Source organism: Paracoccus bogoriensis, from assembly GCF_019431455.1.
GTDB lineage: Bacteria > Pseudomonadota > Alphaproteobacteria > Rhodobacterales > Rhodobacteraceae > Paracoccus > Paracoccus bogoriensis.
Map to the genome: position 1 here is coordinate 55396 of NZ_JAHYSR010000009.1, position 53021 is coordinate 108416.

Genomic DNA, 53021 nt, shown 5'->3' on the forward strand with positions numbered 1-53021 from the left:
ATCGCGCTGTTTCATCTGGCCCTTGAGGCCGAGATACGGCCGCGGACGGCGCCGATGCGGATCGTTCTCGCGGTCGATCGGCGGATCATCGCCGATCAGGCCTATGAGCGCGCCTGCCGCATCCGCGCGGTGCTTGAGGCTGCGCGCGAGGGCGCGCCTGCCCGGATGGCGGCCCGGCTCAGCGCGTTTTCCGGCGAGAGGCCCCTGCATGTGGCCGAGCTGCGCGGCGGCATGCCGCTTGAGCGCGACTGGGCGCGCCGGCTTGACCAGCCGACCATCCTCTGCACCACGGTCGATCAGCTGGGTTCGCGGATTCTGTTCCGCGGCTATGGCGTGAGCGGGTCGATGGCGCCGGTCCACGCGGGGCTTCTCGGCTGCGATGCGCTCCTGATCCTGGACGAGGCGCATCTGTCCCGCGCGTTTGAGGAGACGCTGGCCGCCATCGCCGCCCGCCGGCAGGCGGAAGGCGCCCTCGGTCTGCCCTGGGGCTTTGCCGCGCTTACCGCCACACCGCGAATGACCGGCGCCGATGTGTTTCGCCTGACCGGGGAGGAGCGCGGCGAAGCACCGATCCGCCGCCGCCTTGCGGCGCAGAAGGTGGTGGACCTGCGCCAGGAGCCGGCCGCGGATGCCGAAGCCTTCGCCACCGCCGCCCGAGACCTGCGCGCACGCCTCGCCGAGCGGGGCAAAGCGGCGCCCGTCATCGCGGCCGTGGTCAACCGCGTCATGCTGGCGCGACAGATCTTCGAGATCCTGCGTCAGGATCCCGAGGCCGAGGCGATCCTGCTCACCGGCCGCGTGCGCCCGATCGAGCGCGATCAGCTGATTGCGCAGTGGCGCGCACGGCTTGAAGGCCGCGCAACGGGCGAGCGCCCGCTGTTTGTGGTCGCAACCCAGTGCATCGAGGCCGGTGCGGATTTCGACTTCGATGCGATGGTCAGCCAGATCGCCCCTCTCGACGCGCTGCGCCAGCGCTTCGGTCGGCTTGCGCGCAGCGGCAATCGGGGCGATGCACCGGCCCCGGGTATCATTCTTGCCAGTAAGTCAGAGACGGGGGCCAAGGCGCAGGATCCGATCTATGGCCGCGCTGCCGCCGAGACCTGGGCCTGGCTTGAGCGGGTTTCAACCAAGCAGGGCAATATCCAGACGGTGGACTTCGGGCCGGACGCGCTCGACGCGCTGATCACGGACAGCCCGCCTGGCAAGGCCTGCACGACGCCTGCGCCCGAGGCGCCGCCTTTGCGCGAGGCTGATCTTGCCGCCCTGGCCATGACCGCACCCCGGCCTTTCCCCGACCCGGACCCGGCCCCCTTCCTGCACGGCGCTTTCCGGGATGAGGCCGAGGTCAGCCTCGTCTGGCGCGCCGATCTTCATGCGCTGCTTGATCGCTTCCGCGCGCCCGAGACCCGTGACGAGGCGCGCGCGGGGCTCGCCGAACTCCTCGCGCTTCTCCCGCCCCGCCCGGCCGAGGCCTTGCGCCTGCCGCTCTGGACAGCGCGGCGGTGGCTCACGCGGGCAGGCACAGAGGATGCGCTGGCCGATATCCCGATGGGCGCCGGCGACGAGACTGGCGAGGCACGGCAACCGTCGGCGGAGCCCGTTCTGCGCTGGCAGGGGCGCGAGCAGTTGGACCTTGTTTCGCCCACAGAACTGCAATCCGGTGACGTGGTGATCCTGCCCGCCGCGCGCGGCGGCTGCGACGCGTTCGGCTGGGCGCCCGGCAGCGAGGCGCCAGCTGATGATATCGCCGAGGATGCCGCCGCGCCTTATGCGGGACAACGCGCGGCGCTCAGGCTGCATCCCGCCGTCTGGCTTGAAGACGCCGCCCCTTGGCGCGACATTGCGGAGCGCCTCGAAGCGGGAGCCTCGGCAGGCGAGATCGCCCGCGCAACGGGGCTTGCCGATTGGGCGGGAGCCTCAGCGCTGACGCTGGCCTGGCCCTATGGCGGGGATCCGGCGCTGGGCGCTGTTCTCGTGGCGTCGAAGGGGCTTTCCGGCCGGGCGGCAACTGAGGCCGCCATACCTTCAACCGAAGAGGATGAGGGGTTGGTGGGCCCCGAACCCGTGCTGCTTGCAGATCATGCCCGCGCCGTTGCAAGGCTGGCGCGCGCCCAGGCTCAGACACTCGGTCTTGACGCTGCACTGGCCGAGACCCTTGATAGGGCCGGGCTCTGGCATGACGACGGCAAGGCCGACCCACGCTTCCAGCTCTGGCTCAAGTCGAACGACGGCCTGCCCGAGGACGGCCCGCCCATCGCCAAGACAAGTGCCCGGGCGAGCCCTGCCCGGCAGCGCACCCTGCGCGGGGCCGCGACGCTGCCCGAGCGCTGGCGGCACGAGGTGGCCTCGGTCCGAATTGCTGCCGCGCGTCTGGCTGAGGAGAAGGCCGAACTGGACCCCGATCTCCTGCTCTGGCTGATTGGCACCCACCACGGCCACGGGCGGCCGTTCTTTGCCCATGACGACGATTGGGACGCCTATGCGATGAGGCTGCTTGACATTGCGCTCCCCCCAGCCCCGGGCCCCGACAAGCTCGATTTCGACTGGCAGGGGCGCGACTGGGCGGGGCTTATGGCCGTGCTTCAAGAGCGCTACGGGCCCTGGGGCCTTGCCTTTCTCGAGGCCTGCCTCAGGCTTGCCGATCACCGCGCCTCTGCCGGGGAGGGAGCATGATGGCCCGCAAGGCAAGACAGGCCCCGTCACCCGGCTGGCAGCCCGACGTGACCGCCCCGGGCGAACGCCACCGGCTTGGCGGGCTCGAGCCCGACAACCTGCTCGCCGTCATGGCGCTCCTGGGACTGTTGCGGGCGCTTGAGACCGCCCGCCCCGATTGGCAGCCGCGCGCCTTCTGGGATGTCGAGACCCATCCCTGGCGCCCCGTCCTGACACTCGCCGTGCCGCAGACCGAGGCCGCCGTGGCCGAGGCGGCAGCTGAAGGGGTGCGGGCGGTCCTGGGTCCGGTTTCCGAGCTTTGCGCGATTGCCGCACAACAGGAGCAAGTCAACACCAGAACAAGGATCGAGGAAGTCGAAATAGAAATCGAGGCAGCCCAAAGGGAGGGGAAACAAATCAGCAAGCTCAACGAAGAATTGAAAAAACTCAAAGAACGCGAACAGGGTCCAAGGTTGCCCGAAAAGATCGTCCGGATAGCCTCATCCCCCGAAGAGCTTCGCAACTTTCTCGGCTCACAAGACCGCGAGCGGGAGGCCTGGATTTCCTGCCTGTCGGGCTGGGCATGGGGCCGAAACGGCGAGCCCGAAGCTCGGAATTCCCCCCTGAAATTGACAAGCGGCCAGCAGTCCTTTGCCGGCCTCTTCGTGACTCTGGCAAAGGCCTGCACGCACGACGAAATCGCCAAGTCACTCTATCGTCCTTGGGGTTACATGCATCGCGGCGACAGTTTCCGCCTCGACGTTGCTGAGGCACGCCGGTATGCCTACTTGAAAGGCGATCCGACGAACGCGGCGCTTTGGAAAATCAAAGGGCAAACCGGCACCGGTGTCGCCCCGAGCGAGCAGGGCGCGAACATCCTTGCCGCCGCGGCATTCAGATCGTTCCCCGTCATCTTCCTGCGAAAGGGCGTGGCAATCCCGGGAATGAAACAGAAGACGCATAACCTACTCCGTGTTCCAATTTGGACTGCAACGGGTGGTCGCGGCGCAACTCTCTCCGGGATCGAAGCCTTACTGCGCCTTGCTGGCCGCAGCGACCGGCCGCCCCCACACCCGGGTGTGGGGGGCTGGCAGCAGTTTCGCATCATCGAGGTCGGCGATTATAAATCCATTGCACGGGCTGGCTATATCGCCGCCACCCCGCCCACGCCATGACAGACCGGCAGCCCGAGCTGCCGCTCTTCGCCCCCCCGGCGGCGGCCGACGATGTGCTGGTGCCTGCCCGGATGGTCAATGAATGGATCTATTGCCCGCGCCTCGCGGTGCTCGAATGGGGCCACGGGCGCGCGCGTCGCGAAGAAAGACCTTACGCTGGTCATCTCGGTCGAAGGCGAAGATGACCGCGCCGTGCCACTAGAAGAAATCTCCGAATTCGTGCTCGCCGGCCCGGTTGCGCTGACCACCCCCGCCGTGCACGAGCTCCTGCGCCGCGAGGTGCCGATCGCCTGGATGTCCTCGGGTTTCCGGTTCCTGGGCTCGACCGGTCCGCATGGGCCGCGCTCGGCCGTCAGCCGCACCGCCCAATACGTCGCAGCTGTCGATCCTCTTCGCCGGCTCGCCTTTGCGCGCGAGCTTGTCGCCGCCAAGATCCGCAACCAGCGCACCATGCTGCGCCGCAACTGGCGCAGGCTGATCCATGTGCAGGCGCGGCTTCTTGCGCGCTTCCTGCTGGGTGAAATCCCCGCCTATCCGCACTATATCCCAAGGTGAGCCATGCCGCCCCGGCCATCCAATGCCGAACATGCCTATGTGGTGGTCTATGACATTTCCGACCCCAAACGCTGGCGGCGGGTCTTCAAGCTGATGCAGGGCTATGGGCGCTGGCTTCAGCTGTCGGTGTTCCACTGCCGCCTTGGCGGCAAGCGCAGGATCGAGATGGCCGCAGCGATTGAAGGCATCATTGATGCCACGGCTGACCATGTCGTGATCCTCGATCTCGGCCCGGCCGAAGAGGTGGCGCTTCATGTCGAGAGCCTCGGCAAGACCTTTACACCGATCGAGCGGCGTGCGATTGTCATCTAGTGCCGGTGGCTGGCGAGCGCTGTTATTCAAACAAAAGCGCCAGCACTGCTCGCAGGCGGACAAACATATGGAATCCCGTGTTCTTTTTGAATATTCGGTGCTTTGCATACCGATCCTGGCCCGCCCTGACCGGACTGTGCCGCAGACCCCTCGCAACTTGGTGAGCAAGCCTTTGACGGAAGTCGCCAAAAGCGAGGGGGCGTCTTCCCGGGCCTCCCCGCCCGGGCCTCATTGAAGCTACGCCACCCACCGCGCGGACCGTCCCATCTCCTGCGGTCTTCCCGGGCCTCCCCGCCCGGGCCTCATTGAAGCTTGTCAGCGCCAGTCGCCGCAGCAACCGCCGCCGGTGTCTTCCCGGGCCTCCCCGCCCGGGCCTCATTGAAGCCGCGCCGCCCGATGGGCGTGGATACCGGTCGCGCCATGGTCTTCCCGGGCCTCCCCGCCCGGGCCTCATTGAAGCACGAGATGAAGGCGCATTTGCGCGTTTCGCACGACGACGTCTTCCCGGGCCTCCCCGCCCGGGCCTCATTGAAGCTACCTGCGCGGCCTGCCGCCTCTGCGCCCGACACATGTCTTCCCGGGCCTCCCCGCCCGGGCCTCATTGAAGCTCGGCGTTGCCCGCGCCATCCTCGATCTGATCGCCGCACGCGGCGGGCGCGGACACATCCCCACGCAGCGCGGCAGAAAGGTGCGGCGCCCGGTCGATCCCGACCTCTTCCGCGAGCGCAACCGGATCGAGCGTTTCTTCACCAAGCTCAAGCACTTCCGAGGCATCGCCACACGCTGCGAGACATCCGCCTGCAACAACCTGGCCACCGTCCTCATCGCCTGAGTCCGGCTATGGCTCAGGCAAATGTGTCCACGCCCCAGGGGCTGATCGTCAGCCGCGCCGGGATCAATCCGCGCAAGGCATTGCCCATGAAAAGCCCCCCGCCCCGCAGGTCGTCCAGCGTCAGCGCGTGTTCTTGTGCGCGCCCGGCCGCCATCAGGCTGGCGCGCAGGACGCCGGGCAAGAGACCGGCCGACAAGGGCGGGGTCAGCAGCACCCCGCCCCGGTCCAGAAACAGGCTGGTGATCGTGCCTTCGCAGGGCTGGCCTGCCTGGTTCAGCAGGATCGCCTCGTCGCTGTCCGGCGGCAGGGCGGCCCGGGCCGCATCGTAAATCGGGCGATGCGTGGACTTGATGCCCAGCCAGGGATCGCCCGCATCCAGCCGTTGCCTTGCGATCACGACACGCCATAGGGCAGGGTTCGGCGGCAGCGGCGCATGGGTCAGCGACAGCGCGCCCACCTGATCGACGGCCAGCCGCGCCCGCAGCACCTGCCCGCGCGGCAGTCGCGCCAGCAGCGCCAGGGCCCTTGCCTCGTCCAGCGGAAAGCCCAGGGCGGCGCAACCGCGTCTGAGCCGGGCCAGGTGCAAGGGCCACAGAGCGATGCGCCCATCGGCTTCGGCGCGCATCGTCTCGAAGACGGTCAGTCCATCGGGAAATGGCCCAGGAATGCGGACTTGCACAGAGCCTCCTTCCATTCCGAACCGGCCTCGCTGTCATGGACGATGCCGCCGCCGACGTTCAGGCGCAAGCGGTCCGGGGCGCTGAGCCAGGGCGAGCGGATCGCCACATTGAAGCGCATCGGTCCCGCCGGATCGACCCAGCCCACCGCCCCGCAATAGACCTCGCGCGCGGCGCCCTCGAGTTCGGCGATGATCTCCATCGCGCGGATCTTGGGCGCCCCGGTGATCGAGCCGCAAGGAAACAGCGCGCCCAGGATCTGCACCAGACCCACGCGCGGCAACAGCCGCCCCTCGACGGTCGAGACCATCTGATGAACCGTCGCATAGGTCTCGATGGTGAACAGGTCCGGCACGCGCACGCTGCCCGGATGGCAGATGCGGCTGATGTCGTTGCGCAGAAGATCGACGATCATCAGGTTCTCGGCGCGGTTCTTGTCGGACAGGCGCAGGCCCTCGGCGCTGGCATGGTCGCTGGCCCGATCCTCGCCGCGCCGAGCGGTGCCCTTCATTGGCCGCGTCCGGATCATGCCCGCGTGATCGACGGAAAAGAACAATTCGGGCGAGCGCGACAGCACGACCGGCCCGCCCAGATCGACAAAGGCCCCCTCGGCCACCGGCTGACGCGCGACCAGCGCCGCATAGACGGCCAGCGGATCGCCGCTGACCTCGGCCTCGACCGGGAAGGTCAGGTTGATCTGGTAGCTATCGCCCGCCTCGATATAGCCATGAACCGCCGCCAGTGCCCGGTCATAGCGCGCCCTGTCCCAGAGCGGTCTGGGCACACCGATCCGGACGCCATCCGGCGCAGGCAAGGGCGGCGCGGGCCGGGGCGCGTCGAAGACCCCCATCAGGATCAGCGGCATCCGCCTTTCGGCAGGCATCAGATGGAAGAGACGCGGCGTCAGCGCATGGCCCAATTCATAGGACAGATAGCCCGCCAGCCAGCGTCCGCGCGCCTGCGCTTTCTGCATCGCGGCCAGGGCGGGGCCCACCCCTTCGGGCGTATCGGCGCGGATCACCGTTTCGGGGGAGGCAAACAGCGTGCCATCCCCCAGCGGGCCGGTGTCGAAGCGGATCTGGCCGGCGCTCATCCCCCGGCCTTTCCGGCAGCGCGGCCTTCGCGGACCTTGGCGGCCAGGTCGCGGGCCACGGCAAAAGCGCCCTTGATCCGGTCGGCATCGGTGACAAAGTCGCGTTTCAGCACAACCTTGTTGTCGATGACCCTGGCATTGCCGCGTTCGTCGGACAGGTATTCGACCAGCCCTGCCGGGTTCGGGAACTTGTCCATGTGGAACTGCACCGTGACCCCCTTGGGGCCGACATCCAGTTTCGAGATATTCGCGCGTTTGGCCATCGCCTTGATGCGGATGACCAGAAGCAGCGTGTTCACCTCGCGCGGCAGCGGGCCGAAGCGGTCGATCAGCTCGGCCGCGAAGCCCTCCAGCTCGACCTTGGTCGTCAGCTCGGCCAGGCGGCGGTAAAGGCCAAGCCGCACGTCCAGATCCGGGATGTAGCTTTCCGGAATCGTGACGGGCACGCCCAGGTTCAGCTGCGGCGCCCATTCATCCTCGGGCGTGCCCTCGATCTCGCCCGACTTGAGCTTGGCGATCGTCTCCTCCAGCATCTGCTGATAAAGTTCGAAGCCGACCTCCTTGATATGGCCGGACTGCTCTTCGCCCAGAAGGTTGCCCGCGCCCCGCAGGTCCAGATCCTGGGATGCCAGGTTGAAGCCCGCCCCCAGCCCGTCGATCGAGCCCAGGAACTTCAGCCTCCGCATCGCCTGCGGGGTCACTGGCACGCGCGGCTTGGTGGTCAGATAGCAATAGGCCCGGGCCTTCGAGCGCCCCACCCTGCCCCGGATCTGGTAAAGCTGCGCCAGGCCGAACATGTCCGCGCGCCAGACGATCATCGTGTTGGCGGTCGGAATATCGAGACCCGATTCGACGATCGTCGTCGCCAGCAGCACGTCATGGCTGCCGTCGTAGAAGGCATTCATCCGCGCGTCCAGATCCCCCGCCGCAAGCTGGCCATGCGCCACGATATAATTCAGCTCGGGCATGTTTTCCTGAAGCCAATGCTCGACATCCGGCAGATCCGTCAGGCGCGGGACGACGAAGAAGGACTGCCCGCCGCGATATTTCTCGCGCAGAAGCGCCTCGCGGATGGTGACGCTGTCGAATTCGCTGACATAAGTGCGGATCGCCAGACGGTCCACGGGCGGCGTGCCGATGATCGAGAGGTCGCGCACGCCCGTCAGGGACAACTGCAACGTGCGCGGAATGGGCGTCGCGGTCAGTGTCAGCACGTGAATGTCCGAGCGCAGTTCCTTCAGACGCTCCTTGTGGGCGACGCCGAAATGCTGTTCCTCGTCGATGATCAGCAGCCCGAGATTTCTGAACCGCACGCCCTTGGCCAGAACCGCATGGGTGCCGACCACGATATCCACGCTGCCATCCGCAAGGCCCGCGCGGGTCGCTGCCGCATCCTTGGCCGAAACGAAGCGCGAGAGGGGGCGGACATTGATCGCGGTGCCCCGGAAACGCTCGGAAAAGGTCTTGAAGTGCTGGCGCGCCAGCAGGGTCGTGGGTGCGACCACGGCGACCTGCATCCCCTGACTGGCGGCGATGAAGGCCGCGCGCATCGCCACCTCGGTCTTGCCGAAACCGACATCGCCCACGATCAGCCGGTCCATGGGGCGACCCGCGGCGAGATCCTCGATAACGTCCTCGATGGCCGACATCTGGTCGTCTGTCTCGTTATAGGGAAAGCGGGCGGCGAATTGCTGCCATTCGTGGTGGTCTGGTTCCAGGACCGGGGCAGGCCGCAGCATCCGTTCGGCCGCCACCCGCATCAGCTTGTCCGCGATCAGCTTGATGCGTTCCTTCAACCGCGCCTTGCGGGCCTGCCATGCCCCGCCGCCCAGCCGGTCCAGCAGCCCTTCCTCGTGGCCGTAGCGGGACAGAAGCTCGATATTCTCGACCGGCACGAACAGCCGGTCGCCTCCGGCATATTCCAGCGCCACGCAGTCGTGCGGCACCTTTATCGCCATGATCGTCTCGATCCCCATGTAGCGACCGATGCCATGTTCGACATGGACGACCAGATCGCCAGGGCTGAGCGTGGTCGTATCCTTGAGGAAATTTTCGGCCTTGCGCCGCTTTTTCGCGCCCCGGATCAGGCGGTCGCCCAGCACGTCCTGTTCCGAGATGACGGCGATCCGGCCAAGGGCCGCACCATCGGCCACAAACCCCTCGTCCAGGGGCCAGACCGCCAGGCCGATGGCGCCGGGCCGATCGGGCAGGTCGCGCAGATCGGCGATGGCAGTCGCGCCCGTAAGCCCCTCGTCGGCCAGAAGCCCCGAGAGGCGTTCGCGTGCCCCGTCCGAAAAACTGGCGATGACCACCCGATGGTCACGAGCCAGGCTGCGGACGTGATCGGCCAGGGCCGAGAACAGGTTGATCTGTTCGGCCTGCCGCTCGGGCGCGAAGTTGCGGCCCACGCGCCCCCCCGCATCCAGAACGCCCGGCCCCGGAGGATGTCTGAGCACCGAAAGCCGCAGCACCCGATGCGCGTCCAGCCAGCCTTGCCATTCCATGGGCGTCGGGAACATCGCGTCGGGGGGAACGGGTTTGTAGACGCTGTCGGCGCGGCCCTTGGCGGCCATCGCAGCGCGGCGCGCCTTGAATTGCTCGTCGATCATGCGGCGGCGCGCCTCGACCACTTGCGCCAGATGATCATCCAGCATCAGGGATGCGCCGGGTAGATAGTCGAACAGGCTCTCCATCCGCTCGTGGAACCAGGGCAGCCAATGCTCGGCCCCGGCCGTCTTTCGGCCCGCGCTGACGCTTTCGTAAAGCGGGTCGTTCTGGCCACCGCCATATTCGGCCCGGTAGTTCTGGCGGAACCGCGTGATTGCGGGCTCGTCAAGGATCACCTCGGACATGGGCGCCAGTTCGACGCGGGAAAGCGTCTCGGTGCTGCGCTGCGTCTCGGGGTCGAAGCGGCGCGCACCGTCCAGAACGTCGCCCCACAGATCCAGCCGCACCGGACCCGCGCCGCCCGGGGGAAAGATGTCGATGATCCCGCCCCTGATCGCGTAATCGCCCGGCTCGGTCACGGTGGGGCTTTGCTGATAGCCCATCCGCACAAGGAAGTCGCGCAAGGCGGCTTCGTCCACGCGGCTGCCCACGCTGGCCGAAAAGGCGGCGGCGCGGACCAGATCGCGGGGCGGCACACGCTGCATCACCGCGCTGAGCGTCGTCAGCAGCACGAAGGGGCCCTTGATCCGCCCCTGTGCCAGAGCCGCCAGAAGACCCATCCGCGCCGCCTGGATCTCTGGCTGGGGCGAAACGCGGTCATAGGGCGTCGTATCCCAGGCGGGGAAGTCCAGCACCGGCAGGTCGGGCGCCAGAAAGGCCAGGGCCGCGCGCATCGCGGCCATGCGGCGGTCGTCGCGGGCGATGTGGATGACGGGCGCGCCGCCGTTTTCGGGGCGGGTGGCCTCGCGGGCCAGAAGCGCCGCGTCATAGCCCTCGGGGGCGCCGGACAGGATGATCTGCTGGGTCATGGGCGCTGACCTAAGGGGCGGGTTGGCGGTGTCAAGGCATCCTCAGAAACCGAAGGGCCGGATCAGCATCCACATCATGCCCCAAAACAGCGTGACAAGCACCGAGGCGACCGACAGCGCCAGGTGCAGGATCCGGTGGCGGACCATATGCCGCACCGTTGCCGCCAGCGCATCCGGCAGCGGCATGACGCCCTGCTGCGCCTCTGCGAGGATCGGCGCCAGGTGTTGCGCCAGACGCACGCGCAGCCAGAACAGAAGCCAGAACGGCACGCCCATCAAGGTCAGCGCCTGCGCCAGTTCCAGCCCGAAGCCGAAGCCCAGCACCGCCAGCGAGGTCAGCCCGAAACTGGTCACGCCCAGAAACACCGCGCCTTCGCGCGGGCCAAGCCGCCAGCGCGGCAGGGTCAGAGACAGCCAGTCCATCAGCGCAATCGCCTCGGGGGCCTCGGCCGTGTCGCGGCGCAGCGCGGCGCGTGCGCGCGCCAGAACCTCGACCGGGACGCCCAGCACATTGCGCCCGGCTGCCGACCACAGGCCGATCAGCGCCAGCCAGAACCAGATCGTGCTGAAGGACCGGCTGGCGAGCACTCCGATCAGATTGTCGAATGGCGGCAAGAGGCTGTTCCTTGTCCTTGGACGACCGCGACCTTAGAACGGGTTTCGGCCGAGGAAAAGCGCCCTGCCGCACCTGCGCGCCGTGTCCGAAAGCCGCCCCAGCAGCAAGGAAGTCCCATGGCCAACCCGATCATCGCCCCCTTCCCCGCCACGCGCCTGCGCCGGCTGCGCCGCACCCCCAATATCCGCGCCATGGTGGCGGAAACGAACCTGACCCCCTCCAACCTCATCTGGCCGATCTTCGTGACCGAGGTGGCGGGCGCCGAGGGCGAGATCGCCTCGATGCCGGGGGTCGAGCGGCTGACGCTGGACGGTGCGCGCCGCGCGGCGGAACGGGCGGCGCGGCTGAACATTCCCGCCATCTGCATCTTTCCCCATTCCGACCAGGCGCGCAGGACCGAGGGCTGCGAACGTGCCTGGGATCCCGACAATATCGGCAACCGCGCCATCCGCGCCGTCAAGGAGGTCGCGCCCGATCTGGTCGTGATGACCGACATTGCGCTGGATCCCTACAACGCCAACGGCCATGACGGGCTGGTCGTCGATGGCGAGATCCTGAACGACGAAACGGTCGAGGCGCTGGTCCGCATGGCGCTGGTCCAGGCCGAATGCGGCGCCGACGTGCTGGGGCCTTCCGACATGATGGACGGCCGCATCGGCGCCCTGCGCCGCGCGCTTGAACAAGCGGGCCACAAGCATGTCTCGATCCTGTCCTATGCGGCGAAATTCGCCAGCGCCTTCTACGGTCCGTTCCGTGATGCGGTCGGCGCATCGGGGCGGCTGGTGGGCGACAAGAAGACCTATCAGATCAACCCGGCGAACCGGGGCGAGGCGATCCGCTGCGTCGCCCGCGATCTGGCCGAGGGCGCCGACATGGTCATGGTCAAGCCGGGGATGCCCTATCTGGACATCTGCCGCGCGGTCAAGGACGAGTTCGGCGCCCCCACCTTCGCCTATCAGGTCAGCGGCGAATACGCGATGCTGGAAACCGCGATCCGCAACGGCTGGCTCTCGCGCGAGGCGATGCTGGAAAGCCTTCTGGGCTTCCGCCGGGCGGGCTGCGACGGGGTGCTGAGCTATTTCGCGCCCATAATCGCCGAGATGCTGGCGTGATCCCTCGGCAATCGTTATTCTTGCGCGCCAAGGGGGCCGGTCAGAGCCTCCGCAACCAGAGAGGCGACAGATGAGCCATTCCCCCACCCTGACCCGCCGGGGCCTTCTGGCCGGTGGCGGCGCGGCGCTGATGCTGGTGGGCTGCACCAATGCGGTCGGCAGCAACGCGGCGGCGCAGTTGGATGCGCGGGTCGATCAGACGCACCAGTTCCTGATCTCGAACTATCCGGCCGCCGCGCCCCTGGTTCAGCAGGCGCGCGGCGTGCTCTACATGCCGCTGATGACCGAGGCCGCGCTTGGCCTTGGCGGCGCCTACGGTCAGGGCGCGCTGCGCATCAACGGTCAGACGGTCGATTACTATTCCGCCACGCGGGCGACGGTGGGCCTTCAGGCGGGGGCGCAGCAATATGCGCATGTGCTGATCTTTCAGACCGACGAAGCGCTGGCCGCCTTTCGCGGCGCGCCGGGCTGGGTGGCGGGCGCAGGCGCCTTCTACGCAATCCCCGCAGGCGGCATGGCGGTCGGCGCGGACACGTTCAGCGCGCAGTTCCCGGTTGTGGCGATGATCTTCGGCCAGGCCGGGCTGATGGCCGGTGCCGCGATCGAGGGCACGAAATACAACCGAGTCATCCCCTCGACCCTGGCCAATATCCGCTTTGGCGGAACGGGGCTGCCGCCGGGCTGAGCGGCCTTGCGTGCTAGCCGCGACCGTCCGGCCCGGTCAGATGGCGCAGGCCATGCGTCACGTCGGCCCGCACCGCCAGGCGCAACGCAGGTTCGTCACCCGCGCGCAAGGCCGCCAGGATCATACGGTGATGGCGCGGCGGCTCGTTGCGCTTGACGCGCCCGTAAAGCGCCCGCATCGTGGGACCAAGTTGCAGCCAGATCGTCTCCAGCACGGCCAGCATCGCGGGTGCCTGGGCACGCAGATACAGCATCCGGTGGAATTCCAGATTGCAGCGGATATAGCCCACCGCGTCATTGCGCTCGACCGCGTCGGCAATGCGGCCATTCATCGTGGCCAGGCGGTCGATCAATGCGAAATGCGCACGCGGCAGGGCACGGGCAGCCAGTTCAGGCTCGATGAGCGCACGCAGGGCGGCCAGTTCCTCGATCCGCTCATCCGACAGCTCGGGCGTGGCCACCCGGCCCGAGCCCGACAGCGTCAGCGCGCCCTCGGCCACCAGCCGGCGGACGGCCTCACGCGCAGGGGTCATCGACAGGTGGTATTCCTGAGCGATCCCGCGCAGGGTCAGCGGCTTGCCCGGCGGCAGCTCGCCCAACATGATACGCGAGCGAAGCCCACGATAGAGGCGCTCATGCGCGGCGGGATCGGCAGGGCGAAGAACGGTCATGCGGCCAAGCTGTGATCACGAATTCGCGCCCCGTCAATCATGAAAGCGCCACAGCATCAAGCTGGCGCCCTCGGCCCTGAGCCAGGCGCGGGGCGAAGCGTGGTCCGGCAGCAGCGTCTCGACCGTGGCCCAGAAACGTGACGAATGGTCCATATGCGCCAGATGCGCAACCTCGTGGGCGGCCACGTAGTCCAGCACATCGGGTGGCGCCATGGCCAGACGCCACGAGAACATCAGCCGGCCGTCATGCGTGCAGCTGCCCCAACGCGACCGCGTATCGCGCAGCACCAGCGCCCGCCACGGCCGCCCCAGCCGCGCAGCATGTCTATCGCAGGCGTCGCGCAGCCGCGCGGCGGCCAGCCCCCGCAGCCAGGCGGCAATGACAGGCCCCACCGGCCGCGCCTCGGGCACCAGCAGCGAATCGCCGCTGACCGCGACCGCGCGCAGGGGGGCAGGTGCGATCCGCAGTCCCCTCCCCTCGACCGGCAGGACCGCGCCTGCGGCCACCATCCGCGGCAACGGGCGGCGGCCCATCGCGGCGCGCAGCCAGTCGGCGCGCTCGTGGACAAAGGCGATGCCGTCGGCGGCGGCGGCGCGCTGCGGCAGGGTCAGGACAGGGGTGCCACCATCGCGCGGAACCCGCAACGTCATGCGCCGCGCCCGCGCCGAACGTTTGATCCGGACAGTCAGTCCGCCATTGATCGTAAAGGTTGTCTCCACGCTCTTGCCTTGGGTGACGGAGCCTGCCAGATAAAGCCTTTGACACCCTCAGGCCTCTGTGGCAGGGGGGCGCCGGATTTCCCCTAATCGCGGCTGAAGGAGATTACCATGCCCAAAGAGGAATGGGGCACGAAACGCCTGTGCCCGGCCTGCTCCACGCGCTTTTACGACCTGCGCAACGACCCCATGACCTGCCCCGCCTGCGGCCACAGCTTCACGCTGGAAAGCATGAACGAGGGCCGGGGCAAGGCGCTGGTCAACGAAAAGACCGCTGCCCGCGACGACGATGATCTGGTCGATGACGAAGACGACATCGCCGATGACGCCGGCGAACTGGACGATGACCTGCTGGAAGAGGACGATGACGATGGCGACGTTTCGCTGGATGACATCGCCGATGTCGCAGGCGACGACGAGGAGTGAGATGCCAGGGGCCACGGGCAACCGTGGTCCTTTTTTGTAGAGCCCAAGGTGCGGAGGCGAGGCGGCTGACGATGAGGGCAGGCGCCCGGTAATCGGGCCGCATCCGCGGAAGCGTTCACCGGCCTGCCGAAGTGGGCGCACAGCGCCATCCGACAAGCCGGTTGCTTGTGCTCAGATCCGGTGCATCTGCGCGTCCAGTGCGGCGGCAACTTCGCGGCGGATCACGATACGGAGATTGCGCGAGAAGCGTTCGCCCAATTCACCCAGCAACTCGCCCCGGATCATGTCGGACAATTCCGCACGGATGCCACTCTCGATCGCCTCGCGCAGGCAGCCCTGCACCTGCTGGCGCAGGAGGCCGGCCAAATCACCTTCAAGCTCTTGGCGCACGCCTTCGCGCACCTGGGCGCGCAAATCGCCCTCGATCAGCGCAGCCAGACGCTCGGTCAGGGCTGAGTCGCAGGTGGTCCTCACCGCCTCGTCCATCTCGGACTGGATCCGGGGAAGTGTGCGTCCAAGTTCCTGATGAATGCGTTCAGGCAGATCGCTCTCGATCTCGGTCTGCAGGGTCTCGCGCAAATCGCCCAGAACCACGTCGCGCAGACCCCGCGCAAGTTCGGACGCGATGCGGTCCGGCAGCAAGGCGTCGATCTCGGCCTGAGCGATCGCGGGTAGCGAAGCCAGCAACTCGGCGCGCAGATCCTGCGTCGCCAGAACCAGATCGTTGCGCAGCGTTGCGCTCCTTTCAGCCAGTTCGGCCCCAAGGGCACTTGTCGCGCGGGTCAGATCATCCGCGGTCGCGAAAACTTCGCGCAGCTCCTCACGCAGAGTCCCCGACATCTGGGCCAGATCCGACTGGATCCGTGCCGGCAGATCGTCGGATAGCGTTGCCTGCAAACGCGCGTCGAGACTTGTCCGAATCTCGGCCAGCGCGCGTTCCATCCGCTCCAGCGCCTCTTTGGTCTCGCGGCGCAAATCGCCCAGCATCGCCGATCCGATGTCGGCGAGGCGCGCCCGATCCAGATGCGCGTCAAGCGCCGGGGCCATATCGGCCGCAATCTGGTCGCGCACCATCCCGGATAGAATCTCGCGGATCTGCGCCTCTTCGTCGTCGGCCGGGTCGTCGGCCTGACCGACAGATGCGACCGCGGGACGGTCGGAAGGCTCGGGCGTCGCGGCCAGAACCATCTCGAAATCGGCCACGGTCGGATCGGTGTCGGGTCCGGGCTGGATGAAATCTTCGCTCAGTTCGTCGAAGAGGCTGCCAAGGCGGCGAGGCAGATCGTTTCGCGCGGACTCGGCGCGCGCCAGCTTCGGGCGGGGTGCGTCGGGTGCATTGGCAAGCCTGCCCAGAGGCCATTCATCCTTGACCAGAGGCTCTGTCGCCGTTGCGGCACCTTCGACCAGGTCAGACGCCATTTCGGCCCCTGCCAGCTGCCGCGCCAACGCTGCATTGCCGCCATGTCGGCGCGCCAGAAATTCGGCCGGATCCTCGTGCGCGACCTGATCGCGCAGCATTTGCAGGCGGTCCCGGGCGGCCGCCAAGGCATCATCCTCGGCGATCATGCGGCGGATGTTACAGAGCGTCTCGCCCAGATCCTCGGACCGGGCAGAGACGCGAAAGCGCGGGTCAGCCATGGTGCCCCCCGCAGCAGGGCGCGGGATCAATCCCGGCCGATGGCGCGCAGAACGCGATCGAGGCTTTCGCCTTGCTTGCTGGTATGCGGCGCGTTTCGGACCGCGTTGTAATACTGCGTCGGGTCATAAGTCGGGATCCCCAGGTTCAGGTTTTCTACCGTCAGGAGACCCATAGCAGCCAAAAGTTGATAATGTGCTAATTGCAGATTGCTCTCGGCCGTGATGCGGTTCGCGCGTGCCTCAAGCAGGGACTGTTCTGCATCCAGCACGTCCAGAGTCGTGCGCGCGCCCAGCAGCGCCTCTTCGCGCACGCCCTCATAGGCCTGCTGGGCGGCGCTGATCTGCTGGTCGATCGCACGGATCTGCGCCCGCGCGACATCAATGTTCGCCCAGGCCTCGCCGACCTGAAGCACCACCTGCCGCGAGGTGTTCAGCAAGGCCGCGCGCACCTGATCGCGCTGCGCCAAGGCCTCGCGGTGCAGCGACGGCAGCCGACCGCCGGAATAAAGCGTCTGGCGCATCTCGATCCCGACCGACGAGGAATTGCGCGTGTCGTAATCGCCCGTGATCTGGTTCAGACTGCGCGAGACGCCAACGCCCGCATTGCCGGTCAGCGTCGGATTGCGTTCCGCGGCGGCGGCGGCAACGGCAATCTCGGCGGCGGCAGCCTGGCGCTGCGCCTGCCTGATTGCGGGGTGATTGCGCTGCGCCAGGGCGCGCGCCTCTTCCAGCGTGGCGGGCAGCCTGGGCAGGGCGGGCGGCGCGGCCAGCCTGCCCGGACGCAGACCCGTCACGGTCGTGTAATTCTCGCGTGCGATCTCGAGCTGACCCTGCGCGGCAGCAAGACTGGCCTGCGTCGCGGCAAGCTGGGCATCGGCCAGCGCAACATCGGTCACGGTGATCTCGCCGACCTCGAAGCGGTCCTGCGCGGCCTGACGCTCGCGGCCCAGAACCTCGACCGAGTTCTGTTGCAGCGAGACCTGCTGTGTCGCCTCACGCAGGCTGAAGAAGGCGCGCGCCGCGGACAGAAGCACATCCTGTTCGATTGCCACCAACGCCTCGCGGGTGGCAAGAACCTGTTCCTTGGCGCCGTCGATGGCCAGCCGCGAGCGGCCGAAATCGAACAGCGTAAGCTGCGCGCCGAGCGTCACGGAACTGCTGCGTATCGTCGTGCCGCCCTCGGGGCGCTGCGCCGAATGGCTGGCGATCCATTGCACGACCGGCCGCAGCGCCGAGATCGACTGGGCCACGTTCTCGTCAGCGGCTCGCAGCACGGCGCGGTTCTGTTCCAGCAGCGCGGAATGGCGATAGGCGGCGACCATCGTGTCGGCCAGAGATTCGGCCAGCACGGGCGCGGCCGGCGCAAGCGCCAGAACCGCCGCCAGGGCCAGGCGACGCAGCGCGCTCACAGGCTGAACCCCGGGGCGCGGCCGAAGCCGTCCAGAACCGGGGCCTTTGCATTGAAGGCATAACGCCAGGACAGGCGGCCGTTCACCTTGTGCCCGATCCGCGCCACGCCCAGAGCGCCCTCGACGAAGATCGCTCCGATGCGGCCCCCATCGCGAAGCTGTTCGGCAATGGCATCGGGCACATGCTCGACCGCGCCCTCGATCAGGATCACGTCATAGGGCCCCTGGCGGGGCGCACCCTCGGTCAGCGCCGCGCAAAGGACGGCGGCATTGTCCACCCCGGCCTCGGAGAGACGCCGCTCGGCCTCGGCAACCAGTTCCGGTTCGGCCTCGATCGCGACGACGGCCTGCGCCAGACGCGCGATCACGGCGGCCGAATAGCCATAGCCGCAGGCCAGATCCAGGACCAGCTCGTCGGGCTGGATCGCCAGCGCGTCCAGAAGCTTGGCCAGCGTGCGCGGCTCCAGCAGGACGCGGCCATGGCCGATATCGAGGTTCTCGCCGCAATAGGCGACGGGGCGCAACGCCGGGGGCACGAATTCCTCGCGGGGGACTGCCAGCATCGCGGCGATCACGGGGAGGCTGGTGACATCATTGGGGCGCACCTGGTTATCGACCATCATCGTGCGCCGCGCGGCAAAATCGGTCATGTGGGGGACCTCTGCTCGACCATTTCGAGCCTATTGCCACGTTTCCCCGGCATCGGCAACGCCGCTTGTTGCCTGCGGGCGGGCGGATGCTCGTGCACCTGACATCTTGCGCCCGCCCGGGCTTTGGTCTAGACGAGGTGCACTCTCGACGGCGGTGGGTTGGCGGAGAGGTTACGCACCGGATTGCAAATCCGTGAAGACCGGTTCGATTCCGGTACCCACCTCCACGATGTCCGACGCGAGGGTTGCGCCCCCATGATCCATGCCGCCACGACCCGGATCGCCGAGGCCGCCTTGCGCCTGCGCGCGCATCTGGGCGGCAGTGCGGCGCTGCGCCAGCGTCTGGCGCTGGATGCCCTGCCCGGCCCCGCGACGGTGTGGGTCCATGGCGCTTCCGTGGGCGAACTGACCTCGGCCCGGTCGGTGATCGTTGCGCTGGCCGAGTGCGTGCCCTTGCAGATCACCGCCAACAGCGAGACAGGGCGCGATCTGGCGGCGGGCTGGGGCCTGCCGGCGCGGCTGGCGCCTCTGGATCTGCCCGGCGCGCTGGACCGGTTTCTGGGCGCCGTCCGGCCGCGCCTGCTGCTGACCATCGAAAGCGAATTCTGGCCGCTGCGCTCGCGGCTGCTGGCGCAGCGCGGCATCGCCCATGCGATGATCGGGGCGCGGATGTCGGAACGCTCGGCCGCGACCTGGGCGAAGCTGCCGCGCATCATCGGGCCGATACTGGGGCGCATCGCGGCGCTGTCGGCACAGGATCAGGCCAGCGAGGCGCGGCTGTTGCGGCTGGGCCTGCCCGCGGCGGCACTGCTGCCGCGGCTGGACCTGAAGCTGATCGACCCCGCCCGGATCGCCCCTCCGCCCCATGACCCAGACCGCGACGCGACGGTGTTGGCGGCCTCGACGCACGAGGGAGAGGACGCGCCGATCCTTGACGCCTTTCTGCGGCTGCGTGCCGACCATCCCGGCGCGCGGCTGATCCTGGCACCGCGCCATCCCCACCGCGCCGAGACGATCGCAGCGCTGGTGACGGCGCGGGCGCTGCCGCTGAGGCAACGCAGCCGGGGCGCCGATGCGGCACCCCGGGGTGGCGTTCTTCTGGCCGATACGTTGGGCGAGATGGCTTTGTGGTATCGCGCGGCGGGAATCTGCCTTGTCGGTGGATCGCTGGTCGAACGCGGCGGCCATACGCCATGGGAGCCCGCCGCCCATCGCTGCGCCCTGCTGCACGGGCCGCATGTCGAGAATTTTCGCGAAAGCTTCGACCATCTCGACGCCCATCGCGCGGCGCAGCAGATCGGCGCGGATACGCTGGCCGCAACGCTCTCGGAACTGCTGTCGCGGCCGCAGCGGATACGGTCGATAGGCGATCGGGCGCGCGCTGCTCTTGACGAGCGCGCGGGCGATCCGGCTCCGCTGGTCGCCTACCTTGCGGGTCTTGCCTCGGGCGGGAAGGCGCCCGATATGAAGTCCATGTGACAGGAGCTTTCGCATGATCCGCTATGCCATGCGCTGCGACAAGGGGCATGAATTCGACGGCTGGTTCCGGTCGTCCGACGCCTGGGAAAAGGCGCGCAAGGCCGGCGCGCTGTCCTGCACCCATTGCGGCAGCATCCGGGTCGAAAAGGCGCCGATGGCACCGAACATCGTCTCGACCAGGGAAAAGCCCAGCCTGACCGCCCCCCGATCCGAGGTCGAGGCCGCGCTGGAAAAGCTGCGCCGGCATATCGAGGAGAATTCCGATTACGTCGGGCTCAGCTTTGCCGAGGAGGCTCGGGCAATGCACGAAGGCCGCCGCGCGCCCCGCGCCATCCACGGCGAAGCGCGGCCCGACGAGGCGCGCAAGCTGATCGAGGATGGCGTGCCAGTCGCCCCCCTGCCCTTTCTGCCGCGACGCAAGGCGAACTAGACCCGCGGCCTCTTGCGGTTTGTCACGACCGACCCTAGAAGCCCGCCCAATGGTCAACCCCTGGGCAGGAGGCTTCGGATGCCCCTTCTGGTGATGAAATTCGGCGGAACGTCCGTGGCCGATCTGGATCGGATCCGGAACGCCGCCAGGAAGGTGCAGCGCGAGGTCGAGCGCGGCTATGATGTCATCGTCATCGTCAGCGCCATGTCGGGCAAGACGAACGAACTGGTGGGCTGGGTCGAACAGACCTCGCCGCTGTTCGATGCGCGCGAATATGACGCAGTGGTCAGTTCGGGCGAGAACGTGACCGCCGGACTGATGGCGCTGACGCTTCAGGAAATGGGTGTGCCCGCGCGCAGCTGGCAGGGCTGGCAGGTGCCGATCAACACGACCTCGACCCATTCGGCGGCTCGTCTGGTGGACATCCCGCGCGCCAATATCGACCAGAAATTCGCCGAGGGCATGAAAGTCGCTGTCGTTGCAGGCTTCCAGGGCCTGTCGCCCGAGGGCCGCATCACCACGCTTGGCCGGGGCGGGTCCGACACGACCGCCGTGGCCTTTGCTGCCGCCTTCGAGGCCGAGCGCTGCGACATCTACACCGATGTGGACGGCGTCTATACGACCGACCCGCGCATCACCTCCAAGGCGCGCAAGCTGCCCCGCATCGCCTTCGAGGAGATGCTGGAACTGGCCTCGCTTGGCGCCAAGGTGCTACAGACCCGCTCGGTCGAACTGGCGATGCGTTACAAGGTGCGGCTGCGGGTGCTGTCCTCGTTCGAGGACGGCGACGAGACGTCAGGCACGCTGATCTGCGATGAGGATGAAATCATGGAATCGAAAGTCGTCAACGGCGTCGCCTCTTCGCGCGACGAGGCCAAGATCACCCTGGTCACGGTCGAGGACCGGCCCGGCATCTCGGCCGCCATCTTCGCGCCGCTGGCGGATGCGGGCGTCAATGTGGACATGATCGTCCAGAACATTTCGGAAAAGGACTATGACGATCACCCCGGTTCGGTGACGGACATGACCTTTTCGGTGCCGATCAATCAGGTCGAGCGCGCCAAGCGTGCCATGGAAGAGGCCCGTCAGTCCGGCCAGATCACCTATGACGAACTGGTCGTCGATACCGAGGTCGCCAAGGTTTCGGTCGTGGGCATCGGGATGCGCAGCCATGCGGGCGTCGCCGCGCGCATGTTCAAGGCCCTGGCCGACGAGAACATCAACATCAAGGTGATCTCGACCTCGGAAATCAAGATTTCCGTGCTGATCGACCGGAAATACATGGAACTGGCCGTGCAGGCGCTGCATGATGCGTTCGAGCTGGAGCAGGCGTGAACCCGAGGGGTTTCCCTGAACCGAACCGCGCGCCCCGGCATCGGGGTGCGGGCAGGCAAGAGGCGGGCGGACGATGCAGGATCGCACCGATAGCGACTCGCGCAAGCTGCTGCGGCGGCTCAAGGAAATCCTGTCGGCGCCCGGTGACGGGCAAGACCGGCTTGACAGGATAACCCACCTGATCGCGGATTCGATGGGGACCGAGGTCTGCTCGATCTATCTGTTCCGCGATCCCGAGACGCTCGAACTTTGCGCAACCCAGGGTCTGCGCCCCGAGGCCGTCCATCAGACGCGGATGCGTCTAGGCGAAGGTCTGGTGGGCCGCGTCGCCCGGACCGGGCGCAATGTCAATACCGCGAACGCCCCCGCCGAGCCCGGCTTTCGCTACATGCCCGAAACCGGCGAAGAGGTCTTTCCCAGCTTTCTCGGCGTGCCGATCCAGCGGGTCGGGGAACGGCTGGGGGTGCTGGTCGTGCAATGCCGCGATGCGCGCCAGTTCAGCGAGGACGAAATCTACGGCCTCGAAGTCGTGGCCATGGTGCTGGCCGAGATGACCGAACTGGGCGCCTTTCAGGGCGGCAGCAGCGAGTCGATGCCCCGCGCCCACCGCTTTCCGCAGATGTTCCGCGGAACGACCGGGCAGGAGGGCGCGGCGGCCGGCCATGTCTGGCTGCACGAGCCGCGCGTCGTGGTGGCCAACCCTGTAGGCGACGACCCGGAAAAGGAACTGGCCCGCCTGCACGAAGGCGTGGACCGCCTGCGCAGCACCGTGGACAGGATGGTTGCCGCCGCCGACATGGGCGGCGAGGGCGACCATGCCGCCGTGCTGGAAGCCTACCGGATGTTCGCCCATTCGCGCAGCTGGCTGCGCCGCATGGAAGAGGATATCCGCCTTGGCCTGTCCGCCGAAGCCGCGGTCGAAAAGGAACAATCCGCCGCCCGCGCGCGACTGGAAATGGCCGCCGATCCCTATCTGCGCGACCGGTTGCACGATCTGGACGACCTGTCGAACCGGCTTCTGCGGATCCTGACGGGACAGGGTCAGGACACCGGCGCCGAGATGCCCCCCGATCCGATCCTGGTCGCGCGCAATATCGGCCCGGCCGAATTGCTGGAATATGGCCGCCGCCTGCGCGGGGTCGTGCTGGAGGAAGGCTCGGTCGGCAGCCATGCCGCCATCGTCGCCCGCGCATTGGCCATTCCGCTGGTCATCCACGCCGCCCGCATCACCACCGAGGCGCTGAACGGCGATCCGATCCTGGTCGATGGCGATCAGGGCGTGGTGCATCTGCGCCCCGAGGAAAGCGTCGCCAAGGCGTTTCTGGACAAGATGGCCATGCAGGCCGAGGCGCAGGATCGCTATGCCAGCCTGCGCGACCTGCCCGCGACCTCGACTTGCGGGACGAATGTGCAGCTCTACATGAATGCGGGCCTGATGGCCGACCTGCCCTCATTGGCGGGATCGGGGGCCGAGGGCGTGGGCCTGTTTCGCACCGAATTGCAGTTCCTGATCCGCAGTCATGTGCCCAAACGCGCGGAACTGGCCAGCCTCTATCGGCGCGTTCTGGACAATGCGCAGGGCAAGCCCGTGCATTTCCGCACGCTGGATATCGGCTCGGACAAGGTGCTGCCCTACATGAAGCCGCAGGACGAGCCGAACCCCGCGATGGGCTGGCGCGCGATCCGGGTGGGCCTGGACAAGCGCGGCATCCTCAGGATGCAGCTTCAGGCGCTGATCCGTGCCAGCGTCGGGCGCCCGCTGCATGTGATGTTCCCCTTCATCACCGAGATCACCGAATACGAGGCCGCCTATCGCATCCTCATGGAAGAAATGGCCCGCGAGCAACGTCTGGGCCACGAAATGCCCAGCGATATTCGTGTGGGCGCCATGCTGGAAACGCCTTCGCTGGCCTTTGCACCCAGGAAATTCTTCGAGATGTGCGACTTCATCTCGGTCGGCGGCAACGACCTCAAGCAGTTCTTCTTTGCCGCCGACCGCGAGAACGAGCGCGTGCGCCGCCGATACGACACGCTCAGCCTATCCTTCCTGACGCTGCTGCGCCAGATCGTCGAGCGCTGCAACGAGGCCGGCGTGCCCCTGTCCTTCTGCGGCGAGGACGCGGGCCGCCCGATCGAGGCGGCGGTCCTGGCCGCCCTGGGCTTCCGGCGTCTGTCCATGCGGCCGGCCTCGATCGGGCCGGTCAAGCACCTGATCCGCCGCATCTCTCTGGTGGAATTGCGCCAGGTCATAGACGATGCCGTCGAGGCGGGTATGCCCTCGATCCGCGGCCCGGTCACGGCCTGGCTGGCCCGCCAGTAACGCCCGCTGCTCTGCACGCAAAAGCGCCTTTTGCCGCCGATGCGGTGACCAAGGCGGCAAGGGCGCTTGCTGCGCTACGACAGCAGCCTTATGATACACAAGGATTTTCGGAACATCGGTGAGATGAAGCGTCGTCAATTTCTCAATGCAGCCACGGCGATGGCTGCCGGTGGTGCAGTTCTGGCCGCATCGGCCGATGCCCAACCCGGCGCCGATCCCGCCGCCATCGGTCCGCAGCCCTTTGTTTTCGAACATGTTGCCGCCATCGCTGCCGAACGCGCGACACGGGTCTATCAGCAGCCGATTTCGCAGCTGGTCGGCAGTTTCGCCAATCTGAACTACGACCAGTATCGTGGCATCCGTTTCCGGCGCGACCGCGACCCTCTGGGGGCAAGCGGCGCCTTCGGCATGGACTTGCTGTCGCCGGGCATGATCTTTTACGAACCCGTCCGGATCAGCATCATCCGCAACGGCGTGGCCCGTCATCTGCCCTTCGACCCTTCGATGCTGGAATTTGACGGCCGCTATTTCCCCGACGGACCGGACCTGACCAATATCGGTAACATGGGCTGGTCGGGCTTTCGCCTCCGGACCGCGCTGAACCGGCCCGATGTGATGGATGAGTTCCTCGTCTTTCAGGGTGCCAGCTATTTCCGGGCGGTGGCGCGCGGCACACTCTACGGTCTGTCCGCGCGCGGCCTCGCGATCAAGACCGGCAGCCCCGATGGCGAGGAATTCCCGCTTTTCACCGATTTCTGGATCGAACAGCCCCAGCCGGGCGATGGCTTCATGCGGATCTACGCGGTGCTTGACAGCCGTTCGGTCGCGGGGGCCTACGAGTTCATTGTCCATCCCGGCGCCACGACCATGATCGAAACGCGCATGGCGCTGTTCCCCCGCGTCGATCTGCGCGAGACGGGACTGGCGCCGCTGACCTCGATGTTCTGGTTCAGCCCTGCGTCGCGTCGGGAAGTCGATGATTACCGCCCCGCCTGCCATGACAGCGACGGGTTGCAGATGCATACCGGCGCCGGTCAAGCCCTGTGGCGCAGTCTGACGTCTCCGGGCAAGCTCCAGATCAGCAGCTTCGTGGACAACAACCCCCGAGGCTTTGGCCTGGTCCAGCGAGCCCGCGATTTCGAGGCATTTCAGGATGCCGAGGCGATGTATCACCTGCGCCCCTCGACCTGGATCGAGCCGATAGGCGACTGGGGCGAGGGCGAAGTCCGGCTGGTCGAGATCCCGGTCGAAAACGAATTCAACGACAACATCGTCAGCTACTGGCTGCCCAAGGCACCGATCACGCGCGGCCAGCGGCACGAATTCCGTTACCGGATGGGCTTTTCGGCGCTGCCGCCCGCCGACATGCCCTTGGCGCGCGTCCGGCAGGTGCGTTCGGGGCGCTCGATCAATGTCGAGACCACGCGCAGCTTCATCATCGACTACGACCTGCCGATATTCGCCGAGGAACTGCCCCAGATCCAGGTCAAGGCCTCGGCCGGAGAGATCGTCCACGCCTATCTGAAACGGCTTCCCGACCAGCAGGCGCTGCGTCTGGCGTTTGAATTCGCACCGGGTCGGGCGCAACTGGCAGACCTTCAGGCGGTGCTGACCGATGCCGGGGGACGCGCGCTGTCCGAGACCTGGCTGACCCGCTGGACCGCATGAACAGGCCGCCGATGACAATTGAACAGCCGCCCCTTGCGGCCTCTTGTCGCACTGCGAAAGGCGCCTCCGATACCGCGCTTGCGGCCATGCCGCCCGAGGCGCCGCTGGCCATGCCGGTCCAGGATTTCCGCTCTCCGCCACGCGGAGGGCCTGCACGGCACATGAACAGCCTGCGTGTCTGGCTGGCGCGTCTGGTGGCCTTCGGTGGCACGGCGGCCATCGCGGCTTTGGGCTTTCGGCAGATGCTGGCGACCTTCGGCACTGATCCGACCTTGATGCAGATCGCCTTTCTGACGCTTTTCGTGCCGACCTTCGCCTGGGTGGGCTTTTCCTTCTGCGCGACGGTCGCGGGTTTTCTGGCCCCCCGCCTGACCACGCCCGACGATCCCGGCAACGCGCGGCTGGCCGTCGTCATGCCGATCTATCACGAGAACGCAACCGCCAGCATCAGCCTGCTGGTCGCCCTTGCGCGCGAGATCGCCACCGAAGGCATGGCCGAACGCACCGAGATCTTTGTTCTCTCGGACAGCCGCGACGCCTCGATCGCGGTTCAGGAAAGCCAGGCGCTGGCCGCCGCCCGCGCGCTGTCGCCGCTGCCGATCTGGTATCGTCGTCGCGCCGACAACGAGGACCGCAAATCCGGCAACATCGCCGAATTCCTGCGCCGTTGGGGCGGCCGCTTCGACCAGTTCGTGGTCCTGGACGCCGACAGCGTGATGACCGGCAAGACCATCCGTGAATTGTCCGCCCGCATGTCCGCCGACCCTTCCGTAGGCCTGATCCAGACCATGCCCATGCTGGTCGGAGGCGAAACGATCCTGGCGCGTCAGACCCAGTTCGCCGGCCGCGTCTATGGCCCGATGATCGCGCGCGGCGTCTCGGCCTGGTCGGGCGATACGGGCAATTACTGGGGGCACAACGCGATCATCCGCACCGAGGCTTTCACCCAGGCCTGCGGCTTGCCGCGCCTGCCGGGGCGTCCGCCGTTCGGCGGCACGATCCTCAGCCACGATTTCGTCGAGGCCGCGGCGCTCTGCCGGGCGGGCTGGAAGGTGCGACTGGATCACGACCTGCGCGGCAGCTACGAGGGCTGCCCGCCCACGCTGATGGACATGGCCGCACGCGAGCGCCGTTGGGCGCAAGGCAACCTGCAACATGCGCGACTTCTGGGGATGCGCGGGATGCGCGGGATCAGCCGGGTGCATTTCGTCATCGGCATGATGAGCTTCCTGATGAGCCCGATCTGGCTGGCGCTGATCCTCGTGGGCCTGGTCCTGTCGGCGACGGTGCTTCTGTCCACGCCCGAATATTTCCCGAACGCCTACCAGCTTTTCCCCGAATGGCCGGTCTTTGACAGCCGCCGGATGCTGTGGCTGTTCGCCATCGCCATGGCGCTGCTGTTGCTGCCCAAGTTCATCGCGACCTTCCGGGCCTGGGCGCGGCCTCTGGCCCGCAATTCGGGCGGGCGCGTGCGGATCTTTGCCAGCGCCCTCTTCGAGACGGTGCTGTCGGCGCTGATCGCGCCCGTGCAGATGCTGGTCCAGACCCGCCAGATCGCCGAGATCCTGCGCGGCCGCGACAGCGGCTGGAACCCGCAGATCCGGGCCGGCCATGTCCCGGGCTGGGGACTGGTGCTGCGCCACCACTGGTCCCATGTGTTGCTGGGGCTGGGAACGCTGGTCGTACTGTGGCAATTCTCGCCGCCGCAGCTGATCTGGCTGTCTCCTATCCTGGCCGGGCTGATCCTGTCGCCGCTGACGGCGCGGCTGTCGGCCAGCGCGGTGCTGGGGCGCTGGACGCGGATGCGCGGCCTGCTGGTCACGCCCGAGGAACGCGACCCGCCCTCGATCCTGACCGAGGCCGCCGCCATCGCCCGCGCCCTGCCCGCGCCCATCACCGGGCGCGAGGCCCTGCTGCGGCTGGGGCGTGACCCGCAGGTGATGCGGAACCATCTGGCCGCCCTGCCCCCATCCGAGGGCGAATTGCCGACCGCTCGGGCGCTGCTGCGGGTGACGGCGGGCGCCAAGATCGACCATGCCCGCAGCCAGTCCGAGGCGCTGGATTATCTGGACCCGGCGGAAACCGACGCGCTGGTCTCGGACCGGGCGCTTCTGGCCCGCTGGAGCGCGCTGCCCGCATGAACCGCATGATCACGCTGGACATGCTGCGCGGCTATGCGCTGCTCAGCATCATGGTCAACCACATGCCGGTCTCGGTCATGCGGGGGGTGACGCTGCCGAATTTCTCGATCTTCGACGCATCCGAATTGTTCGTGCTGCTGTCCGGGTTCCTGGTCGGCATGGTCTGGCGGTCGGTCGAACGCCGCGAGGGGCAGCGCGCCGCGCAATGGCGCTTTGCCCGCCGCGCCTTCGAGGTCTGGCGCGCGATGATCCTGATCGGCGTGCTGATGGCGCTGCTGTCGGCGGCGCTTCTGGCGGCAGGGATGAGGCACACGGCGATCTGGAACCAATACGCGGTCTGGGTGATCGAGAACCCGCTTGGCTATGTCGGTGCGCTGGCCTCGATGTGGCTGCAACCCAACATCGTCGATGTTCTGGCGGTCTATGTCGTGCTTCTGGCGGTGACGCCGGTCATCGTGCCGCTGATGCTGCGTTGGCCGTTGGCCGTCGCGGTCGCCCTGGTCGCGATCTGGTGGCACGGGCCCGAACTGAACAGCCTGCTGCCGAACCATCGCCGGCAAGGCGGATTTCTGTTCAACCCCTTCGGATGGCAGCTTCTGTTCTTTTCCGGCGTGGCGATGGGCCTTTTCCGGGACAGGATCATGGCCGCGCTTTTGCCGCGCCGCCATCTGGTGACGGCCCTCGCGCTTGGCATGTTCGCCTTCGGTTGCGCCATCGTCATCGCGGCCCGCATCGGAGAACCCGCTCTGGCCGTCAGGCAGGCGATGCGGATGGTCTATGGCACGATCGACAAATGGAGCCTCGACGGCACCCGCTATCTGGCGATCATGGCGGCGGCCTGGCTGGTCGTGGTGCCGCTTGGCCCCGTGATGGCGCGGATCGCCGCCAGCAGACCGGGCGTCTGGATGCAGCAGATCGGGCGCGGCGGCCTGTGGTCCTTTGGCGCCTGCGTGCTGTTGTCGGTGCTGGGCGACGCGCTGCAGATGAACCCCGAAGGGCAGTCCGTCGCCGCCCGGCTGGCGGTGGATATCTGGACCTGCATCGCCCTGTGGTGGCTGGCGGTGCTGTGGCTGCGCCACGGCGATCCCTGGCGGCGGGCACGAAGGGCCCGCCGAGCCGAAAGGCGGCTGGCGCGGGCAGCGGCGCGGGGATGACGCAGCGGGGGTGACGCAGCGGGGGTGACGGGCGCAAGGAAATCCTCTAAATCGCCTTCACGAAACGGTCACATCAGCTGACGACGGGTCACGAGAAGGCGCGGCATCGCCCGCCATCGCATCGGAGGAGGAGCCGAGTTGCTGGACGATACCCTTATCCGCCGCGAGCTTGCCGCGCATTACGATCTGGCCCCGTCCGAGACGCTGGCCCGCGAGCTGGCGCATCTGCACGCCCCCATGGCCCGCGTCATGCCCTATCCCGACTGGGTCATGGCCGCGCCTTGGGTCGCCGCGATCAACCGGCTCAAGGCTGAACGCGGCGCGGTGGTGCTGGCCCATAACTACATGACGCCTGACATCTATCATGGCATTGCCGATGTCGTGGGCGACAGCCTGCAACTGGCGATCGAGGCCACGCGCGTGGATGCCGACATCATCGTGCAATGCGGCGTGCATTTCATGGCCGAGACCTCGAAGATCCTGAACCCGGCCAAGACGGTTCTCATGCCAGACATGGAGGCCGGCTGCTCGCTGGCCGAATCGATCACCGCCGAGGGGATCGCGCAGATGCGCGCGCGCTATCCCGGCGCCCAGGTCGTCAGCTACGTCAATACCACGGCCGAGGTAAAGGCGGCGTCAGACATTTGCTGCACCTCGTCCAACGCCGCGCAGATCGTGGCGGCCATGCCGGGCGACACGGTCATCATGACCCCCGACAAATGGCTGGCGCAGAACGTGGCCAAACAGGTGCCGCAGAAGCGCATCGTCTGGTGGGACGGCGCCTGTATCGTGCATGAACGCTTCACCCCGCAGGATCTGCGCGATTTCCGCGAATGGCATCCGGGTATCCGTATCATCGCCCATCCCGAATGCCCCCCCGATGTCGTGGCCGAGGCCGATTTCGCGGGATCGACCGCTCATATCATCGACTATGTGGGCCGCGAGCGCCCCGAAAAGGCGATGCTGGTCACAGAATGCTCGATGGCCTCGAACATCGCCGACGCCCATCCGGGGGTCGAGTTCCTCGGGCCCTGCAACATGTGCCCCTACATGAAGAAGATCACGTTGGAAAAGGTGCTCTGGTCGCTGCACACGATGACCGGCCGGATCGAGGTGGACCCGGCCATCGCCGCCTCTGCCCGCCTGGCGGTCGAGCGCATGATCGACCTGTCGCGCAAGCTGGCGGCATGACCCGATGATCCCCAATGACCGCGTGGTGATCATTGGCGCGGGGCTTGGCGCGCTCTATGCAGCGCTTGCGCTGGCGCCGCGGCCGGTCCTGATGATCTCGCCCGATCCTCTGGGCCAGGGTGCCAGTTCGGCCTGGGCGCAGGGCGGGGTCGCGGCGGCGATGGCCGCGCCCGACAGCCCCGATCTTCACGCCGCCGATACCATGCGGGCGGGGGCGGGTATCGTGGATCGGGCCGTCGCGCGCATGGTTGCGGACGAGGCGCGGGCGCATATCCTTGCACTGACCGATCTGGGCACGCCCTTCGATCGCGATGCCAAAGGCGGCTATGTCATGTCGCGCGAGGCCGCGCACAGCCTGGCCCGCGTGGTGCGGGTGCGCGGCGATCAGGCCGGCGCCGAGATCATGCGCGCCCTCATCGCCTCGGTCCGCGCCACGCCCTCGGTCCAGGTTCTGGAGGGCTGGCTGGCCACGGGCCTGCGCCGCGACCGGGACCGCATCGCCGGGATTGAATTGATGCGCGCCACCGGATCGGCCACGCTTGCGCTGGCCGCACCGGCGGTGCTGATTGCCGCCGGCGGCGCGGGCGGGCTTTATGCCGTGACCACCAACCCGCCCCGCATCCGGGGCGAGGCGATGGGCATGGCCGCCCGCGCGGGCGCGGCGATTGCCGATGCCGAGTTCGTGCAGTTCCACCCGACCGCCATCGCCACCGGCGCCGATCCTGCGCCGCTGGCGACCGAGGCGCTGCGGGGCGAGGGCGCGGTTCTGGTCAATGCCGCAGGCACACGCTTCATGCTGGGCCTGCACCCCGATGCCGAACTGGCACCCCGCGACATCGTGGCCCGCGCCGTCTATGCCGAAACACAGGCCGGGCGCGCCCCCGCGCTGGATTGCCGCGCCCTGCCCGATCTGGCCCGGCATTTCCCCGCCGTCTTTGCCGCCTGCATGGCTGCGGGGATCGACCCTGCGCGACAGCCGATCCCGGTCGCAGCGGCGGCGCATTACCATATGGGCGGGATCGCCACCGATGCCGAGGGCCGGTCCAGCCTGCCGGGGCTCTGGGCCTGCGGCGAGGCAGCCTCGACCGGGCTGCATGGCGCGAACCGGCTGGCCTCGAATGGTTTGCTGGAAGCGCTGGTCTTTGCCCGCCGCGCCGCGCTGTCGATTGCGGCCGAAATGCCGCTGCGCGACGCCGGGCCGGTCCGCCTGCCCGATCCGGCACCCGCAGCCCCACCGGACCCCGCCCTGATCCGCGGCCTGCGCGCCGCCATGACCCAAGGCGCGGGCGTCATCCGCGATGCGGCAGGGCTGGGCCACGCGCTGCGACGGATCGCCACCATCGAGACCGAGGGCATGGCCCATCCCCGGATCGCCAACATGACTGCCGCCGCCACGCTGATCTGCGCCGCGGCCCTGATGCGCCGCGAAAGCCGGGGGGCGCATTGCCGCAGCGATCATCCCGATACCCTGCCCGAGGCTCGCCGCAGCCGCCTGACTCTGGCCGAGGCCATGACCCTGCGCGACAGCCTTGCAACCGAACCGGAGCCGACATGATCCCGCCCCTGCCCGACCTGGTCCTTGAACCCCTGATCCGCGCCGCCCTGACCGAGGATCTGGGCATGAATGGCGACATCACGACCCGCACCGTGATCCCGGCAGGCATCCAATGTCAGGCCGCGATCCGCGCGCGCGAGGCGGGCGTGGCCTCGGGGATGCAGCTTGCTGCGCTCGCCTTCCGGCTGATCGACCCTGCCCTGCGCTTCGAGGCGCTCTGCCCCGACGGCACCCCCTTCGCGGCGGGTGACACACTGGCGCGGATCGAGGGCGAGGCCGCCCCGATCCTCTCGGCCGAGCGGGTGGCGCTGAACTTCGCGGGCCGCCTGTCGGGCATCGCCACGATGACGGCGGCCTTCGTGGGCAAGACGCGGGGAACTGCCGCGCGCATCACCTGCACCCGCAAGACCACGCCGGGGCTGCGCCTGGTCGAGAAACAGGCCGTGTTGCATGGTGGCGGCTTCAGCCATCGCCTGTCGCTGTCTGATGCGATCCTGATCAAGGACAACCACATCGCAGCAGCGGGCGGCATCCGCCCGGTCCTTCGGGCGGTCAAGGCGCGCGCCTCGCACATGATGCGGGTGGAAATCGAGGTGGACCGGCTGGACCAGTTGGCCGAGGTGCTGGACGAGGGCGGCGCCGATGTCGTTCTGCTGGATAACATGGACAGCCCGACCCTGCGCCAGGCGGTGACGATGGCCGATGGCCGCGTGGTGCTGGAAGCCTCGGGAAACATGCGTCTTGACCGCATTGCCGAGGTCGCGGCGACGGGCGTGGACTACATCTCGGTCGGCGCATTGACCCATTCCGCGCGAACGCTGGATCTGGGTCTGGATTTTTAAGGGAAAACGAGGGGCGCGCGGCCCCTCAATTGTCCATTTTCAGCGCCTGGATAAAGGCCGTCTGCGGGATCTCGACCTTGCCGAATTGCCGCATCCTCTTCTTGCCGGCCTTCTGCTTTTCCAACAGCTTCTTCTTGCGCGTGGCATCGCCGCCATAACATTTGGCCGTCACGTCCTTGCGCATCGCCGACAGCGTCTCGCGCGCGATCACGCGCGAGCCGATGGCCGCCTGGATCGGGATCTTGAACATGTGCCTCGGGATCAGTTCCTTGAGCTTCTCGACCATCGCGCGGCCACGGCTTTCGGCGCGGTCGCGGTGAACCATGACCGCCAGCGCGTCAACAGGTTCGTCATTCACCAAAATCGACATCTTCACCAGATGATCTTCGCGATATTCGCTGATCTGGTAGTCAAAGCTGGCATAGCCCTTGGTGACGGATTTCAGGCGATCATAGAAGTCAAAGACCACCTCGGCCAGCGGCAGGTCATAGACGACCATCGCGCGGCTGCCCGCATAGGTCAGATCCAGCTGGATGCCGCGCCGGTCCTGGCACAGCTTCAGCACGTCGCCCAGATATTCGTCCGGCACCATGATCGTGGCCTTGATGCGCGGCTCTTCGATATGATCCACATGGGTCAGGTCGGGCATGTCGGCAGGGTTGTGCAGGTCGCGCACCTCGCCGTCGCGCATATGCAGCTTGAAGACCACGCTTGGCGCAGTCGTAATCAGGTCCAGGTCATATTCGCGTTCCAGGCGGTCGCGGATCACCTCCAGATGCAGCAGCCCCAGGAACCCGCAGCGGAAGCCGAAGCCCAGGGCCGCCGAGGTCTCCATTTCGTAGCTGAAGGACGCGTCGTTCAGCGCCAGCTTCTCGATCGCGTCGCGCAGCGCCTCGAAATCGTTGGCATCGACCGGGAAAAGGCCGCAAAAGACCACCGGCTGCGCGGGCTTGAAGCCCGGCAGAGCCTCTGCCGCGGGTTTTTTCTCGTGCGTGATCGTGTCGCCCACGCGCGTGTCGCGGACCTGCTTGATCGAGGCAGTGAAGACGCCGATCTCGCCCGGCCCCAATTCCTCGATATCCTTCATCGCGGGGGTCAACACGGCCAGCTTGTCCAGCCGGTAGGTCGCACCGGTCTGCATCATCTTGACCTGATCGCCCTTGCGGATCACGCCGTCCATGACCCGGATCATCACGACGACCCCCAGATAGGCGTCATACCAGCTGTCCACCAGCATCGCCTTGAGCGGCGCGTCCCGGTCGCCCTTGGGTGCGGGCAGGCGCGTGACAATCGCCTCCAGCACGTCCGGAATCCCAAGGCCGGTCTTGGCGCTGATCGGAATTGCGTCCGAGGCGTCAATGCCGATCACATCCTCGATATTCTCCTTGACGCGCTCGGGATCGGCTGCGGGCAGGTCGATCTTGTTCAGGACCGGCACGATTTCGTGGTTCGCGTCAATCGCCTGATAGACATTGGCCAGGGTCTGCGCCTCGACCCCTTGGCTGGCATCCACGACCAGCAGCGAGCCCTCGACCGCGCGCATCGACCGGCTGACCTCGTAGGCAAAGTCCACATGTCCGGGCGTGTCGATCAGGTTCAGGATATAGGTCTTTCCATCCCTGGCCGGATAGTTGATCCGCACGGTATTGGCCTTGATGGTGATGCCGCGTTCGCGCTCGATATCCATGCTGTCCAGCATCTGGGCCTTCATGTCGCGTTCGGCGACAGTCCCTGTCAACTGGATCAGCCGGTCGGCCAAGGTGGATTTGCCGTGGTCGATATGGGCCACGATCGAAAAATTGCGGATCAGGTCAAGCTCGGTCATGGCCGGGCTATACAAGGGCGCGGTCCGCGCGGAAAGAGGGTTTCGCGGCCCTGCGCGCTTTGGTGTCAGGGCATGGCCGGGCGGCGGGCGGCTTCCAGCATCAGCCGGGCGACCTCGGCTGAAGAGGCCGGGTTCTGGCCAGTGATCAGCCGCCCATCCGCGATGGCAAAAGGCTGCCAGTCGGGGCCATGATGATATTCGGCGCCCGCCGCCTTGAGGCGATCGGCCAGAAGGAAGGGCACGATATCCGACAAGCCGACCGCATCCTCTTCGCTATTGGTAAAGCCCGCCACGCGGCGCCCGGTCACCAGAGCCCGACCATCGGGCAGGCGCGCGGCCAGCAGGCCCGCCGGGCCATGGCAGACCGCGCCGATGATCGCCCCCGACTGCCAGGCATCGGCCAGCAGACGGCCCAAGGGCGCCGAATCCGGCAGATCCCACATCGTTCCGTGCCCGCCGGGCAGAAAGACGATATCACAACCGCTTGCAGCCACATTCTCGACTTTCTCGGTGTGACGCAAGCGGTTCATCGCGGCTTCGTCTGCCATGAAACGGCGCACGTCGTCATTCAGCGCGTCCCCTTCGGCCGAGGCGGGATCGGCGGGCGGTTCGCCTCCTCTGATGCTGGCCAGTTCGACCGTCCAGCCCGCGTCGGACAAGGCCCAATAGGGCGTGGCAAGCTCTTCCCAGTAAAAGCCGGTGGGTTTGCCGCTGTCGCCCAGATGGGCATGTGAGGTCAGGATGAACAGGGCGCGGGGCATGGCGGTCTCCTTGTGTTCTGGCTTGCCCCACAACCGAAATCACAAGCGACGGGTTCCCCGGCACGAGAAACCGCTTGGGCGCAATGTCCCGCGCCCAGAAGACGAGGGCATGGGCCTTGGTCGTCTTTTCCGCCAGGATCTCGACCAGCGCGAAATGCCCGGCCGATCCGAAGAGGCGATCCCGCGCGGCTGATCCTCCGGATGGCTTCTGGTGATCAGGATCAGCCACCGCACCGCCATTGCAACCAGCGCGCGCCATCCAGCACAGGCCGTCCCGACCGGGCGGTCAGGCCTTTGTCAAGCCGCTCCGCCGCACCCGGTGATTGAGCCGGTGCCGCTTATCTGCTATGACCCGATGATGTGGGCCTTTCGAGACCGGGAAAACCGGCGTGCCCCGCAGATGCGAGGATCAGGACCGGATCGACCGGAAACCCGAGGAGACAGTCCATGCCAAGGCAGACCATCCTGAACAGGCTGATGATCGCGGCAGCCGCGGTGGTAATGACCGCACCGCTGGCCGTGGCCGGCCCCATCGACAACGCCTGTATTCGTTCCGACCGCGCGCGTGGCAATGCGGCGCTGTGCGGCTGCATCCAGCAGGTTGCGAACCAGACCCTGTCGCGTGCCGACCAGCGCCGCGCGGCGCAGTTCTTCCGCGATCCGCACCGCGCGCAGGAGGTCCGCACCTCCAAGCGCAGCAGCGACAACGAATTCTGGCGGCGCTACCGGCATTTCGCCTCTCAGGCCGAGGTGCTGTGCCGTCGCTGACGCGGCGTCCTGCCTTGGGTCGTCTGGTCCTTGCGGGGCCGGCAGGCGCTTAGCCGATGCGGGCCAGGATCTCGTCCGTCAGGGCTGCGATCTCGTCCTGCGCAGCGCCGGCGCTGCTGCGTTCGACGACGCCAAGCCCCTGCCCCAGGGTCTCGGCATAGGCCACGCGATTGGCGACCCGCGTGTCGGCCACAGCCGCACCCAGTTCCGCGGCCCGTTCGGCCACATCAGCCGACAGGCGGGTATTGGGGCGGGTGCGGTTCAGCACAACCAGAACTTCGGCTTTTTCGCGCCGCGCCAGATCCAGCACGCCCTCGGTCGCCCATAGATCGACATGGCTGGTCGCCACTGGCACCAGAACCAGATCGGCCACCCGCAACGAAGGGCGCAGATCGCTGTCGATCTTGGGCGGGGTGTCGATGATGACGAAATCGAACCGCTTCTTCAGCTTTTCCGATTCGTAGCTGGCGCCCCAGGCCGACGAGGTCGAGAAATCCAGCGCCTCGTCCTCGCCCTGCGCGGCCATGCGTTCCATGAACCAGCGGCCCATGCTGCCCTGCGGATCGGTATCGACCAGCGCAACCGAATAGCCGCGCCCGTGCAGCGCCACCGCCAGATTGACCGCCATTGTCGTCTTGCCGCTGCCGCCCTTCTGTTGGGCCACGGTGATGATCCGCCCCGCCATCAAGATCCTCCGGTTCCTTTCATACAGCCTAAAAGGCGCGGCGCGCGAATGCACCACCTTTCTGCATCTGCAGCATCAGGGATGGACCGACTGCACCTCGTACATCACGGGCTCGAAGCTCTTGCACATGGCGTGGATCTCGCGGTTGCGGCGACGCATCTCGGGGTCGCGCAGCATGGCCTGATAATCGCGCCGGTCGCGCCATTGCGAATAGGAGGCGATGCGGGTCTGAGCGTCGTTCAGATGGATCGCGCCGCCAAGGCAACCGGGCTGACGACTGATCACCTCTGCCCAGGCCGAGGTCAGCAGGTCCAGCACGTCATGCGCGCTGCCGGGCGTGACCTCGAAGGTCGTGATGACGGTCTGGCCGTCGAAATCAGGCGTGATGCTGAACATGGTGCGGGCCTTTCGCTGGCTGATGGTGCCAGCCTAGCGCGCCCCGGCGCGCGCGCAAAGCGCATTGCGACACGCTTGCAGGATGTGCATTCTGCAACCGAACCGACCGGAGCCTTGCCATGATCCCCATATTCGACGGCCATAACGACATGCTGCAACGGCTGGTGGCCGCCGGCCCCGATGCCGCAAGGCTGTGGCAGCAGGGCGATGGCACGGGCCATCTGGACCTGGCGCGCGCGCGGGCGGGCGGTCTGGTGGGCGGCTTCTTTGCGATCTGGGTGCCCTCGCCCGCCCATCCGGATGAGGCAGCCCATCTGCACCAGATGGAAAACCCGCCCTTTGCCCTGCCCCTGCCGCCCGAGATCACACCCGAGGCTGCCCTGCCCCCGGCCTTTGCCCAGGCCGCCACGCTTCACCACCTGCACCGCGCGGGCCTTTTGACCATCGTCACGGGGGCTGAGGATCTGCGCGCCACCATCGCGGCGGGCGGCTTCGCGGCCGTCATGCACATGGAAGGGGCCGAGGCGATCCGCGACGAGGACGCGCTGCATCTATGGCACGCGATGGGGCTGCGTTCGGTGGGGCCGGTCTGGTCGCGGCCCACGCGGCACGGTCATGGCGTGCCCTTTGCCTTTCCCGCCTCGCCCGATCTGGGCGGGCCGCTGACACCCGCCGGGCGCGCGCTGGTGGCAGCCTGTAACCGCCTGGGGATCATGCTGGACCTGTCGCATCTGAACGAGGCCGGGTTCGACGACATTGCGCGCCTGTCGGATGCGCCGCTCGTGGCCAGCCACAGCGCCGTCCATGCGCTTTGCCCCAGCAGCCGCAACCTGACCGACCGGCAATTGCGTCAGATCGCCGATAGCGGTGGTCTTGTGGGGCTGAACTTCGCCTCTGGCTTTCTGCGGACCGACGGGCGGCGTCTGCCGCTTGAGGATATCGGCATGATGCTGCGCCACCTGGATCACCTGCTGTCGATCCTGGGCGAAGGCGGGGTGGCTTTCGGATCGGATTTCGACGGTGCGCTCATGCCGCGCGAGGTGCCGGATGCGGCGGCGCTGCCGCGCCTGATCGCGGCGATGCAGGATCACGGCTATGGCGACGCGCTGATCCGGCGCATCGCCTGCGAGAACTGGCTGTCGGTGCTGGAGCGGACCTGGCGCTGAGGGCCGATCACTCGGCCGTCTGCTGCTCGGCACTGGCAACCGAAATGATTTGCGCCAGTTCGGGATCGGCGTTCAGATCGGCCAGTGCAAAACGCTCGGTCAGGCTGGAAGGAGCAAGCTCGATATTGCTGACGACCTGAGCGCCGGGCGCGACCGGGCCATAGGTCTGGCCATTGATCGCGAAATAGACCGCGCCGGAATTGCCGGTTCGCAGACGCGGCGCCTCTTCCAGCTTGGGCAGGGCGAAGCGCTCGCCCGCATCCATGATCTTTTCCAGAAGGACGGTGCCATCGGCGGATGTCACACGCACCCAGGCCGGACGGACGGCCAGCAATTCAAGCTGCGGCGCGTCCGGGGCCAGTGTGCGGACCCCGCCGACCCCGCCTTCGGCAGGGAGGGAATCGGCGACCATGGTCGCGATATCGCTTGGCACGCCCAGATCTGCCGGCATCAGCGGCCCGAAGCCCGCGGCCTGCGTTGCATCCTGGGGCGGTTGCGGCATCGCCACGCTGCCCAGATCCGCGATTGCCGTCGCCGCAGTTTCGGTCAGACCAGGATCGATCGCAGCGATCGGCCCATCGCGCGCGGTCAGGACAGGCGCTTCGAGAATCTGCGGACGATAGAGCCGGTCCAGCGCCTCGGGCTGAGGCAGGCGGCGCGCAATCTCGGCCGGATCGCGCGTTTCCAGATCGGGGCTGGCCAGGCCCGCGCCTTGGGTCGGGTCAAGCTCGGTCACAAGCTGCGGCAGGTCGTCCCCGGGCATCAGCGTCACGCGCTGCACCTCTTGCAGCAATGCATAGCCGCCATAGGCCAGCCCCGCGATCAGAGCGATCAGAACGACAAGCGCCCCGATGGCGCGCGGCTCCAGGTCGGCCCAGAAGCTGCGTTCCTGAGGGATGAACAACGCACGCGGATTGGCCAGGGCCTCGGCCGGGTCCGAGGGGCGACGCACGGGTTTCGGCCCCGCCGCCGCGGGCGCCATGCCATGTGTCGGCTGAAACCCGGACTCGGCGCAGAAACGGCGGAAGGTCCAGTCCGGGTCCATGCCCAGATAGCGCGCATAAGAGCGCACATAGCCCGAAATGAAGCTGGGCGCGTCAAAGGCCGAGATGTCGCAATTCTCGATGGCGGCGACATACGAGGCACGGATGCGCAGCTCGCGCTGCACATCCAGCAGCGATTTGCCAAGCGTTGCCCGCTCGCCCCGCATGATATCGCCGAGGCGAGTATCATCGTCCAGGAAATGCTGAACATCCCCGATCTGAACGATATCTTCTGCCGGGTGTTGTGCCCGCAGCCTGCTCATCCGAATTGCCTCTTACGCCCGCCAGTCGAGCGGTCCGAATCACCGCCCTCGTCTCTTCTTTACCCGGACGTTATCACGCGGGCGAGAGCAGTTCATCCAAGAACGGGATCAGGCGCTCAATTCGGCGCGATTCAGCGCGCAATGCGACCAGAGGCGATCCATCGCCCGGACCAGGTGGTCGATCTGCCCGAGATCGTGCACCGGCGAGGGCGTGAAGCGCAGGCGTTCGGTGCCGCGCGGCACGGTCGGGAAGTTGATCGGCTGAACATAGATCCCGTGGTCGCGCAACAGCATGTCCGACAGCGCCTTGCAATGGACCGGATGGCCCACATGCACGGGCACGATATGGCTGCCATGGTCGATGATCGGCATCCCGAGCGACTTGAGCCGCATCTTGAGGATGCGCGCGTGCAGCTGCTGGGCATCGCGCAGCTTCTGCCCTTCGGCGGTCTTCAGCAGCGCGATCGAAGCCGCAGCCCCCGCCGCGACCGAAGGCGGCAGCGAGGTCGTGAAGATGAAGCCCGGCGCATAGGAGCGGATCGCGTCGCACATCTTCGCGCTGGCCGCGATATAGCCTCCGAACACCCCGAACGCCTTGCCCAGCGTCCCGTTGATGATGTCGATGCGATGCGCAAGCCGGTCGCGCTCGGCCACGCCGCCACCGCGGGGACCATACATGCCGACCGCATGAACCTCGTCCAGGTAGGTCAGCGCGCCGAATTCCTCGGCCAGATCGCAGATTGCGGCGATCGGCCCGAAATCGCCATCCATCGAATAGATCGACTCGAAGGCGATCAGCTTGGGCGCGGCCGGATCGTCGGCCTCGATGAGCTGACGCAGATGGGCCACGTCATTGTGGCGAAAGATCCGCTTGGCGCCGCCATTGCGCTTGATACCCTCGATCATCGAGGCGTGGTTCAGCTCGTCCGAATAGATGATCAGGCCGGGAAACAGCTTGGGCAGGGTCGAAAGGGTCGCGTCATTGGCGATATAGGCCGAGGAAAAGACCAGCGCCGCCTCTTTCTGGTGCAGATCGGCCAGTTCGGCCTCCAGCCGTTTGTGATAGACTGTCGTGCCGCTGATATTGCGCGTCCCGCCCGAACCGGCGCCGGTTGCGTCCAATGCCTCGTGCATGGCCGACAGGACGGCCGGATGCTGGCCCATGCCCAGGTAATCGTTCCCGCACCAGACGGTGATTTCCTGCTTTTCACCATCGGGCCGGTTCCAGATCGCCTGCGGAAAGCGCCCCCTGGCACGCTCGATGTCGATGAAGGTGCGATAGCGCCCCTCATCATGAAGACGAGCAATGGCCTGGTCGAGGGCGGCATCATAATTCATTGCGGGCGTTCCCTTGCATAGCTGGCTGGGTGCAATCATTGTCAGATCGCGCGCGGCCCGACTTTGATAGAGGTCAAGGCGCAAAAAGGACAGGCCAAAAACGTCGGACCAGACGAAAGAACAACGTCCCGTGCCGGTCGATGACAAGGGAAAGATAGGAAAAATGACGGATTCGACAAGATTGGAGGACATCCTGACGCAGCTGGAGGCGGACCGGGATGCGGCGCTTGAAAGGCTGATGCAGTTCCTGCGAATCCCGTCGATCTCGACCGACCCGGCCCATGCGGGCGATGTGCGGGCTGCCGCGGAATGGCTGGCGCGCGAACTGACCGAACTGGGCTTCGAGACGCGAATTCACGACACGCCGGGGCATCCGATGGTCGTGGCGCGCTCGGCCCCGGGCGGAGCGCGCCGGCTGCTGTTTTACGGTCATTACGACGTGCAGCCGGTCGATCCGCTGGCGCTCTGGGACCGTCCACCCTTCGAGCCTGCAATCGAGGACACGCCTTTGGGCCGGGTGATCCGCGGGCGCGGCGCGTCAGACGACAAGGGCCAGCTGATGACCTTCATCGAAGCATTCCGTGCCTGGAAGGCCGTGCACGGCGCCCTGCCCTCGGACCTGGTTCTGCTGTTCGAGGGCGAGGAGGAATCCGGCTCGCCCTCGCTGCGCCCTTTCCTGCGCGATCATGCCGAGATGCTGCGCGCCTCGCTGGCGATGATCTGCGATACTGCCCTTTATGCCGATGGCCGCCCCGCGATCACGACGCAATTGCGCGGCCTTGTCGGGCAGGAAGTCGTCATCCGTGCCGCCGATCGCGACCTTCATTCGGGCAGTTTCGGCGGTCTGGCCGCAAACCCGATCATGATCCTAGTGCAGGCGCTGGCCGCCCTGAAGGACGAGACCGGGCGCGTCACCCTGCCTGGTTTCTATAACGGGGTCGAGGATCTGACGCCCGAACAGGCGCGCGACTGGCAGGCGCTGGATTTCGACGCCGCCGCATTTCTGGGCCGTGTGGGCCTGTCGCAGCCCGTCGGCGAACAGGACCGCACTCCGCTGGAGATGGTCTGGAACCGCCCCACGGCCGAGATCAACGGCATCGCGGGCGGCTATGCGGGCGACGGCTTCAAGACCGTGCTGCCCGCCGAGGCGCGCGCCAAGGTCAGTTTCCGCCTGACGGGCCGGCAGGATCCGCAGGCAATCCGCGCGGCCTTTCAGGATCACGTCCGCCGCTTTGTCCCCGCCGATTGCCGGGTCGAATTCCACGACCACGGCGCCAGTCCGGCCAGCGTCATGGATGTGTCCGACCCGGCCTTTGGTCTGGCGCGCGACGCGCTGAGCCGCGAATGGGGCCGCGAAGCCGCCTTTATCGGCGCGGGCGGCTCGATCCCGATTGCGGGCGACTTCAAGGAATTGCTGGGAATGGATTCGATGCTGATCGGCTTTGGCCGAGACGACGATCGCATCCATTCGCCCAACGAGAAATACGATCTGGAAAGCTTTGCCAGGGGCGCGCGGTCCTGGGCGCGGATCCTGGCGGCCTTGCGCTGACAAGGATACGCGCGGCCCCGTGGCAGGCCGCGCCGTCGAGTCCGATGATATCGTGCTCAGGCGTCGCCGCGGCAATAGCTTTGCGACGAGGTCCAGGCGGCGATGTCTGCACGTTTGGCAGAGCTGCGCAGCGGCGCCCAATCGCGCGCGACACCGCGCCAGCCGCTGCCATCATGCGCCACGGCATTGTCGCGCGCCACCTGCCGCGACATGATCCGCACCGCGCAGGCCATGTTGTCAGCGCCGTTACGGATATTGCCTGTGCAGCCGTAATGCCGCCAGGTCGCGGGCGCAATCTGCATCAGGCCAAGCCAGCGGCCGCCACCCCCGGCCGCGTTCGGATTGTAGGTGCTTTCATGTTTGGCCACCGCCGACAGCAGCCCGGCCCAGAAGGCGCGGCGCCCGGTCTCGTCCAGGGCGGCGTATCGCGGGCAGAAGGTCTGCACGTCTGCCGGCACGCGCGACAGGATCGTGGCGCCCTCGCGGTCCAGCGCCGCCAGCGTCGCCTGCGTCCAGGCATCCGACCCCTGTCGGGAACCCCACCGCATCGGAGGCGCCGATGCCAGCGACATCTGCCGTGCTTCGGCGTGATTTTCGACCTCGGTTCTGGCGGAAGGGGCGCAGCCGGCGATGACGGCGATCGTGGCGAGGGCAAGCGCAAGGCGCATCGGCAACCCATGGCGTTGTTTCGGTCCTGTTTCCGATGCGGCGCTTTGTCGATCCGCGCAATGGCGACGCCACAAGCCCCCCTTTCATCGGCAGAATCACGCCAGAGCCCACGGACGCCGATGGGGGATTTCCGCCGATTCAAGCCGGGATCACGACCATGTGGAGAAAAGTGCATATGAAACAGCATCTTTCGACGGAGGCAGGACGATTCGCGCAGCCCCGCCCGTCTCGCCGCCCCGTGACAAGAACCGTCGCCTGTCCTACAAGGCACCAAAGACCGGAACGACCGACGAAAAGGCCCGCGCGATGCTTGACCACCTGACCTATGCCGCACCCCAGCCCAAGGTGATCCAGGGCGCCAAAAGCGATTGGGAACTGGTGATCGGGCTCGAAGTGCACGCCCAGATTGCCTCGAAAGCCAAGCTGTTCTCGGGCGCTTCGACCGAATTCGGGGCCGAGCCCAACAGCAATGTCGCCTTTGTCGATGCCGCGATGCCGGGGATGCTGCCGGTCATCAACGAATTCTGCGTGGCCCAGGCCGTGCGCACCGGCCTTGGGCTGAAGGCCGCGATCAACCTGCGCTCGGCCTTCGACCGCAAGAACTATTTCTATCCCGACCTGCCCCAAGGCTACCAGATCAGCCAGCTCTACCATCCCATTGTCGGCGAAGGCGAGGTGATCGTGGACATGGGCCCCGGAATCGCCCGCCGCGTCCGGATCGAGCGCATCCATATCGAACAGGATGCCGGCAAGTCGATCCATGACATGGACCCGAACATGTCCTTTGTGGACCTGAACCGCACCGGCGTCGCCCTGATGGAGATCGTCAGCCGCCCCGACATCCGCAGCCCCGAAGAGGCCGCCGCCTATGTCGCCAAGCTGCGCCAGATCATGCGCTATCTGGGCACCTGCGACGGCAACATGCAGAACGGCAACCTGCGCGCCGACGTTAACGTCTCGGTCTGCAAGCCCGGCGATTACGAACGTTTCATGGAAACCGGCGATTTCAGCCATCTGGGCACGCGCTGCGAGATCAAGAACATGAACTCGCTGCGCTTCATCCAGGCGGCGATCGAATACGAGGCGCGCCGCCAGATCGCCATCATCGAGGATGGCGGCACGGTCGTGCAGGAAACCCGCCTCTACGATCCCGACAGGGGAGAAACGCGCTCGATGCGGTCCAAGGAAGAGGCGCATGACTACCGCTACTTCCCCGACCCCGACCTTTTGCCGCTGGAGATCGATCAGGCCTGGGTCGATGACATCGCCGCAGCGATGCCGGAACTGCCCGACCAGAAGAAGGCCCGTTTCGTCAAGGATCTGGGCCTGTCTGAATACGATGCGGGCGTGCTGACCGCCGAGGTCGAGAATGCCGATTACTTCGAGGCCGTGGCCTCCGGGCGCGACGGCAAGATGGCCGCGAACTGGGTCATCAACGAACTCTTCGGCCGCCTGAACAAGGAAGGGCTGACCATCGCGACCTCGCCCGTTACGGCGGCGCAGCTGGGCGGCGTGATCGATCTGATCGCCAAAGGCGACATCTCGGGCAAGATCGCCAAGGATCTGTTCGAAATCCTGTGGACCGAGGGCGGCGATCCCGCCGCCATCGTCGAGGCGCGCGGCATGAAGCAGGTCACCGATCTCGGCGCGATCGAGGCGGCGGTGGACGAGATCATCACCGCCAATCCCGCGCAGGTCGAGAAGGCCCGCGCCAATCCCAAGCTTGCGGGCTGGTTCGTGGGTCAGGTGCTCAAGGCCACCGGCGGCAAGGCTAACCCGGCGGCCGTGAACGCGCTTGTCGCGCAGAAACTGGGTCTTTGATCCCTGGGGCGCGGCACCGGGTCGCGCCCGCCTTCCGGCCCATCACCACAAGGACCGCCCGATGCGCTATGAATATGCCGTCATTCCCGCGCCGACCCGGAGCGAGAAGGCCCGCGACGCCAAAACGCCCACCGACCGTTATGCGCTGGCGCTGGCGGCGGAACTGAACCGCATGGCGGCCGATGGCTGGGATTACCTGCGCGCCGATGTTCTGCCCAGTGAGGAGCGCAGCGGCCTGACCGGGCGCAGCACCATTTATCACAACCTGCTGGTCTTTCGTCGCGCCAAGCCCGAACCGGCCCCGTTACCCCGGTCGCGTCCCGAGTGATCCGATCAGGCGGCGGCGCTGAGCGTTTCCGGTTCAAAGGGCAGGCTCTTGAACCGCTCGCCCTCGAAGATACAGAAGCTGCCGGGCGGAACCTCCTGCCAGTCGGTTTCATCGGTCTCGAGTGGCTCGGAGACGACGGCCCAGCCTCGCCGCGTGGCGGACCAGCGATGATACAGCGATGGCGCCTGATCGTCGCTGCTGTAGCGCAGAACGTAGAGACGCCGCCCGTCCGACAGGGCACAGGCCGCACGGACATGCGGCGTCTCGCCTCGCTGGCGGGCCAGCGCCGTCAACTGCCCCACGGCCCGCTCCATCGCGCCGCGCGGATCGTCCTCCAACCCCTCGCCCAGGGCGATCAGGAACAGCGCCTCGCTGTCCGTTGCGCCCTTGCGATGAGGATAGAACTCGTCCCGGATCAACACATCGGCATGGCGCCGAAATCTGTCATAACCACCGAACTGGCCGTTATGCATGAAGCTCCAGCGCCCGACGGTGAAAGGATGACAATTGTTGCGGCTGGTCGCCGTCCCGGTCGAAGCGCGCACATGGGCCAGAAACAGCCCGGAGCGAACCTGTCCGACCAGAGAGCGCAGGTTGGGATCGGACCAGGCGGGCATCACATCTCGATAAAGACCGGGCTCGGGCCGCTCTCCATACCAGGCGATCCCGAAACCATCGGCATTGACCGGCGTGTGGCACCGCATTGCGCCCTGACTTTGGCGAATCAGCGAATGCGCCGGTTTGCTGACGATGTCTTCCAGAAAGATCGGTTCGCCCAGATAGGCGGCCCACCGGCACATGCCCTTGCCCCTTTTAGGTCTCTTTTGTGACAGGCTTAGCACGAAAGAGCAAGGACTTCATCTACTCCGTCGGGGCTGGCGCTTCCTCGACAATCACAAGGTCGCGTTCGCTCGCGCCTTTGGCATGAGACAGAGCCGCCTGATATTCTCTGCTGTGATAGCAGGCAACTGCCGCCTCCAGCGACGGGAAGCGCGCCACGACATGACGGGCGCGGTCGGCGCCTTCCAGCACGTGATAGCGCCCTCCACGCGCCAGGAACACACCCCCGTGGGCTGCGATTGCCGGCCCCGCGGCTTTGGCATAAAGGCCATAAGCCTCGGGGTCCGTCACATGCACATGGGCAATCCACAAGGCTGTCATTTGCTGTCCTCGATGATCTTGCGCGCGTCCTGGAACGCCGTTTCCGCGGCCGCAAGCGAGGGGGCGCCGCCCTGCGCACGGTCGGGGCGGCCGCCTCCGCCCTTGCCGCCAAGGGCAGCCGTCGCGGCCTGAACCAGCGCCACGGCACTGATTCGCCCGGTCAGGTCCGGCGTCACGCCCGCCGCGACCGTTGCCTTGCCACCATCCTCAGCCAGCAGCAAAACCGCGCCGCTGCCCAGCGAAGCCTTCATCTCTTCGACCAGCGCGCCCAGCTCCTTGCCGCCCACGCCCTCGACGCGGCGGGCAATGAACCTGACACCTGCGACCTCCTCGGCTTCCGAGGCCCCGCCGCTGCTCATGGCCAATTGACGCTTCAGTTGCGCGACCTCATTGGCCAGCGCCTTGCGTTCGTCTGCCAAGGCGCGAACGCGGTTCACCACATCGGCGGATTGCGCCTTGAGAATCCCCGCAATCTCGCCCAGACGGCGGTCCGCCGCACGCAGATGATCCAGCGCGGCCTGCCCCGTCAGCGCCTCGATGCGCCGCACCCCTGCACTGGAGGCTGCATCGCCCAGAAGGACAAAAGCCCCGATATCGCCCGTCCGCGCGACATGCGTGCCGCCGCACAATTCCAGCGAATAGGCCGCGCCATCTGCTCCCTTGCCGCTTCCGGGATGGACGCCCATCGAGACCACGCGCACCTCGTCGCCGTATTTCTCGCCGAACAGGGCCTGCGCCCCAAGGGCGCGCGCCTCGTCAGGCGTCATCAGCCGGGTCTCGACGGGACTGTTCTGACGAATGAAGCTGTTCACCTCGGCCTCGATCCGAGTCATCTCCTCGGCGCTGAGCGCACTGTTATGGCTGAAATCGAAGCGCAGCCGGTCGGGCGCGTTCAGGCTGCCCCGCTGCGCGACATGCTCGCCCAGGACACCGCGCAGCGCCTCGTGCAGCAGATGCGTGGCCGAATGGTTCGCCCGGATCGCGCCGCGGCGCTCATGGTCCACCGCCAATTGCGCGCCCTGCCCCCGGCTGATGACGCCCGCCGTTACCTCTGCCTGGTGCAGGAAGACGCCTGCGACCTTCTTCGTGTCGGCAACGCGCGCTGCCCCCGTTTCGGTCCGGATCAGCCCCGCGTCGCCCACCTGACCGCCGCTTTCGGCATAGAAGGGCGTCTGGTTCACCACGATCGTGACCTTGGTGCCAGCCGCGGCCTCGGCAACCTCGGCGCCGTCGATCACCAGGGCCATGACCTGCCCCTCGGCCTCTTCGGTGTCATAGCCCAGGAACTCGGTCACACCGTGCTTATCGGCCAGCTCGAACCAGATCCTGGCGTCTGCCGCCTCGCCCGATCCGCTCCAGGCCGCGCGCGCCATGCGCTTCTGTTCCGCCATGGCTGCGTCGAAACCCTCGATCTGCACGCCACGCCCCTTTTCGCGCAACGCATCCTGAGTAAGGTCCAGCGGGAAACCGAAGGTATCATAGAGCTTGAAGGCCGTTTCGCCCGGCAGATCCGCCCCGTCGGGCAACTTCGCCAATTCGTCGTCCAAAAGCCGCAGGCCCCGGTCCAGCGTCTGGCGGAACCGCGTCTCCTCGGACCGCAGCGTCTCCTCGATCATTGCCTGAGCGCGCGTCAGCTCCGGATAGGCCGCGCCCATCTGGCGCACCAGTGCCGGCACCAGCTTGTGCATCACCGGGTCAGTTGCCCCCAGCATATGCGCATGACGCATCGCACGCCGCATGATCCGGCGCAGCACATAGCCACGCCCCTCATTGCTGGGCATCACCCCATCCGCAATCAGGAAACTGGTCGAACGCAGGTGGTCGGCAATCACCCGGTGATGGACCTTGCCCGGCCCATCCGGATCCACACTGGTCACATTCGCACTGGCTTCGATCAACGCGCGCATCAGATCGGTGTCGTAATTGTCGTGCTTGCCCTGCAAAAGCGCGCCGATCCGCTCCAGCCCCATGCCCGTGTCGATGGACTGCATGTCCAGCGCCCGCATCGAGCCGTCCTCGAACTGCTCGTTCTGCATGAAGACCAGGTTCCAGATCTCGATGAAGCGGTCGCCATCTTCATCCGCCGAACCCGGAGGGCCACCCGGGATCGAGTCGCCATGGTCAAAGAATATCTCGGTGCAGGGGCCGCAAGGTCCGGTCGGCCCCATCTGCCAGAAATTGTCGCTGGTCGGGATACGGATAATGCGGTCATCCGACAGCCCCGCGACCTTCTTCCAGATCGCCGCTGCCTCGTCATCGGTATGATAGACGGTCACCAGCAGCCGGTGCCTGGGGATGTCGAATTCCTTGGTCAGCAACTCCCAGGCAAAGGGAATGGCGCCTTCCTTGAAGTAATCGCCGAAGCTGAAGTTTCCCAGCATCTCGAAAAAGGTGTGGTGCCGCGCCGTATAGCCCACATTATCCAGGTCGTTGTGCTTGCCGCCCGCGCGAACGCATTTCTGCGCCGTGGTGGCGCGCTGATAATCGCGTGTCTCGACGCCGGTGAACAGGTTCTTGAACTGGACCATGCCGGAATTGGCGAACATCAGCGTTGGATCATTGCGCGGCACCAGAGGGCTGCTCTCGACCACGCGGTGACCGTTCTTCTCGAAATAGCCAAGGAAGGTTTGACGAATGTCACTCAGACTGGGCATGGCGGGCCTTCATCGCAAAACGGGTCTGACCGGCACCGCCGGCTTGGAAAACGATCTAACCGCGCCCTGCGGCACTGTCCAGCAATGCAGGGTGCAGACAGCCCTGTAGCCGGTGCGCCGCACCGGCTACAGGGAGAAAGGTCTTGCGTGCAGGCTTGCCTGCGCGCGCCGCAAGGTTGCGATCAATCCTCGGCCAGGACGTCGTCCTCGCCGCTCCCGACCGCGAAATCCAGACCGTGGCTTGCGCGGATCTTGTCCTCGATGGCCAATGCGATTTCGGGACGGTCGCGCAGGAACTGCTTGGCATTCTCGCGGCCCTGGCCGATGCGCTCGTCGCCATAGGAATACCAGGCGCCCGATTTTTCGACCACGCCGGCCTTGACCCCCAGGTCGATCAATTCGCCGACCTTGCTGATCCCCTCGCCATACATGATGTCGAATTCGACCTGCCGGAACGGAGGCGCGACCTTGTTCTTGACCACCTTCACGCGCGTCGTGTTTCCCGTCACCTCGTCGCGATCCTTGACCGCGCCGGTGCGGCGGATGTCCAGACGGACCGAGGCATAGAATTTCAGCGCGTTGCCGCCCGTTGTCGTCTCGGGATTGCCGAACATCACGCCGATCTTCATGCGAATCTGATTGATGAAGATCACCATGCAGTTCGACCGCCCGATCGAGGCGGTCAGCTTGCGCATGGCCTGGCTCATCAGGCGGGCCTGGCTGCCCATCTGCATGTCGCCCATATCGCCTTCGATCTCGGACTTGGGCGTCAGGGCTGCGACAGAATCAACCACCACCAGGCTGACCGCGCCCGAGCGCACCAGCGTATCGACGATCTCCAGCGCCTGCTCGCCCGTGTCGGGCTGGCTGATCAGCAGTTCGTCCAGGTTGACGCCCAGCTTCCTGGCATATTGCGGGTCCAGCGCGTGTTCGGCATCGACGAAGGCGCAGACGCCGCCCTTCTTCTGTTCCTCGGCCACGACATGCAGCGTCAGCGTGGTCTTGCCCGAGCTTTCGGGCCCGAAGATCTCGATGATCCGGCCCTTGGGCAGCCCTCCGATGCCAAGCGCGATGTCCAGACCCAGAGAGCCCGTCGATGTCGCCTCGATCTCGGCCACGGGGCTGTCCTTGCCCAGCTTCATGATCGAGCCCTTGCCGAATTGCCGCTCGATCTGCGCCAGGGCGCTGTCGAGCGCCTTCTGCTTGTCAGCGCTGCGCTTGTCACTCATGTCGAAAATGCTCGCCTGTGCCATGTCCTTACCCTGTTATTTCACAGCCCTCCCGGCGGGGCAATCGCGGGACCGGCCGAATGTTCGTGCCTTGTTCGCAATAATTGGACCAGTTCCCCCCCGGTTGCAAGCACCCCGACGCATGAAATCGATTCGCCCAAGGCAAAGCTTCATCCCGACCCGGTTAACAAATCGTTTACAGCTGCGCGACGGCGCGTTATTCCCCGCTGGGAAAACCATCTGCAACACGGACCACGCCAGCCATGTTGATCTTCTGGGAAAAGCGACTGGTCTTTCTGGCAACGCCCAAGACGGGATCGACGGCGATCGAGATGGCGCTGGAACCTCTCGCCTCGGTCTCGCTGCAACGGCCCGAGGCGCTGAAACATACCGGCATCGCAGGCTATCATCGCCACCTGGGGCCCTGGCTGACCGAGCAGACCGGAGAGGCCTTCACCACTGTCGCCCTGATGCGCGAGCCGCTGGACTGGCTGCGCAGCTGGTATCGCTTCAAATTGCGTGACGACAGCGAGGATCCGGCCCATCCGATGAGGGGCGTCAGCTTCGCCGATTTCGCGCGCCGTTACGTCGCGCCGGGCGGGCGCGCGGCCTTGGGCATCGGCAGTCAGGCCGAGTTCCTCGCAGACGGCCAGAAGCGGACGGATCGGATCTTCCGCTATGAGCGGATCGATGCCTTCATCGACTTTCTGGAAACGCGACTGGATTGCATGATCGAATTGCCGCGCATCAATGTCCCGCCCAGTGTCGATGTCCGGCTGACCCCCGAGGACGAGGCATCCCTGCGCGACGCCATGGCCGAGGATCTTGCACTCTACAACAGCCTCCGAGATTAGCGGTCCACATGACCCAGATCGCGCCCCGGCGCGATCACGTCACGCAAACGTTGCTTGATCTCGGCGGCGCCAGGAAAGCCGCCATCCGCCTTGCGGTCCCAGATTACCTGGCCATCAACCGCGATCCGGTAGATGCCGCCGTGCCCCGACACCAACGCAACCTCGGCCAGATCGGCGCCAAAGGTCTGCAGCAATTCCTGCGCCATCCAGCCGGCCCGCAACAACCAGTTGCAGCCCGTGCAATAATGGATCTCGACCCGGGGCCCATCTCTCATGCTCACCAAGCTAGGACGCGGCGCGAACGGCGACAAGAGGGGCCCTTGACCCCACCTGATCCGCGCGCAAGGGTGCCGTGCCAGCAATCGCCAGCCATCCCGCATTCAGCACCCCCAAGGTCAGGAGCCAAAGATGTTTCTTGCGATGAACCGCTTCACCGTCCCTCTGGAAAATGCCGAGGCATTCGAGGCCCTCTGGCTGAACCGCGACAGTCGCCTGCACGAGATGGACGGTTTCGTCGAGTTCAACCTGCTCAGGGGCCCCGAAAACGATGGCCACAGGCTCTATGCCTCGCACACGGTCTGGCGCGACGAGGACGCCTTCCGCGCCTGGACGCGCTCGGAGCAATTCCGCGTGGCTCATGCAAATGCCGGCGAGACGCGCAAGCTGCATAGCGGCGCGCCGCAATTCGAGGCCTTTCACGCGATCCAGACCAGGACCGCCAAGGGCTGAACGCCGCCCGATTGAATACCGCCCCCCATGGCGCAGGACGGACAAGCCCTGCCCGTGCCCGCCTGGCAGGTGCGGCGACCTGTTCATGAAGCCGCATGGCAGGCGGCTCTGACCGGCCACGCGATCTTTCCGGTCACGTCTGTCAATCTGGTGCCATTTCCCGGATGGCCTGAGGGTATGATCAGGCGGCTTTCATGGTCATGCTGAGAATGGGGTCGATCTCCTCCTTGTCGATCTGGGCGAGGGCCTCGACCATCATGGAGCGGCTGGCGGGCTGCCATTCGTCGATCTGCTCAAACTGCACGGCGCCGATCAGGCGCAGGATCGAGGCCTCGTTCGGGAGTGAGGCCATGATTGCCGCCGGTCCGAAGGAATGCCCGAACGCCGACGATGGCGGCGCGGCGCTTCACCTCCTTGCTCAGCCGCTTGATCGGGTTCGTGCTGTGAAGCTTGGTGCGGTGCTGGCGCGGGAAGAACATCAAGGCCAGAACGTCGTGCTCGCGAACGTCCATCAGGTCGGCGAGCCTGGGCCAGCGCGGGCGCAGTTTCTCGGACACCTTGCGCCAGGTCTCTCCGGCATGGGCGCGATCGGGCTGGTCGAAGGCCTGCCGGAACGAGCCATTGCCCGCCCCTGATGAGGTGGATGGCCGCGCTTGCGGCATCGCGATGTGCCCTGTCGGGTGCTTTGAGCATCGCCAGCAAGGGGAGCTATCCATGAACAGGATTACCTCACTCGGGATCGATCTGGCGAAACCTGTTTTTTAGCTGCACGGCGTCGATGCCGAAGGCCTGGCTGTCTTGCGTCGCCAGTCGCGGCACAGCCAGATGCTGGAGTTCCTCGACCGCCCGCCGCCCTGCCTGTTCGGTATGGAAGCCTGCGCCAGCGCGCACGACCGGGGCGGGAAGTGATCAAGTTCGGGCATGATGTCCGGCTCATGCCGCCCACCTGCGTGAAGGGCCATGTCAAGCGCG

The 53021-nt window shown here is 66.6% G+C and carries 46 protein-coding genes, 1 tRNA gene, 1 pseudogene and 1 CRISPR repeat array (1 of these 49 running past the window's edge); of the genes and pseudogenes, 26 read left to right on the forward strand and 22 right to left on the reverse strand.

Features of this window, described 5'->3' with window-relative positions; translation table 11 throughout:
* From cas3g to KY389_RS06255, 5 genes are all read left to right on the forward strand, one after another.
* Positions 1-2673, forward strand: the 3' portion of a protein-coding gene (gene cas3g / locus KY389_RS06235; protein ID WP_219829990.1) for a type I-G CRISPR-associated helicase/endonuclease Cas3g. Its footprint begins 174 nt before the window's first position; 2673 of the gene's 2847 nt are visible here — the last part of the coding sequence; its start codon lies beyond the left edge, outside the window; it ends in the stop codon at positions 2671-2673.
* Entirely contained in the window at positions 2670-3827 is a 1158-nt protein-coding gene (locus tag KY389_RS06240; protein ID WP_219829991.1) for a type I-G CRISPR-associated protein, Cas3-extension family, read from the forward strand. The genes cas3g and KY389_RS06240 overlap by 4 nt, the downstream gene beginning before the upstream one ends.
* 78 nt (positions 3828-3905) lie before the next feature.
* Entirely contained in the window at positions 3906-4382 is a 477-nt protein-coding gene (cas1, locus tag KY389_RS06245; protein WP_219829992.1) for a CRISPR-associated endonuclease Cas1, read from the forward strand.
* Positions 4383-4385: 3 nt separating this feature from the next.
* The gene (cas2, locus tag KY389_RS06250) at positions 4386-4694 is read left to right on the forward strand and encodes a CRISPR-associated endonuclease Cas2 (RefSeq protein WP_219829993.1); all 309 of its coding nucleotides are present in this window, start codon (positions 4386-4388) and stop codon (positions 4692-4694) included.
* Positions 4695-4895: 201 nt separating this feature from the next.
* A CRISPR array of direct repeats spans positions 4896-5302; the repeat unit is 37 nt; unit sequence GTCTTCCCGGGCCTCCCCGCCCGGGCCTCATTGAAGC.
* An 80-nt stretch (positions 5303-5382) separates the two neighbouring features.
* Positions 5383-5526: a hypothetical protein gene (locus KY389_RS06255; RefSeq protein ID WP_219829994.1), complete on the forward strand. Its 144-nt coding sequence runs from the start codon at positions 5383-5385 to the stop codon at positions 5524-5526.
* Between the two features lie 13 nt (positions 5527-5539).
* Here KY389_RS06255 and KY389_RS06260 read toward each other — a convergent pair whose 3' ends face one another.
* The 4 genes from KY389_RS06260 to KY389_RS06275 are packed head-to-tail and all read right to left on the reverse strand — an operon-like array spanning position 5540 to position 11387.
* On the reverse strand, positions 5540-6205 hold the full coding sequence (locus tag KY389_RS06260; protein WP_343222911.1) for an aminotransferase class IV family protein: 666 nt from the start codon (positions 6203-6205) through the stop codon (positions 5540-5542).
* Entirely contained in the window at positions 6166-7296 is a 1131-nt protein-coding gene (locus KY389_RS06265; protein ID WP_219829995.1) for an aminodeoxychorismate synthase component I, read from the reverse strand. The genes KY389_RS06260 and KY389_RS06265 overlap by 40 nt, the downstream gene beginning before the upstream one ends.
* Complete coding sequence (mfd, locus tag KY389_RS06270) at positions 7293-10772, reverse strand: transcription-repair coupling factor (protein ID WP_219829996.1); 3480 nt, start codon at positions 10770-10772, stop codon at positions 7293-7295. The genes KY389_RS06265 and mfd overlap by 4 nt, the downstream gene beginning before the upstream one ends.
* 42 nt (positions 10773-10814) lie before the next feature.
* Positions 10815-11387, reverse strand: a complete 573-nt coding sequence (locus tag KY389_RS06275; protein WP_219829997.1) for a hypothetical protein — start codon at positions 11385-11387, stop codon at positions 10815-10817.
* Between the two features lie 117 nt (positions 11388-11504).
* Here KY389_RS06275 and hemB point away from each other — a divergent pair, with 117 nt between their 5' ends.
* Together hemB and KY389_RS06285 are read left to right on the forward strand one after the other, a co-directional pair.
* Positions 11505-12500 (forward strand): porphobilinogen synthase, encoded by a 996-nt coding sequence (gene hemB, locus KY389_RS06280; protein ID WP_219829998.1) that lies wholly within the window; start codon positions 11505-11507, stop codon positions 12498-12500.
* Between the two features lie 70 nt (positions 12501-12570).
* Positions 12571-13185, forward strand: a complete 615-nt coding sequence (locus KY389_RS06285; RefSeq protein ID WP_219829999.1) for a lipid-binding SYLF domain-containing protein — start codon at positions 12571-12573, stop codon at positions 13183-13185.
* Between the two features lie 13 nt (positions 13186-13198).
* Here the strand turns inward: KY389_RS06285 and KY389_RS06290 are convergent, their stop codons facing one another.
* Both KY389_RS06290 and KY389_RS06295 read right to left on the reverse strand, forming a co-directional pair.
* A complete protein-coding gene (locus KY389_RS06290) occupies positions 13199-13855 on the reverse strand; it encodes a GntR family transcriptional regulator (RefSeq protein ID WP_219830000.1) in 657 nt (218 codons plus the stop codon).
* Positions 13856-13888: 33 nt separating this feature from the next.
* Positions 13889-14575 (reverse strand): M48 family metallopeptidase, encoded by a 687-nt coding sequence (locus KY389_RS06295; RefSeq protein ID WP_343222912.1) that lies wholly within the window; start codon positions 14573-14575, stop codon positions 13889-13891.
* Positions 14576-14683: 108 nt separating this feature from the next.
* Here KY389_RS06295 and KY389_RS06300 point away from each other — a divergent pair, with 108 nt between their 5' ends.
* Positions 14684-14998 carry an FYDLN acid domain-containing protein gene (locus tag KY389_RS06300; protein ID WP_219830001.1) on the forward strand — a complete coding sequence of 105 codons (315 nt, stop codon included), beginning with the start codon at positions 14684-14686 and terminating at the stop codon, positions 14996-14998.
* 171 nt (positions 14999-15169) lie between these two features.
* Here the strand turns inward: KY389_RS06300 and KY389_RS06305 are convergent, their stop codons facing one another.
* Genes KY389_RS06305 through KY389_RS06315 form a run of 3 tightly spaced genes read right to left on the reverse strand, consistent with a single transcriptional unit; the run spans position 15170 to position 18695 of the window.
* The gene (locus KY389_RS06305) at positions 15170-16636 is read right to left on the reverse strand and encodes a hypothetical protein (protein WP_219830002.1); all 1467 of its coding nucleotides are present in this window, start codon (positions 16634-16636) and stop codon (positions 15170-15172) included.
* A gap of 26 nt (positions 16637-16662) precedes the next feature.
* Complete coding sequence (locus KY389_RS06310) at positions 16663-18045, reverse strand: TolC family outer membrane protein (RefSeq protein WP_425517151.1); 1383 nt, start codon at positions 18043-18045, stop codon at positions 16663-16665.
* Complete coding sequence (locus tag KY389_RS06315) at positions 18042-18695, reverse strand: protein-L-isoaspartate O-methyltransferase family protein (RefSeq protein WP_219830003.1); 654 nt, start codon at positions 18693-18695, stop codon at positions 18042-18044. The genes KY389_RS06310 and KY389_RS06315 overlap by 4 nt, the downstream gene beginning before the upstream one ends.
* Positions 18696-18848: 153 nt before the next feature.
* On the opposite strand from KY389_RS06315, the gene KY389_RS06320 reads away from it, so the two are divergent.
* The 11 genes from KY389_RS06320 to nadC all read left to right on the forward strand — a co-directional run bounded on the left by KY389_RS06320 (position 18849) and on the right by nadC (position 32810).
* Positions 18849-18922 (forward strand) — tRNA-Cys (locus tag KY389_RS06320).
* Between the two features lie 28 nt (positions 18923-18950).
* Entirely contained in the window at positions 18951-20174 is a 1224-nt protein-coding gene (locus KY389_RS06325) for a 3-deoxy-D-manno-octulosonic acid transferase (RefSeq protein ID WP_219830004.1), read from the forward strand.
* Positions 20175-20187: 13 nt separating this feature from the next.
* The gene (locus tag KY389_RS06330) at positions 20188-20604 is read left to right on the forward strand and encodes a DUF1178 family protein (RefSeq protein ID WP_219830005.1); all 417 of its coding nucleotides are present in this window, start codon (positions 20188-20190) and stop codon (positions 20602-20604) included.
* Positions 20605-20682: 78 nt separating this feature from the next.
* Complete coding sequence (locus KY389_RS06335) at positions 20683-21939, forward strand: aspartate kinase (protein ID WP_219830006.1); 1257 nt, start codon at positions 20683-20685, stop codon at positions 21937-21939.
* A gap of 73 nt (positions 21940-22012) precedes the next feature.
* Positions 22013-24259 carry a phosphoenolpyruvate--protein phosphotransferase gene (gene ptsP / locus KY389_RS06340; RefSeq protein ID WP_219830007.1) on the forward strand — a complete coding sequence of 749 codons (2247 nt, stop codon included), beginning with the start codon at positions 22013-22015 and terminating at the stop codon, positions 24257-24259.
* 123 nt (positions 24260-24382) lie between these two features.
* Positions 24383-25927, forward strand: coding sequence for an OpgD/OpgG family glucan biosynthesis protein (locus tag KY389_RS06345; RefSeq protein WP_219830008.1), 1545 nt, complete (start codon positions 24383-24385; stop codon positions 25925-25927).
* Positions 25928-25938: 11 nt separating this feature from the next.
* On the forward strand, positions 25939-28068 hold the full coding sequence (gene mdoH / locus KY389_RS06350) for a glucans biosynthesis glucosyltransferase MdoH (protein WP_246587990.1): 2130 nt from the start codon (positions 25939-25941) through the stop codon (positions 28066-28068).
* Positions 28065-29222 carry an OpgC domain-containing protein gene (gene opgC, locus KY389_RS06355; RefSeq protein WP_219830010.1) on the forward strand — a complete coding sequence of 386 codons (1158 nt, stop codon included), beginning with the start codon at positions 28065-28067 and terminating at the stop codon, positions 29220-29222. The genes mdoH and opgC overlap by 4 nt, the downstream gene beginning before the upstream one ends.
* 138 nt (positions 29223-29360) lie before the next feature.
* Positions 29361-30413: a quinolinate synthase NadA gene (nadA, locus tag KY389_RS06360; RefSeq protein ID WP_219830011.1), complete on the forward strand. Its 1053-nt coding sequence runs from the start codon at positions 29361-29363 to the stop codon at positions 30411-30413.
* Positions 30414-30417: 4 nt separating this feature from the next.
* Positions 30418-31968, forward strand: a complete 1551-nt coding sequence (locus KY389_RS06365) for an L-aspartate oxidase (protein ID WP_219830012.1) — start codon at positions 30418-30420, stop codon at positions 31966-31968.
* Positions 31965-32810 (forward strand): carboxylating nicotinate-nucleotide diphosphorylase, encoded by an 846-nt coding sequence (gene nadC, locus KY389_RS06370; RefSeq protein ID WP_219830013.1) that lies wholly within the window; start codon positions 31965-31967, stop codon positions 32808-32810. The genes KY389_RS06365 and nadC overlap by 4 nt, the downstream gene beginning before the upstream one ends.
* 25 nt (positions 32811-32835) lie before the next feature.
* Here the strand turns inward: nadC and lepA are convergent, their stop codons facing one another.
* Together lepA and KY389_RS06380 are read right to left on the reverse strand one after the other, a co-directional pair.
* A complete protein-coding gene (lepA, locus tag KY389_RS06375; RefSeq protein WP_219830014.1) occupies positions 32836-34635 on the reverse strand; it encodes a translation elongation factor 4 in 1800 nt (599 codons plus the stop codon).
* A gap of 65 nt (positions 34636-34700) precedes the next feature.
* The gene (locus tag KY389_RS06380; protein WP_219830015.1) at positions 34701-35396 is read right to left on the reverse strand and encodes a type 1 glutamine amidotransferase domain-containing protein; all 696 of its coding nucleotides are present in this window, start codon (positions 35394-35396) and stop codon (positions 34701-34703) included.
* 447 nt (positions 35397-35843) lie between these two features.
* Between KY389_RS06380 and KY389_RS06385 the strand changes: the two genes are divergently transcribed.
* A complete protein-coding gene (locus KY389_RS06385; RefSeq protein ID WP_246587991.1) occupies positions 35844-36164 on the forward strand; it encodes a hypothetical protein in 321 nt (106 codons plus the stop codon).
* A gap of 49 nt (positions 36165-36213) precedes the next feature.
* Here the strand turns inward: KY389_RS06385 and parA are convergent, their stop codons facing one another.
* Positions 36214-36849, reverse strand: a complete 636-nt coding sequence (gene parA / locus KY389_RS06390; protein WP_219830016.1) for a ParA family partition ATPase — start codon at positions 36847-36849, stop codon at positions 36214-36216.
* A 75-nt stretch (positions 36850-36924) separates the two neighbouring features.
* Positions 36925-37245 carry an antibiotic biosynthesis monooxygenase family protein gene (locus KY389_RS06395; protein ID WP_219830017.1) on the reverse strand — a complete coding sequence of 107 codons (321 nt, stop codon included), beginning with the start codon at positions 37243-37245 and terminating at the stop codon, positions 36925-36927.
* 119 nt (positions 37246-37364) lie between these two features.
* On the opposite strand from KY389_RS06395, the gene KY389_RS06400 reads away from it, so the two are divergent.
* Positions 37365-38411 carry a dipeptidase gene (locus KY389_RS06400; protein WP_219830018.1) on the forward strand — a complete coding sequence of 349 codons (1047 nt, stop codon included), beginning with the start codon at positions 37365-37367 and terminating at the stop codon, positions 38409-38411.
* A 7-nt stretch (positions 38412-38418) separates the two neighbouring features.
* Here the strand turns inward: KY389_RS06400 and KY389_RS06405 are convergent, their stop codons facing one another.
* Complete coding sequence (locus KY389_RS06405; protein ID WP_219830019.1) at positions 38419-39717, reverse strand: helix-turn-helix domain-containing protein; 1299 nt, start codon at positions 39715-39717, stop codon at positions 38419-38421.
* Positions 39718-39825: 108 nt separating this feature from the next.
* Positions 39826-41055: a 5-aminolevulinate synthase gene (gene hemA, locus KY389_RS06410; RefSeq protein ID WP_219830020.1), complete on the reverse strand. Its 1230-nt coding sequence runs from the start codon at positions 41053-41055 to the stop codon at positions 39826-39828.
* 163 nt (positions 41056-41218) lie between these two features.
* On the opposite strand from hemA, the gene KY389_RS06415 reads away from it, so the two are divergent.
* Positions 41219-42604 (forward strand): dipeptidase, encoded by a 1386-nt coding sequence (locus tag KY389_RS06415; RefSeq protein WP_219830021.1) that lies wholly within the window; start codon positions 41219-41221, stop codon positions 42602-42604.
* A 56-nt stretch (positions 42605-42660) separates the two neighbouring features.
* Here the strand turns inward: KY389_RS06415 and KY389_RS06420 are convergent, their stop codons facing one another.
* Entirely contained in the window at positions 42661-43272 is a 612-nt protein-coding gene (locus KY389_RS06420) for a lytic transglycosylase domain-containing protein (protein ID WP_219830022.1), read from the reverse strand.
* Positions 43273-43579: 307 nt separating this feature from the next.
* Here KY389_RS06420 and gatB point away from each other — a divergent pair, with 307 nt between their 5' ends.
* Both gatB and KY389_RS06430 read left to right on the forward strand, forming a co-directional pair.
* Positions 43580-45094 carry an Asp-tRNA(Asn)/Glu-tRNA(Gln) amidotransferase subunit GatB gene (gene gatB / locus KY389_RS06425; protein WP_219830023.1) on the forward strand — a complete coding sequence of 505 codons (1515 nt, stop codon included), beginning with the start codon at positions 43580-43582 and terminating at the stop codon, positions 45092-45094.
* Positions 45095-45155: 61 nt separating this feature from the next.
* The gene (locus KY389_RS06430) at positions 45156-45422 is read left to right on the forward strand and encodes a DUF4177 domain-containing protein (protein ID WP_219830024.1); all 267 of its coding nucleotides are present in this window, start codon (positions 45156-45158) and stop codon (positions 45420-45422) included.
* Positions 45423-45427: 5 nt separating this feature from the next.
* Here KY389_RS06430 and KY389_RS06435 read toward each other — a convergent pair whose 3' ends face one another.
* From KY389_RS06435 to recA, 4 genes are all read right to left on the reverse strand, one after another.
* On the reverse strand, positions 45428-46222 hold the full coding sequence (locus tag KY389_RS06435; protein WP_219830025.1) for a class II glutamine amidotransferase: 795 nt from the start codon (positions 46220-46222) through the stop codon (positions 45428-45430).
* A 61-nt stretch (positions 46223-46283) separates the two neighbouring features.
* A complete protein-coding gene (locus tag KY389_RS06440) occupies positions 46284-46583 on the reverse strand; it encodes a DUF1330 domain-containing protein (protein ID WP_219830026.1) in 300 nt (99 codons plus the stop codon).
* Positions 46580-49237 (reverse strand): alanine--tRNA ligase, encoded by a 2658-nt coding sequence (alaS, locus tag KY389_RS06445; protein WP_219830027.1) that lies wholly within the window; start codon positions 49235-49237, stop codon positions 46580-46582. Before alaS ends, KY389_RS06440 begins: the two co-directional genes overlap by 4 nt.
* Positions 49238-49419: 182 nt before the next feature.
* On the reverse strand, positions 49420-50490 hold the full coding sequence (gene recA, locus KY389_RS06450; RefSeq protein ID WP_219830028.1) for a recombinase RecA: 1071 nt from the start codon (positions 50488-50490) through the stop codon (positions 49420-49422).
* A 239-nt stretch (positions 50491-50729) separates the two neighbouring features.
* Here recA and KY389_RS06455 point away from each other — a divergent pair, with 239 nt between their 5' ends.
* A complete protein-coding gene (locus KY389_RS06455) occupies positions 50730-51320 on the forward strand; it encodes a sulfotransferase family protein (RefSeq protein WP_219830029.1) in 591 nt (196 codons plus the stop codon).
* On the opposite strand, the gene KY389_RS06460 is transcribed toward KY389_RS06455, so the two are convergent.
* Positions 51317-51595 carry an Rdx family protein gene (locus KY389_RS06460; RefSeq protein WP_219830030.1) on the reverse strand — a complete coding sequence of 93 codons (279 nt, stop codon included), beginning with the start codon at positions 51593-51595 and terminating at the stop codon, positions 51317-51319. The two genes, KY389_RS06455 and KY389_RS06460, sit on opposite strands and share 4 nt — an antisense overlap.
* A 133-nt stretch (positions 51596-51728) precedes the next feature.
* Here KY389_RS06460 and hmuQ point away from each other — a divergent pair, with 133 nt between their 5' ends.
* On the forward strand, positions 51729-52049 hold the full coding sequence (gene hmuQ / locus KY389_RS06465) for a heme-degrading protein HmuQ (protein WP_219830031.1): 321 nt from the start codon (positions 51729-51731) through the stop codon (positions 52047-52049).
* A gap of 181 nt (positions 52050-52230) precedes the next feature.
* On the opposite strand, the pseudogene KY389_RS15810 reads toward hmuQ, so the two are convergent.
* Positions 52231-52666, reverse strand: a pseudogene (locus KY389_RS15810) (transposase); the annotation flags it as partial.
* Positions 52667-53021 lie beyond the last annotated feature (355 nt).

Coding starts and splice junctions, on each gene's coding strand:
- KY389_RS06300 (WP_219830001.1), top strand. CDS start 14,684: ATGCCCAAAGAGGAATGGGGCACGAAACGCCTGTGCCCGGCCTGCTCC.
- KY389_RS06345 (WP_219830008.1), top strand. CDS start 24,383: ATGAAGCGTCGTCAATTTCTCAATGCAGCCACGGCGATGGCTGCCGGT.
- mdoH (WP_246587990.1), top strand. CDS start 25,939: ATGACAATTGAACAGCCGCCCCTTGCGGCCTCTTGTCGCACTGCGAAA.
- KY389_RS06315 (WP_219830003.1), bottom strand. CDS start 18,695: ATGACCGATTTTGCCGCGCGGCGCACGATGATGGTCGATAACCAGGTG.
- KY389_RS06290 (WP_219830000.1), bottom strand. CDS start 13,855: ATGACCGTTCTTCGCCCTGCCGATCCCGCCGCGCATGAGCGCCTCTAT.
- KY389_RS06430 (WP_219830024.1), top strand. CDS start 45,156: ATGCGCTATGAATATGCCGTCATTCCCGCGCCGACCCGGAGCGAGAAG.
- KY389_RS06265 (WP_219829995.1), bottom strand. CDS start 7,296: ATGAGCGCCGGCCAGATCCGCTTCGACACCGGCCCGCTGGGGGATGGC.
- hemB (WP_219829998.1), top strand. CDS start 11,505: ATGGCCAACCCGATCATCGCCCCCTTCCCCGCCACGCGCCTGCGCCGG.
- KY389_RS06285 (WP_219829999.1), top strand. CDS start 12,571: ATGAGCCATTCCCCCACCCTGACCCGCCGGGGCCTTCTGGCCGGTGGC.
- hemA (WP_219830020.1), bottom strand. CDS start 41,055: ATGAATTATGATGCCGCCCTCGACCAGGCCATTGCTCGTCTTCATGAT.
- KY389_RS06395 (WP_219830017.1), bottom strand. CDS start 37,245: ATGTTCAGCATCACGCCTGATTTCGACGGCCAGACCGTCATCACGACC.
- opgC (WP_219830010.1), top strand. CDS start 28,065: ATGAACCGCATGATCACGCTGGACATGCTGCGCGGCTATGCGCTGCTC.
- KY389_RS06405 (WP_219830019.1), bottom strand. CDS start 39,717: ATGAGCAGGCTGCGGGCACAACACCCGGCAGAAGATATCGTTCAGATC.
- recA (WP_219830028.1), bottom strand. CDS start 50,490: ATGGCACAGGCGAGCATTTTCGACATGAGTGACAAGCGCAGCGCTGAC.
- KY389_RS06455 (WP_219830029.1), top strand. CDS start 50,730: ATGTTGATCTTCTGGGAAAAGCGACTGGTCTTTCTGGCAACGCCCAAG.
- gatB (WP_219830023.1), top strand. CDS start 43,580: ATGCTTGACCACCTGACCTATGCCGCACCCCAGCCCAAGGTGATCCAG.
- KY389_RS06365 (WP_219830012.1), top strand. CDS start 30,418: ATGATCCCCAATGACCGCGTGGTGATCATTGGCGCGGGGCTTGGCGCG.
- KY389_RS06420 (WP_219830022.1), bottom strand. CDS start 43,272: ATGCGCCTTGCGCTTGCCCTCGCCACGATCGCCGTCATCGCCGGCTGC.
- KY389_RS06240 (WP_219829991.1), top strand. CDS start 2,670: ATGATGGCCCGCAAGGCAAGACAGGCCCCGTCACCCGGCTGGCAGCCC.
- alaS (WP_219830027.1), bottom strand. CDS start 49,237: ATGCCCAGTCTGAGTGACATTCGTCAAACCTTCCTTGGCTATTTCGAG.
- parA (WP_219830016.1), bottom strand. CDS start 36,849: ATGGCGGGGCGGATCATCACCGTGGCCCAACAGAAGGGCGGCAGCGGC.
- KY389_RS06330 (WP_219830005.1), top strand. CDS start 20,188: ATGATCCGCTATGCCATGCGCTGCGACAAGGGGCATGAATTCGACGGC.
- KY389_RS06415 (WP_219830021.1), top strand. CDS start 41,219: ATGACGGATTCGACAAGATTGGAGGACATCCTGACGCAGCTGGAGGCG.
- KY389_RS06440 (WP_219830026.1), bottom strand. CDS start 46,583: ATGACAGCCTTGTGGATTGCCCATGTGCATGTGACGGACCCCGAGGCT.
- KY389_RS06335 (WP_219830006.1), top strand. CDS start 20,683: ATGCCCCTTCTGGTGATGAAATTCGGCGGAACGTCCGTGGCCGATCTG.
- KY389_RS06325 (WP_219830004.1), top strand. CDS start 18,951: ATGATCCATGCCGCCACGACCCGGATCGCCGAGGCCGCCTTGCGCCTG.
- KY389_RS06385 (WP_246587991.1), top strand. CDS start 35,844: ATGCCAAGGCAGACCATCCTGAACAGGCTGATGATCGCGGCAGCCGCG.
- cas1 (WP_219829992.1), top strand. CDS start 3,906: ATGAATGGATCTATTGCCCGCGCCTCGCGGTGCTCGAATGGGGCCACG.
- lepA (WP_219830014.1), bottom strand. CDS start 34,635: ATGACCGAGCTTGACCTGATCCGCAATTTTTCGATCGTGGCCCATATC.
- KY389_RS06435 (WP_219830025.1), bottom strand. CDS start 46,222: ATGTGCCGGTGGGCCGCCTATCTGGGCGAACCGATCTTTCTGGAAGAC.
- nadC (WP_219830013.1), top strand. CDS start 31,965: ATGATCCCGCCCCTGCCCGACCTGGTCCTTGAACCCCTGATCCGCGCC.
- ptsP (WP_219830007.1), top strand. CDS start 22,013: ATGCAGGATCGCACCGATAGCGACTCGCGCAAGCTGCTGCGGCGGCTC.
- KY389_RS06305 (WP_219830002.1), bottom strand. CDS start 16,636: ATGGCTGACCCGCGCTTTCGCGTCTCTGCCCGGTCCGAGGATCTGGGC.
- hmuQ (WP_219830031.1), top strand. CDS start 51,729: ATGTTTCTTGCGATGAACCGCTTCACCGTCCCTCTGGAAAATGCCGAG.
- mfd (WP_219829996.1), bottom strand. CDS start 10,772: ATGACCCAGCAGATCATCCTGTCCGGCGCCCCCGAGGGCTATGACGCG.
- KY389_RS06400 (WP_219830018.1), top strand. CDS start 37,365: ATGATCCCCATATTCGACGGCCATAACGACATGCTGCAACGGCTGGTG.
- cas2 (WP_219829993.1), top strand. CDS start 4,386: ATGCCGCCCCGGCCATCCAATGCCGAACATGCCTATGTGGTGGTCTAT.
- KY389_RS06460 (WP_219830030.1), bottom strand. CDS start 51,595: ATGAGAGATGGGCCCCGGGTCGAGATCCATTATTGCACGGGCTGCAAC.
- KY389_RS06380 (WP_219830015.1), bottom strand. CDS start 35,396: ATGCCCCGCGCCCTGTTCATCCTGACCTCACATGCCCATCTGGGCGAC.